At 64.5% G+C, this 57,479-nt stretch carries 48 protein-coding genes (1 of these 48 only partly in view); 26 read left to right on the forward strand and 22 right to left on the reverse strand.

What is annotated here, in order from left to right:
• Positions 1-45: 45 nt before the first annotated feature.
• From A9973_RS00965 to A9973_RS01005, 9 genes are all read left to right on the forward strand, one after another.
• Positions 46-975, forward strand: coding sequence for a nitrilase family protein (locus A9973_RS00965; protein ID WP_183011915.1), 930 nt, complete (start codon positions 46-48; stop codon positions 973-975).
• The gene (locus tag A9973_RS00970) at positions 972-2,138 is read left to right on the forward strand and encodes a substrate-binding protein (RefSeq protein WP_183011916.1); all 1,167 of its coding nucleotides are present in this window, start codon (positions 972-974) and stop codon (positions 2,136-2,138) included. Before A9973_RS00965 ends, A9973_RS00970 begins: the two co-directional genes overlap by 4 nt.
• A gap of 72 nt (positions 2,139-2,210) precedes the next feature.
• A complete protein-coding gene (locus A9973_RS00975; protein WP_183011917.1) occupies positions 2,211-3,044 on the forward strand; it encodes a branched-chain amino acid ABC transporter permease in 834 nt (277 codons plus the stop codon).
• Positions 3,037-4,854, forward strand: coding sequence for an ATP-binding cassette domain-containing protein (locus A9973_RS00980; RefSeq protein WP_183011918.1), 1,818 nt, complete (start codon positions 3,037-3,039; stop codon positions 4,852-4,854). Before A9973_RS00975 ends, A9973_RS00980 begins: the two co-directional genes overlap by 8 nt.
• Complete coding sequence (locus A9973_RS00985; RefSeq protein WP_183011919.1) at positions 4,851-5,564, forward strand: ABC transporter ATP-binding protein; 714 nt, start codon at positions 4,851-4,853, stop codon at positions 5,562-5,564. The genes A9973_RS00980 and A9973_RS00985 overlap by 4 nt, the downstream gene beginning before the upstream one ends.
• Before the next feature lie 61 nt (positions 5,565-5,625).
• Positions 5,626-6,789 (forward strand): transporter substrate-binding domain-containing protein, encoded by a 1,164-nt coding sequence (locus A9973_RS00990; RefSeq protein WP_183012272.1) that lies wholly within the window; start codon positions 5,626-5,628, stop codon positions 6,787-6,789.
• Between the two features lie 2 nt (positions 6,790-6,791).
• Positions 6,792-7,427, forward strand: coding sequence for an ANTAR domain-containing response regulator (locus tag A9973_RS00995; RefSeq protein ID WP_183011920.1), 636 nt, complete (start codon positions 6,792-6,794; stop codon positions 7,425-7,427).
• Positions 7,428-7,452: 25 nt separating this feature from the next.
• Positions 7,453-8,952, forward strand: coding sequence for a M81 family metallopeptidase (locus A9973_RS01000; RefSeq protein ID WP_183011921.1), 1,500 nt, complete (start codon positions 7,453-7,455; stop codon positions 8,950-8,952).
• A gap of 37 nt (positions 8,953-8,989) precedes the next feature.
• On the forward strand, positions 8,990-9,721 hold the full coding sequence (locus tag A9973_RS01005; protein ID WP_183011922.1) for a pseudouridine synthase: 732 nt from the start codon (positions 8,990-8,992) through the stop codon (positions 9,719-9,721).
• 99 nt (positions 9,722-9,820) lie between these two features.
• On the opposite strand, the gene A9973_RS01010 is transcribed toward A9973_RS01005, so the two are convergent.
• Positions 9,821-10,726, reverse strand: a complete 906-nt coding sequence (locus A9973_RS01010; RefSeq protein WP_183012273.1) for a LysR family transcriptional regulator — start codon at positions 10,724-10,726, stop codon at positions 9,821-9,823.
• A gap of 349 nt (positions 10,727-11,075) precedes the next feature.
• Here A9973_RS01010 and A9973_RS01015 point away from each other — a divergent pair, with 349 nt between their 5' ends.
• The 3 genes from A9973_RS01015 to adeC are packed head-to-tail and all read left to right on the forward strand — an operon-like array spanning position 11,076 to position 16,920.
• Entirely contained in the window at positions 11,076-12,251 is a 1,176-nt protein-coding gene (locus A9973_RS01015) for an efflux RND transporter periplasmic adaptor subunit (protein WP_183012274.1), read from the forward strand.
• A 14-nt stretch (positions 12,252-12,265) separates the two neighbouring features.
• Positions 12,266-15,445, forward strand: coding sequence for an efflux RND transporter permease subunit (locus A9973_RS01020; RefSeq protein WP_183011923.1), 3,180 nt, complete (start codon positions 12,266-12,268; stop codon positions 15,443-15,445).
• Complete coding sequence (gene adeC, locus A9973_RS01025; RefSeq protein WP_304503339.1) at positions 15,445-16,920, forward strand: AdeC/AdeK/OprM family multidrug efflux complex outer membrane factor; 1,476 nt, start codon at positions 15,445-15,447, stop codon at positions 16,918-16,920. Before A9973_RS01020 ends, adeC begins: the two co-directional genes overlap by 1 nt.
• 150 nt (positions 16,921-17,070) lie before the next feature.
• On the opposite strand, the gene A9973_RS01030 is transcribed toward adeC, so the two are convergent.
• Both A9973_RS01030 and A9973_RS01035 read right to left on the reverse strand, forming a co-directional pair.
• Positions 17,071-17,322, reverse strand: coding sequence for a GlsB/YeaQ/YmgE family stress response membrane protein (locus tag A9973_RS01030; protein WP_006227402.1), 252 nt, complete (start codon positions 17,320-17,322; stop codon positions 17,071-17,073).
• Between the two features lie 135 nt (positions 17,323-17,457).
• The gene (locus A9973_RS01035) at positions 17,458-18,072 is read right to left on the reverse strand and encodes an SCO family protein (RefSeq protein WP_088588383.1); all 615 of its coding nucleotides are present in this window, start codon (positions 18,070-18,072) and stop codon (positions 17,458-17,460) included.
• A gap of 284 nt (positions 18,073-18,356) precedes the next feature.
• On the opposite strand from A9973_RS01035, the gene A9973_RS01040 reads away from it, so the two are divergent.
• Positions 18,357-19,097 (forward strand): bifunctional 2-polyprenyl-6-hydroxyphenol methylase/3-demethylubiquinol 3-O-methyltransferase UbiG, encoded by a 741-nt coding sequence (locus tag A9973_RS01040; protein WP_183012275.1) that lies wholly within the window; start codon positions 18,357-18,359, stop codon positions 19,095-19,097.
• Positions 19,098-19,139: 42 nt separating this feature from the next.
• On the opposite strand, the gene A9973_RS01045 is transcribed toward A9973_RS01040, so the two are convergent.
• From A9973_RS01045 to A9973_RS01060, 4 genes are all read right to left on the reverse strand, one after another.
• Complete coding sequence (locus tag A9973_RS01045) at positions 19,140-21,218, reverse strand: M3 family metallopeptidase (RefSeq protein ID WP_183011925.1); 2,079 nt, start codon at positions 21,216-21,218, stop codon at positions 19,140-19,142.
• A gap of 139 nt (positions 21,219-21,357) precedes the next feature.
• Complete coding sequence (gene folD, locus A9973_RS01050) at positions 21,358-22,209, reverse strand: bifunctional methylenetetrahydrofolate dehydrogenase/methenyltetrahydrofolate cyclohydrolase FolD (protein WP_183011926.1); 852 nt, start codon at positions 22,207-22,209, stop codon at positions 21,358-21,360.
• Positions 22,206-22,832: a response regulator transcription factor gene (locus A9973_RS01055; protein ID WP_183011927.1), complete on the reverse strand. Its 627-nt coding sequence runs from the start codon at positions 22,830-22,832 to the stop codon at positions 22,206-22,208. The genes folD and A9973_RS01055 overlap by 4 nt, the downstream gene beginning before the upstream one ends.
• The gene (locus tag A9973_RS01060; RefSeq protein WP_183011928.1) at positions 22,829-24,583 is read right to left on the reverse strand and encodes a PAS domain S-box protein; all 1,755 of its coding nucleotides are present in this window, start codon (positions 24,581-24,583) and stop codon (positions 22,829-22,831) included. Before A9973_RS01060 ends, A9973_RS01055 begins: the two co-directional genes overlap by 4 nt.
• A 349-nt stretch (positions 24,584-24,932) precedes the next feature.
• On the opposite strand from A9973_RS01060, the gene aceE reads away from it, so the two are divergent.
• Genes aceE through lpdA form a run of 3 tightly spaced genes read left to right on the forward strand, consistent with a single transcriptional unit; the run spans position 24,933 to position 31,109 of the window.
• Positions 24,933-27,641, forward strand: a complete 2,709-nt coding sequence (gene aceE / locus A9973_RS01065; protein WP_183011929.1) for a pyruvate dehydrogenase (acetyl-transferring), homodimeric type — start codon at positions 24,933-24,935, stop codon at positions 27,639-27,641.
• Between the two features lie 12 nt (positions 27,642-27,653).
• Positions 27,654-29,315 (forward strand): dihydrolipoyllysine-residue acetyltransferase, encoded by a 1,662-nt coding sequence (gene aceF, locus A9973_RS01070; protein WP_183011930.1) that lies wholly within the window; start codon positions 27,654-27,656, stop codon positions 29,313-29,315.
• A 12-nt stretch (positions 29,316-29,327) separates the two neighbouring features.
• Entirely contained in the window at positions 29,328-31,109 is a 1,782-nt protein-coding gene (gene lpdA, locus A9973_RS01075; protein ID WP_183011931.1) for a dihydrolipoyl dehydrogenase, read from the forward strand.
• Positions 31,110-31,255: 146 nt separating this feature from the next.
• Here lpdA and A9973_RS01080 read toward each other — a convergent pair whose 3' ends face one another.
• The 15 genes from A9973_RS01080 to A9973_RS01150 all read right to left on the reverse strand — a co-directional run bounded on the left by A9973_RS01080 (position 31,256) and on the right by A9973_RS01150 (position 47,964).
• The gene (locus tag A9973_RS01080; protein ID WP_183011932.1) at positions 31,256-31,447 is read right to left on the reverse strand and encodes a putative motility protein; all 192 of its coding nucleotides are present in this window, start codon (positions 31,445-31,447) and stop codon (positions 31,256-31,258) included.
• Between the two features lie 143 nt (positions 31,448-31,590).
• Complete coding sequence (locus A9973_RS01085; protein ID WP_183011933.1) at positions 31,591-32,400, reverse strand: hypothetical protein; 810 nt, start codon at positions 32,398-32,400, stop codon at positions 31,591-31,593.
• A gap of 127 nt (positions 32,401-32,527) precedes the next feature.
• Entirely contained in the window at positions 32,528-33,304 is a 777-nt protein-coding gene (locus tag A9973_RS01090) for a TylF/MycF/NovP-related O-methyltransferase (protein WP_183011934.1), read from the reverse strand.
• Positions 33,301-34,113, reverse strand: coding sequence for a phytanoyl-CoA dioxygenase family protein (locus A9973_RS01095; protein WP_183011935.1), 813 nt, complete (start codon positions 34,111-34,113; stop codon positions 33,301-33,303). Before A9973_RS01095 ends, A9973_RS01090 begins: the two co-directional genes overlap by 4 nt.
• A gap of 36 nt (positions 34,114-34,149) precedes the next feature.
• Complete coding sequence (locus tag A9973_RS01100) at positions 34,150-34,650, reverse strand: DapH/DapD/GlmU-related protein (protein ID WP_183011936.1); 501 nt, start codon at positions 34,648-34,650, stop codon at positions 34,150-34,152.
• A gap of 21 nt (positions 34,651-34,671) precedes the next feature.
• The gene (locus A9973_RS01105; protein WP_183011937.1) at positions 34,672-35,427 is read right to left on the reverse strand and encodes a cephalosporin hydroxylase family protein; all 756 of its coding nucleotides are present in this window, start codon (positions 35,425-35,427) and stop codon (positions 34,672-34,674) included.
• Positions 35,428-36,252: an NAD(P)-dependent oxidoreductase gene (locus A9973_RS01110; RefSeq protein ID WP_183011938.1), complete on the reverse strand. Its 825-nt coding sequence runs from the start codon at positions 36,250-36,252 to the stop codon at positions 35,428-35,430.
• Entirely contained in the window at positions 36,249-37,493 is a 1,245-nt protein-coding gene (locus A9973_RS01115; protein ID WP_183011939.1) for a class I SAM-dependent methyltransferase, read from the reverse strand. Before A9973_RS01115 ends, A9973_RS01110 begins: the two co-directional genes overlap by 4 nt.
• Positions 37,490-38,047 (reverse strand): dTDP-4-dehydrorhamnose 3,5-epimerase, encoded by a 558-nt coding sequence (gene rfbC, locus A9973_RS01120; protein ID WP_183011940.1) that lies wholly within the window; start codon positions 38,045-38,047, stop codon positions 37,490-37,492. The genes A9973_RS01115 and rfbC overlap by 4 nt, the downstream gene beginning before the upstream one ends.
• Positions 38,044-39,114 carry a CDP-glucose 4,6-dehydratase gene (gene rfbG, locus A9973_RS01125; protein WP_183011941.1) on the reverse strand — a complete coding sequence of 357 codons (1,071 nt, stop codon included), beginning with the start codon at positions 39,112-39,114 and terminating at the stop codon, positions 38,044-38,046. Before rfbG ends, rfbC begins: the two co-directional genes overlap by 4 nt.
• Entirely contained in the window at positions 39,099-39,869 is a 771-nt protein-coding gene (rfbF, locus tag A9973_RS01130; RefSeq protein WP_183011942.1) for a glucose-1-phosphate cytidylyltransferase, read from the reverse strand. Before rfbF ends, rfbG begins: the two co-directional genes overlap by 16 nt.
• Positions 39,866-43,117 (reverse strand): methyltransferase regulatory domain-containing protein, encoded by a 3,252-nt coding sequence (locus A9973_RS01135; protein ID WP_370539421.1) that lies wholly within the window; start codon positions 43,115-43,117, stop codon positions 39,866-39,868. The genes rfbF and A9973_RS01135 overlap by 4 nt, the downstream gene beginning before the upstream one ends.
• A gap of 417 nt (positions 43,118-43,534) precedes the next feature.
• On the reverse strand, positions 43,535-45,217 hold the full coding sequence (locus A9973_RS01140) for a flagellin (RefSeq protein WP_183011944.1): 1,683 nt from the start codon (positions 45,215-45,217) through the stop codon (positions 43,535-43,537).
• Positions 45,218-45,444: 227 nt separating this feature from the next.
• A complete protein-coding gene (locus A9973_RS01145) occupies positions 45,445-47,052 on the reverse strand; it encodes a methyltransferase regulatory domain-containing protein (protein ID WP_183011945.1) in 1,608 nt (535 codons plus the stop codon).
• Positions 47,053-47,208: 156 nt separating this feature from the next.
• Positions 47,209-47,964 (reverse strand): RNA polymerase sigma factor FliA, encoded by a 756-nt coding sequence (locus A9973_RS01150; protein WP_183011946.1) that lies wholly within the window; start codon positions 47,962-47,964, stop codon positions 47,209-47,211.
• 428 nt (positions 47,965-48,392) lie between these two features.
• Here A9973_RS01150 and flhD point away from each other — a divergent pair, with 428 nt between their 5' ends.
• The 10 genes from flhD to A9973_RS01200 all read left to right on the forward strand — a co-directional run.
• The gene (flhD, locus tag A9973_RS01155; protein ID WP_006219025.1) at positions 48,393-48,716 is read left to right on the forward strand and encodes a flagellar transcriptional regulator FlhD; all 324 of its coding nucleotides are present in this window, start codon (positions 48,393-48,395) and stop codon (positions 48,714-48,716) included.
• Between the two features lie 32 nt (positions 48,717-48,748).
• Positions 48,749-49,330 carry a flagellar transcriptional regulator FlhC gene (gene flhC / locus A9973_RS01160; RefSeq protein WP_183011947.1) on the forward strand — a complete coding sequence of 194 codons (582 nt, stop codon included), beginning with the start codon at positions 48,749-48,751 and terminating at the stop codon, positions 49,328-49,330.
• A 175-nt stretch (positions 49,331-49,505) separates the two neighbouring features.
• Positions 49,506-50,381, forward strand: coding sequence for a flagellar motor stator protein MotA (gene motA, locus A9973_RS01165; protein WP_105559857.1), 876 nt, complete (start codon positions 49,506-49,508; stop codon positions 50,379-50,381).
• An 11-nt stretch (positions 50,382-50,392) separates the two neighbouring features.
• The gene (gene motB, locus A9973_RS01170) at positions 50,393-51,382 is read left to right on the forward strand and encodes a flagellar motor protein MotB (protein ID WP_183011948.1); all 990 of its coding nucleotides are present in this window, start codon (positions 50,393-50,395) and stop codon (positions 51,380-51,382) included.
• Between the two features lie 2 nt (positions 51,383-51,384).
• The gene (locus A9973_RS01175) at positions 51,385-51,765 is read left to right on the forward strand and encodes a response regulator (RefSeq protein WP_183011949.1); all 381 of its coding nucleotides are present in this window, start codon (positions 51,385-51,387) and stop codon (positions 51,763-51,765) included.
• A 30-nt stretch (positions 51,766-51,795) separates the two neighbouring features.
• Positions 51,796-53,907, forward strand: coding sequence for a chemotaxis protein CheA (gene cheA, locus A9973_RS01180; protein WP_183011950.1), 2,112 nt, complete (start codon positions 51,796-51,798; stop codon positions 53,905-53,907).
• Positions 53,908-53,924: 17 nt separating this feature from the next.
• Complete coding sequence (gene cheW, locus A9973_RS01185) at positions 53,925-54,425, forward strand: chemotaxis protein CheW (protein ID WP_105559861.1); 501 nt, start codon at positions 53,925-53,927, stop codon at positions 54,423-54,425.
• 93 nt (positions 54,426-54,518) lie between these two features.
• On the forward strand, positions 54,519-56,231 hold the full coding sequence (locus tag A9973_RS01190) for a methyl-accepting chemotaxis protein (RefSeq protein ID WP_183011951.1): 1,713 nt from the start codon (positions 54,519-54,521) through the stop codon (positions 56,229-56,231).
• Positions 56,231-57,085, forward strand: a complete 855-nt coding sequence (locus tag A9973_RS01195; protein ID WP_183011952.1) for a CheR family methyltransferase — start codon at positions 56,231-56,233, stop codon at positions 57,083-57,085. The genes A9973_RS01190 and A9973_RS01195 overlap by 1 nt, the downstream gene beginning before the upstream one ends.
• Positions 57,086-57,105: 20 nt before the next feature.
• Positions 57,106-57,479, forward strand: partial view of a chemotaxis response regulator protein-glutamate methylesterase gene (locus tag A9973_RS01200; protein WP_183011953.1) — the 5' portion only. Its footprint extends 685 nt past the window's final position; only the first 374 of its 1,059 coding nucleotides appear in the window; it begins with the start codon at positions 57,106-57,108; the stop codon falls past the right edge of the window.

Genomic DNA, 57,479 nt, shown 5'->3' on the forward strand with positions numbered 1-57,479 from the left:
GTCGGGGGCTTTTTCGTTTTCAATTTCTGGAAAGAGGGAGATCGCATGCAAGCGTCGGACCCGCAGAGTTCCCCGGCCGAGCCGACCTGGGTGGCCAGTGTGCAGATGGCCCCCGTGATCGGCGAAGTCGCCGCCAATGTGGCCCGTTCGGCCGAACTGGTGGAACAGGCCGCCGCGCAAGGCGCGCGGCTGGTGGTGCTGCCCGAACTGGCCAACACGGGGTATGTGTTCCAAAGTCGCGCAGAGGCTTATGCCTTGGCCGAAGCCGTGCCCGGCGGCCCCAGTTCGCAGGCCTGGATCGCACTGGCGCAGCGGCTGGGCATCTACCTGGTGGCGGGCATCGCCGAACGCTGCGGCGACCGGCTGTACAACGCCGCGCTGATCGCAGGCCCCGCCGGCTATATCGGCACCTATCGCAAGCTGCATTTGTGGGGCGACGAAAACCTGTACTTCGAAGCGGGCGATCTGGGCCTGCCGGTATTCCATACCGAACTGGGCCGCCTGGGCGTCGCCATCTGCTACGACGGCTGGTTTCCCGAGGTCTACCGGGTACTGGCAGTGCGCGGCGCGGACATCGTGGCAGTGCCGACCAACTGGGTGCCGATGCCGGGGCAGACGCCCGACGGCCCGGTGATGGCCCATGCGCTGACGATCGGCGCCGCGCACAGCAACGGTTTGACCGTGGTGTGCGCTGACCGCGTGGGCACCGAACGCGGCCAGCCGTTCGTGGGGCGCAGCCTGATCGTGGGGTCGCAGGGCTGGACGGCGGCAGGCCCCGCCAGCGCCGACCAGGAAGAAGTGCTGCTGGCGCCCTTCGACGTGAAAGCGTCGCGGCGGGCGCGCCAATTGAACGATTTCAACCACGTGCTGCGCGACAGGCGCTGCGATATCTACGACGAGCAACTGGGCGCGGGAGCTGCCGAAGGGCAGCCAAGCGCCAGGCATGTAGCCGACTTCCAAGGAGCCACCTCATGAAACCCCTGTTCAGCAGCTTCCGCAACCGCTTGTCGTTCGTCGCACTGCTGGCCGCTATCGGCAGCGCGCACGCCGCGGAACCGTTGCGCATCGGCGTGCCGGTCGGCCTGTCGGGCGCTAATAGCGTGGTGGCGCCCGGCGTGGTGCAGGCGTCCCAATTGGCGGCCGACGAGATCAACGCGGCGGGCGGCATCCTTGGCCGCCAGGTCGTCCTGGAGATCGCCGACGACGCGTCGGGCGCCGTCGGCGCGCAAAAGGCCTACGACACCCTCGTGTTCCAGAAGAAGGTCGACGCCATCATCGCGATGGAGACCAGCGCGGCCCGCAACGCCGCGCTGCCCATCGTGTCGCGCGGCAAGGTGCCGTACATCTACACCTCGTTCTACGAAGGCCGTTCGTGCAACCGCTGGATGCATGTGAACGGCTGGGTGCCCGAGCAGCAGGTCGCGCCGGTCGTGGACCATTTCATGAAGGAGCGCGGCGCCAAGACCTTTTTCCTGGTCGGCAGCGACTACGCTTTCGGCCGCGGCATGCTGAAGTTCACGCGGGCGTACATCGAAAAGCAGGGCGGGCGCGTGGTGGGCGAGGAATACCTGCCCATCGACGGGTCAGACTGGACGCCGGTGGTGTCGAAGATCCGCTCGGCGACCCCGGACGCGCTGATCAGCTCGACGGCGGGCGGGGGACCCAACGTGAGCCTGGCCAAGCAGATCAAGGCGGCGGGGCTCACCATGCCCTACGGCAACCTGGCGATCGACGAGGGCACGGCCAAGACCATGGGCGACACGGCGGTGGGCATGTACATGTCGGCGTCTTACCTGACCAGCATCGATACGCCGCAGAACCGCAAGTTCCTGGGCGGACTGAAGACGAAGTTCGGCAACGACGCCAAGACCGCCAACGAGTTCTCGGGCCCGCAGTACGAAGCCTTCTTCCTGTACAAGGCCGCCGTCGAGCGGGCGGGCGGCCTGGATCCGCAGAAGGTGGTGCAGGCGCTGAGCGAGGTGTCGTTCGACGGCCCGCGCGGCCCCGTGAAGATGGACCGGCAGCGGCACGCCGCGTTGACCATGCGCCTGGGCCAGGTGCAGCAGGACGGCTCCATCAAGATCTTGCAGACCTTCAACCAGGTGGACCCGGGCGCGCAATGCCCGGACTTGAAGTGACGCCGCAGTCGCGTGACGCTGCAGTAACGTGAAAAACGCCGCCGGCCTGGTCCGGCGGCGCCGGAGACCGATATGGGTTTGCTGCTGGACATCTTGAGCACGGCCGCCATGCTGTTCATCGTGACGTCGGGGTTGATGATCATCTTCGGCGTGATGAAGGTCGTGAACTTCGCGCACGGGGCGATCCTGACGCTGGGAAGCTATGCCAGCCTGGTGGTGACCCAGTTGGGCTTGAACCCCTGGCTTGCGCTGCCGTTCGCACTGGCGGTCGGCGTGCTGGTGGGCATGGGCGTGGAACGCCTGATCGTGCAGCCGCTGTACAAGCGGCCGCTGGATGCGATCCTGGCCACGTGGGGGCTGGGCATCGTGATCGGCCAACTGATCACGGTGGCGTTCGGGCGCGAAGTGCAGTTCGTGGATTCGCCGATCCAGGGCGCCGTGTCCTTCCTGGGCACGGAATACTCGGCGTACCGCCTGTTCCTGGTGCCGGGCGCGCTGCTGATCTACGTGGCCATGACCTTGCTGCTGAACGGCACGCGTTTCGGCGTGCGGACCCGCGCGGTGATCATGAACGAGGACCTGGCGCGCGGCCTGGGCATCAACGCCGAACGCATCCGCTTCACGACGTTCGGCCTGGGCGCCGGGCTGGGCGCGCTGGCGGGCGCGCTGATCACGCCGCTGTCCAGCGTGGATCCCAACATGGGCCTGCCGTGGCTGGTCAGCGCCTTCATGCTTGTCATGGTGTCGGGCCATTCGATCACCGCATTGTTGCTGACCTGCCTGGTTTACGGCGCTTGCCAGGTGCTGGTGAGCATTTTCGTCAGCCCGATCCTGGGCGGCGTCACCATCGCCGTGCTGGCCGCGCTGACGCTGCGCCTGCGTCCCCAAGGATTCGCCCATGACTGACCAGACCCTTGCACAACCGAGCGAGGCCGGCCCGGCGCCCGAGGCGCGCGGGCGGCGCGGCAGCGGACTGCCGTGGCTGGCCGGCATGTGCCTGATCCTGACCGTGGCAGGCCCCTGGCTGTTCGACACCTACTTGCTCAACGTGCTGATCAAGGCGCTGTTTTTCGCGATGGCGGCGGTGACGGTGGACGTGCTGTGGGGCTACACCGGCCACCTGACTTTCGGCCAATCCGCCTTTTTTGGCGTCGGCGCCTATGCGGCGGGGCTGGCGTTCACGCATTACGGCTTTTCGCCATCGATAGCCGTGCTGGCGGCGTTGGCGGCAATAGGGGCGGCGGCGCTGCTGGCGCTGGCGACCGGATGGCTGTCGTTCTATCGCGGGGCGTCGCCGTTCTTCGCAACGGTCATCTCGCTGGTGCTGCCGATCGTATTGATGCAGCTGGTGCTGGCCGGCGGGACGTTCACCGGGTCGTCGTCCGGCCTGACGGGTTACGAGACGTTCGACCTGTCGCTGGAGGCCTGGTATGTGATCGCGGCCGGCACCTTGTCGGTGGTGGCCTTGCTGGCGTGGGTGGTGGTGCGCAGCGACGGCGGCCGCATCCTGGTGGCGTTGCGCGACAACGAGTCGCGGTGCAGCTATCTGGGGCTGAACACCGCCCATTGGCGCATCGTGCTGCTGGTCGTATGCGGCGCGGTGGCCAGCCTGGCGGGGTTCGGCTACGGCGCGTTCAGCGGCGTGGTGGCGCCGGAGCTCACGGGTTTCGTGTTCGGCACGGAACTGATCATCTGGGTGGCGTTGGGCGGACGGGGCACCATCTGGGGGCCGGTATTGGGGGCGATCCTGATCAATGTGGCGGGCTCGTACCTGAGCGGCAATTTGCCGTTCCTGTGGCAGCTGCTGCTGGGCGTGACGTTCATTCTCGTCATCCTGCTGCTGCCGCGCGGGCTGCTGCCGCTGCTGACGGCGCCGTTCTTCCGGCGTGGCGCGCCGGTGGCCGTGCCCGCGCTGGGCGCGCGAGCCGGCCGCCCGCAACCGGCCAGCGAGGCCTCGTTGGCATTGAACCTGTCTGGCGTGGCCAAGCGCTTCGGCAGCCTGAAAGTGCTGGAAGGGATCGACCTGCAGGCCCGGGGCGGCGAACTGGTGGGGCTGATCGGCCCCAACGGCGCCGGCAAGACCACGCTGATGCGCTGCATCGCCGACGGCGCCGAACGGTCCGAAGGCGAGCTGGCGCTTTACGGCCACCGGGTGCTGCGAGACGGCCCCGAGCAATGCGTGCGGCATGGCCTGGGGCGCAAGTTCCAGAACGCCAATGTGTTCGACACGATGACGGTGGCCGAAAGCCTGCGCATCGCGACGACGCTGCGGGAGCAGCCGTCCTGGTGGCGGCGTTCGCCCACGCTGGACCTTCCGCCCTACGCGCTGGAAGTGCTGCGCGTGAGCGGGCTGGACCAAAAGCTGGCCAGCGTGGCCCGCGACCTGTCGCACGGGCAGCAGCAGGCGCTGGAGTTGGCGATGGTACTGGCGCTGGAACCGCGCATCGTGCTGCTGGACGAACCTACGGCGGGTCTGTCCAAGGCCGAGCGGGTGCAGATCGGCCAGATGCTGGCGTCGCTGGCGCACAAGTATGGCTTGTGCTGCCTGCTGGTGGAGCATGACCTGGATTTTGTGAAAGAAGTGGCGACGCGGATCGTCGTGCTGCATCAGGGCCGCATCGTCATGGACGGCAGTTTCCGCGAGGTCGTGGAATCCGAGCTGGTGCGGACCATCTACGCAGGCAGCGCGCAGGCCGCGCAAGGAGCAGGACAATGACGGGACCTACGCCGGCATTACGCCTGGAAGGGGTGTCCAGCGGCTACAAGGGCTCGGTGGTGCTGAACGAGGTGTCGCTGTCGGTCGAGCCCGGCACCTGCGTGGCGCTGCTGGGCAAGAACGGCATGGGAAAGAGCACGCTGCTCAAGACCGTCATGGGCTACCTGCCCAAGCTGCGCGGACGCGTCAGCGTGGGCGGGGTCGACGCCACGCGCTTGCGCCCGCACGAAGTGGCGCGCTGCGGCGTGGCGTACGCGGCGCAGGAACAGCCGCTGTTCCCCGACCTGAGCATCCGCGACAACCTGCGCCTGGGCTTGCCGCGCGAGAATCTCTTCGACGAGCGCTTCGCCGACATCGCCGAGCTGTTTCCGGTGTTCTCGACGCGGTTGCGCCAGCACGCCGGCACCTTGTCGGGCGGCGAACAGAAGATGCTGCTGGTGGCGCGCGGGCTGATGCAGCGGCCCGGATTGCTGCTGCTGGACGAGATCACCGAAGGGCTGCAGCCGTCGGTGATCGAGCGGCTGGGCCGCGCCCTGAACTGGGAGCGCGAACAACGCGGCACCACCATGCTCATCGTTGAGCAGAACGTGGCGTTCGCCCTGGACGTGGCCGACCGCTACCTGGTGTTGAAGCAGGGCGCCATCGTGGACGCGGGCGATGCTGGCGCGCCCGAGGCCATCGGCCATATCATTGACCACCTGAAGGTATGAACGCCGCCGCTTCCGTCTCCGCCCTGGCCGGCCTGCTGGATTCACGCTCAAGGACGCAATGATGACCTCGCTCCAGGACAAGGACGCGGAACGGACCGGGTGGCGCATCGGCGTGCTGTATTCCCGCAGTGGCGTGACGGGCACGACCGAGTCGCAGCACTTCTTCGGAACGGTGCTGGCCGTGGAAGAGATCAACGCCTTGGGCGGCGTGCTGGGCCGGCCGCTGGAGCCGGTGGTGTACGACCCGGGCAGCGACGCCGAAGAATACCGCCGCCTGGCGGCCCGCCTGCTGCTGGACGACGAAGTCAGCGTCATCTTCGGCGGCTGCACCTCGCATTGCCGCAAAGCGATGCTGCCCGTGGTGGAACGCAGCAATTCCCTGCTGTGGTACGGCTCGGTCTACGAAGGCTTCGAGTATTCGCCCAACGTCATCTACACCGGCGCCGCGCCCAACCAGGGCAGCATGCAGCTGGCGGCCTACCTGATCCAGAATTGCGGCTCGCGCATCTTCCTGGTGGGGGCCGACTACATCTACCCGCGTGAAACGAACCGCATCATGCGCGAGACCGTGGAAGAGCACGGCGGCGAGATCCTGGACGAAACCTATCTGCCGCTGGGCTGCGACGAAAGCGACATCATCGATGTGGTGGCGGACATCCGGCGCATCCAGCCCGACGTGGTGTTCTCCACCCTGATCGGCGCGGACGCGCAGCGCTTCTACCAGCGCCACCACGAGGCCTGCCAGGAGGCGGGGCCGGAAACGGCCCACATCCCCATCGCCAGCCTGACCATGGCGGAGTCCGAAGTGGCCGAAATCGGGCCGCAGCGCTGTGTGGGCCACATCACCGCCGCCACCTATTTCAATACCGTCGATACGCCGGCCAACCAGCATTTCCTGGCGCGCTGGCGCGAGCGCTTCGGCGAGCAGCCCGCCAGCGTCTACGCCGAAACCTGCTACAGCCAGGTGCACCTGTTCGCGCGCGCGCTGCAGCGCGTGGGCGGCATGGACACGCGCAAGCTGGTGCAGGCGGTGCATCAGGTCCAATTCGACGCGCCGGACGGGCGCATGTCCATCCTGGCCGAAAACAACCATTGCGTGCTGACGCCGCGCATCGGCGTGTGCCGGGCCGACGGGCGGTTCGACATCGTCTGGGAAAGCGACCAGCCGGTGAAGCCGGATCCTTACCTGACGGCGTTCGGCCTGGACGAATTCTGGTTGAAATGAGCATGGACCATAGCCTTCGCCGCCTCTACGAGGATCTGCGCAGCGTGGCCGTCGCGGTGGTGTATCCGCCGGGCGAAGACCGCGACGTGCTGGTCGAGCAGCTCAAGCGCATCGGCTGCCGCATCCACTTGCACTGGCCGTTCCCGGATGCCGCGCCGGCGGGCGCCGACGTGATCTTCTTCCAGGTGTCGCAATGCGTGCAGAACAGTTCCGCCTGGTCGGCCAGCGAGGTCGAGGCCACCCTGATCGCGTTGTCCGAATACGAAACGCCCACCACGCTCAAGCTATTGCTGAAGACCAACGCCCACGGGGTACTGACACGGCCGTTCCGCTCGGCGGGCATCCTCAGCACGCTGGTGCTGGCGCGCTCGGCCAAGCAGTTCCAGAACCGGCAGCAGGTCAAGATCGACAAGCTGGAGAACACCATCAAGGCGCGGCGCGTCATTGAAAAGGCGATCCGCGTGCTGATGGACCATCAGCGGCTGGACGAGCGTGCGGCCTATGAACACATGCGGACCCGCGCCACGGGCTTGCGCGTCAGCGTGGCGGAAGTGGCCGCGATGATCATCGAGGCCAGCGAGGCCATGGAAAAACTCGGCCTGGGCGGCACGCGCCCGGGGCCGCCGCAAAACGGCTAAGTGCCGGCCTGTAAAGAGGAAAACAATGAAAGTCATGATCGCCCGCCTGAACCACGAGACCAATACGTTCTCGCCCGTGCCGACGCCGTTGGCGGCCTTCGGCAACGACGGCCCGGCCTTTGGCTTGGACGCCTACGAAGAGAACAAGGGCAAGCGCACGGCCATGTCGGCCTTCATCGATATCGCGGAGGCGAACGGCGCGACGGTGGTCACGCCGGTGTCCGCCACCGCCTATCCCAGCGGCCGGGTGGACGCGGACGCCTATCGCACGCTGTGCGACGCGATCGTGGCCGGCGCGCGGTGCTGCGGCGCGATCCTGCTGGACCTGCACGGCGCCATGGTGGTCGAAAGCACCGACGACGGCGAAGGCGACCTGCTGGAGCGCTTGCGCCAGCAGACGCCCGACGTGCCGATCGCGGTGGCGCTGGACCTGCACGGCAACGTCACGCCCAAGATGATGGCCAACGCCGATGTCATCGTCAGCTTCAAGACCTACCCGCACGTGGACATGTACGAAACCGGCGAGCACGCGGGCCGCATCCTGTTCGACTGGCTCCGCGGCGGGCCGCGCCCGGTGATGGCGTGGCGCCGCCTGCCGTTGATGACGCACACCTTGCGCAGCGCTACGGCGCAAGGCGCCATGCGCGACGCGGTGCAGGCGGCCCGGCGCGCCGAAGACGCCGGCATGCTGGGCGTGTCGGTGCTGGCGGGGTTCGCCTTGGCGGATATTCCGGACCCCTGCCTGAGCGTGGTGGTGGTCGCGTCGGGCGACCCGGCGCCGGCCGAGCAGGCGGCGGCCGAGATGGTGAAGGGCATCTGGGCGGCGCGCGACGGCTTCTTCTACGACAGCGAGCCCCTGGCGGATTCCCTGGCCCGGGCCGTCGAACTGGCGTGCGGGGCAAGCAAGCCGGTGCTGTTGCTGGACCATGGCGACAACTGCATGTCCGGCGGCACCTGCGACACCATGGAGGTGCTGATGGCCGCGGTGGACGCCGGCCTGACGGGCATTGTCGCGGGCCTGTACTGCGACCCCGAGGCCGTGGAGGCATTGACGTCGGCGGGCGAGGGCGCGCGGGTGGACATCCTGGTGGGCAACAAGCGGCCGATCCCCGCCATCGGCCGCCCGGCGGCGCCGGTGCGCCTGCAGGGCGTGGTCGGGGCGGTGACGGACGGCCAGTACGTCATCACGGGCCCGACCTACACCGGTCAGACGGCATGCATGGGCCGCAGCGCCGTGCTGGATATCGGCGCGGCGCAATTGGTGATCACCGAAAAAACCCACGAGCCCTGGGATCTGGGCGTGTTCGAAAGCATGGGCTTGGACCCGCGCCGGGCCCGCTTCGTGTTGGTGAAGTCCCGGATGTATTGCCGACCCGTGTTCGAGCCCATCTCCCAGGCACTGGTGGAGTGCGCCAGCGCGGGCGTCACCAGCTCGGACTTCTCGCTGTTTCCCTACGAGCGCCGGAGCCGTCCGCGCTATCCGCTGGATTCCATGGCGCCCTCCGATTACGACCCGTCGGCCTGAACGGCAAGCCGGCGGGCGTCCGCATACAATACCGGCCATGGAAAAAGTACGCATCTCCAAGCTCATGTCCGAGCGCGGACTCTGCTCGCGCCGCGAGGCCGACAGCTATATCGAACGCGGCTGGGTCCGCGTGGACGGCGCCGTGGTGTCCGAACTGGGCGCCCGGGCCTATCCCGACCAGGTCATCACGCTTGAGCGCGCCGCGCAGGCGCGACAGACCTCGCGGGTCACGATCCTGATCAACAAGCCCGTGGGCTACGTGTCCGGCCAGGCCGAAAAGGGCTACACGCCGGCGGTGGCGCTGATCGATTCGCGCTCGCGCTTCGCGGGCGACCGGGCGCCGCAGCGCTTCGAACGCGCCCATCTGGACGGGCTGGCCGTGGCCGGCCGGCTGGACATCGATTCCCAGGGCCTGCTGGTGCTGACCCAGGACGGCCGCATCGCCAAGCACTTGATCGGCGAAGATTCCAGCGTGGACAAGGAATACCTGGTACGCGTGCAGGGCGACTTGTCGGACCGCGGCCTGGAACTCCTGAACCACGGCCTGTCGCTGGACGGCCGCGCGCTCAAGCCCGCCCATGTGCGGTGGCAGAACCATGACCAGCTGCGTTTTGTGCTGCGCGAAGGCAAGAAGCGCCAGATCCGCCGCATGTGCGAACTGGTCGGTCTGAAGGTCGTGGGCTTGAAGCGCGTGCGCATCGGCCGCGTGTCGTTGGGTGACCTGCCGTTGGGCCAATGGCGCTATCTGCGCGACGACGAAGGGTTCTGACCCCCGTTTCGCCGAGCATTCGGGCCATTTTTTCGGCTATCGCGGCCGCAGCGCCCCGTCGGCGGCCGGCAGATTTTTCAATCTGTTTCCGTGACACCGTTATTTCATGAAAGCGGGGGTATCCTTCGCTTGCCCGCCGCTGCCCAGGCGCTCCATCAGGAATTCGATGAAGATCCGGGTCTTGGCGGGCAGGAGCCGGGTTTCGGTGACCGCGTAGACAGGGAAGGGCCCCAGTTGCCAGTCCGGCAGCACGCGCCGCAATTGGCCGGACTGCTGCTCGGCCGTCTGGCCGCCTACCAGCACCGCGATGCCCGCGCCCAGCATGGCCAACCGGCGCGCCATGGCGACGCCATTGACCGAAAACCGGTTGCCCGGGGTGAATTCGATGTGCTGGTCGCCGTTGGAAAGCGGCCAGCGGGTCACGCGGCCAGCGCCTTCGGCGCGGAACTCTATGCACTCGTGGCGGGTCAAGTCGCTGGGGTGCCGCGGTTCGCCGTGCTTCTCCAGGTAGTCATGCGAGGCATACAGGTGGGCGGGCAGCATGCCCAGCAGCCTTGCAATCTGCGTCGAGTCCGGCAGTTCGCCGATTTCGATGGAGATGTCGCAGGTCTGGAATACGCGCGACGCGTGGTCCGGATTGGCAAGATCCAGGAAAAACGTGACGTCGGGATAGCGGCGGGAGAACTCCATGAACGATTCAGCCAGGAAGTCCGTGCCGAAATCCGCGGGCATGTTCACCCGCAACGGTCCGGCGGGCGTATCGACCAGCTTCTGCAGTTCTTCGTGGGCGATCTGCGCTTCAGCGACGATGCGCTGGCAGCGTTCGAAGTACAGCCGGCCGGCGTCGGTCAGTTCCACCTTGCGCGTGGTGCGGCTGAGCAGTCGCAGGCCGACGGAGCGTTCCAGTTCGGCCACCTGGCGAGACAAGGTGGACTTGGGGACGCCCAGCGTCGCCGCGGCGCGGCTAAAACTGTGCGTCTTGGCCACCTCTACGAAGAGTTCCATGCCTTGTAAGCGTTTCATGGCGAGATTCTGTCACATGCCGGGGAGTAAGAATTGTCCCATAAATGGAATGATGTTTTCTTAATGCGCCCCTTTGTTTCCCGGGCGGGATAACGCAGAATGCGAGTTCTGCAATGCAGCAATGCGACTAAGCCCACCCTGCGTGTTCAACGCGAATCCACCCAAGTTGATGCACTGCCTTGCCAGATTCGGGCGCGGCCCGGCCTTTTTTTTTGCCGCCGGGCCGTGCCAAGGTAAAAAAAGCCCCCTCGGGGGCAGCAAGCTCGCCAAGGCGGGTGCGGCGTGGGGCCTCATTTTTTTTGGAATGCAATCTATGAACAAGAAAAGCGCTATGTGGCGCGGCGCGGCGATTGTCACGCTGACGGCATCGGCTCTCACCCTGGCCGCCTGCGGCAAGAAGCAGGACGCGCCGCAGGCGGGCAAGCCGCAAGTCTCGGTCGTGACCTTGACCACGCAGCCCGTTTCCCTGACCACCGAATTGCCGGGCCGCACGTCCGCATTCCGGGTCGCCGAAGTCCGGCCCCAGGTCAACGGCATCGTCCAGAAGCGCCTGTTCACCGAAGGCGGTGAAGTCAAGGCGGGCGAACAGCTCTATCAGATCGATCCCGCTCTCTACCAAGCCAGCGTCGACAGCCAGAAGGCCGCTCTGGCGCGCGCCCAGGCACAGCAGAAGACCGCCGCCTTGCTGGCCGAGCGGTACAAGCCGCTGGTGGCTACGCGCGCCGTCAGCCAGCAGACCTATGACAACGCCGTCGCGTCGCGCGACCAGGCCGCCGCCGACGTGATGTCGGCCAAGGCCGCGTTGGACACGGCCCGCATCAACCTGGTCTACACCAAGGTGCTGTCGCCAATTGACGGCATCATCGGCCGTTCCTCGGTGACCGAGGGGGCGTTGGTCACGGCCAACCAGACCGGCGCCTTGGCTGCGGTGCAGCAAATCGATCCGATCTACGTCGACGTGACGCAGTCCAGCGTCCAACTGCTGCGTTTGCAGGACGCGCTGGCCAGCGGCCAGTTGAAGAAGGCCGACGGCGAGCAGTCCGCGCTGGTCACGTTGACCCTGGAAGACGGTTCGCAATACAAGCAGACGGGCAAGCTCCAGTTCTCGGAAGTGACCGTGGACCAGGGCACCGGCTCGATCACGCTGCGCGCGGTGTTCCCGAACCCGGACCGCCGCCTCTTGCCCGGCATGTTCGTGCGTGCCCGCCTGGCTGACGGCGTGGCCGCCGACGGCCTGCTGGTGCCGCAACGCGGCGTCACGCGCAACCAGCGCGGCCTGCCGACGGCGCTGGTGGTCAACGCCAAGAACCAGGTCGAATTGCGTGAATTGAAGACCGACCGTGCCATTGGCGACAAGTGGCTGGTGACCGACGGCCTGGCCGCCGGCGACAAGGTCATCGTGGAAGGCCTGCAGATGGTGCGTCCGGGCGTCGAAGTCGTCGCCACCGAAGCGGGCGCCAAGGCGCAGCAGCCGCAAGCGGCGAACGCCGCGCCGGCCAAGCAGTAATCAGGGAGCCATGCATGGCAAAGTTTTTTATCGATAGGCCGGTTTTCGCCTGGGTGATCGCGATCGTGCTGATGATGGCCGGCGCGCTGTCCATCCTGCAATTGCCGGTCTCCCAATACCCCAACATCGCACCGCCGGCCATCGGCATCGCGGTGACCTACCCGGGCGCCTCCGCGCAGACCGTGCAGGACACCGTGGTGCAGGTGATCGAACAGCAGATGAACGGGCTGGACGGCTTGCAGTACATCTCGTCGGAAAGCAACTCCGACGGCAGCATGTCCATCACGCTGACCTTCAAGCAAGGCACCAATCCGGACACCGCGCAGGTGCAGGTGCAGAACAAGCTTGCGCTGGCGCAGCCGCTCTTGCCGCAGGAAGTGCAGCAGCAGGGCATCCGCGTCACCAAGGCCACGAAGAACTTCCTGATCGTGGCGGGCTTCGTGTCCACCGACGGCACGATGACCAAGGATGACTTGGCCGACTACGTCGCCTCGTACATCCAGGATCCCATCAGCCGCACGCAGGGCGTGGGCGACTTCCAGCTGTTCGGCTCGCAGTACGCGATGCGCATCTGGCTGGATCCCGCCAAGCTCGTCAATTACGGGCTGACCACGGTCGACGTGGTCGCGGCGATCAAGGAACAGAACGTGCAGGTGTCGTCCGGCCAGCTGGGCGGCCTGCCGTCCGTGCGCGGGCAGCAGCTGAACGCCACCATCATCGGGCCGTCGCGCCTGGAGAAGGCGGAAGACTTCGGCCGCATCCTGCTGAAGGTCAACGCCGACGGCTCGCAAGTGCGCCTGGGCGATGTTTCGCGCATCGAACTCGGCGGCCAGACCTACGCCATCGACAGCTTCTACAACGGCAAGCCCGCTTCGGGCCTGGCGATCAAGCTGGCGCCGGGCGCCAACGCCCTGGATACGGCGCAGGCGGTGCGCGACACTATCAACAACCTGAAGCCGTACTTCCCGCCGGGCATGGACGTCGTCTATCCGTACGACACGACGCCGTTCGTCAGCCTGTCGATCCATGAAGTGTTCAAGACGCTGGTCGAAGCCATCATCCTGGTCTTCCTGGTGATGTACCTGTTCCTGCAGAACTTCCGCGCCACCATCATCCCCACCCTGGCCGTGCCGGTGGTGCTGCTGGGTACGTTCGGCGTGCTGGCCGCGTTCGGCTATTCCATCAACACGTTGACGATGTTCGGCATGGTGCTGGCCATCGGCCTGCTGGTGGACGACGCCATCGTGGTGGTCGAGAACGTGGAGCGGGTGATGGCCGAAGAAGGCCTGACACCCAAACAGGCCACCCGCAAGTCCATGGGCCAGATCACCGGCGCGCTGATCGGCATCGCCATGGTGCTGGCCGCCGTGTTCATCCCGATGGCGTTCTTCGGCGGCTCCACGGGCGTGATCTACCGCCAGTTCTCGATCACCATCGTGTCTTCGATGGTGCTGTCGGTGCTGGTGGCAATCGTCTTCACGCCGGCCTTGTGCGCGACCTTGCTCAAACCCATCCCGAAGGGCCATCACGGCACGAAGCGGGGCTTTTTCGGCTGGTTCAACCGCGCGTTCGATCGCAGCAGCAACGGCTACGCCAACAGCGTGGCGCGCGGGCTCAACCGCACCAAGCGGCTGATGGTGGTGTACCTGGCGCTGGTCATCGCCATGGGCTGGCTGTTCACACGCATCCCGACGGCGTTCCTGCCTGCCGAAGACCAGGGCATCCTGTTCGCCCAGATCCAGACGCCGGCCGGCGCCACCGCGGAAGCCACGAAGGCCGTCATCGACGACGCCACGAAGTATCTGCTGACCGAAGAAAAGGATGCCGTGACCTCGGTGTTCGCGGTCAACGGCTTCAACTTCGGCGGCCGCGGCCAGAACGCGTCCATCCTGTTCATCAAGCTGCGCGACTGGGAAGAACGCGGCGACGCCAGCCTGAAGGCCGGCGCCGTGGCGGCGCGCGCCAACGCGCACTTCGCCAAGACCGAACGCCGCGCGCAACTGTTCGTGGTGCCGCCGCCGTCCGTGATGGAATTGGGCAACGTGACCGGTTTCGACTTCCAGCTGATGGACCGTGCCGGCGTGGGCCATGAAAAGCTGCTTGCCGCGCGCAACCAGCTGCTGGGCGAGGCCGCGAAAAGCCCGGTGCTGATCGGCGTGCGTCCCAACGGCATCGAAGACGCGCCGCAGTACCAGCTGGACATCGACCGCGAAAAAGCGCGCGCGCTGGGCGTGGCCGTGTCGGACATCAACAGCACGCTGGCCACCGCATGGGGATCGTCGTACGTCAACGACTTCATCGACCGCGGCCGCGTGAAGAAGGTGTTCGCGCAGGGCGAGGCGTCGTCGCGCATGCTGCCGGAAGACCTGAACAAATGGTATGTGCGCAACAACGCGGGCGACATGGTGCCGTTCTCGGCATTCGCGAAAGCGACGTGGAGCTTCGGCCCGCAGAAGCTGAACCGCTATAACGGCGTGCCGTCCTACAACATCCAGGGCCAGGCGGCGCCGGGCTACAGCTCGGGCGCGGCGATGGACGAAATGGAAAAGCTGGCGGCCAAGTTGCCGGTGGGCGTGGGTTTCGAATGGACGGGCCTGTCGTTCGAAGAACGCCTGTCGGGTTCGCAAGCGCCGGCGCTCTACGCCATTTCCCTGATCGTGGTGTTCCTGTGCCTGGCCGCGCTGTATGAAAGCTGGTCCATCCCCACCGCGGTCATGCTGGTGGTGCCGCTGGGGATCATCGGCGTGCTGCTGGCGACGTTGATGCGGGGGCTGTCCAACGACGTGTACTTCCAGGTGGGGCTGCTCACCACAGTGGGGCTGGCGGCCAAAAACGCCATCCTGATCGTGGAGTTCGCCAAGGAGCACTTCGAGGCCGGCGCCAGCCTGACGGAATCGGCGATCCATGCCGCCCGCCAACGTCTGCGTCCCATCCTGATGACGTCCCTGGCGTTCATCCTGGGCGTGACCCCGCTGGCGATCTCGACGGGCGCCGGTTCGGGCAGCCAGAACGCCATCGGCACGGGCGTGATCGGCGGCATGCTGACCGGCACGTTCCTGGCGATCTTCTTCGTCCCGGCCTTCTTCGTGATCATGCTGCGCTTGTTCAAGGTCAAGCGCATGAGCGAAAACCAAGACAAGCACGACGCGAGCGCCAACGGCTCGCAGGAAGTGTCCGCCGAAGGACAACCGTAATGAAATTCCAGATGAGAACTTTATTGTCTGTTTCCCTGGCGGCGGCCCTGGCGGGCTGCTCGCTGGCCCCGACCTACGAACGGCCGGATGCGCCGGTCGACGCCGCCTATCCCGCTGGCCCGGCCTACAAAGCCGACGGCTCGCAGGCGGCGCAAGGGATGTCCACGGCCGATATCGGCTGGCGCGATTTCTTCGGCGACCCGCTGCTGCAGCAGTTGATCGAACTGTCGCTGGCCAACAACCGCGACCTGCGCGTGGCGGCCTTGAACGTCGAGGCGGCGCGGGCGCAGTACCGCATCCAGCGTTCCGACCTGCTGCCTAGCGTCGGCATCGCGGGCCAGGAAACTGCCCAGCGCTCGCCGGCGGACCTGTCCGCCAGCGGCCGCGCGACGACCAGCCACAGCTATCAGGTGGGCGCCGCGGTGTCCTCGTGGGAACTGGACCTGTTCGGCCGTATCCGCAGCCTGAGCGACAAGGCGCTGGAATCCTACCTGGCGCTGGACGAGACCCGTACGGCGACCCAGCTGACGCTGATCGCCGAGGTGGCCAATGCCTATCTGACGCTGCGCGCCGACCAGGAGCTGCTGAGCCTGACACGCGACACGCTGAAGAGCCAGGAAGACTCCTTCAAGCTCACGCAGCAAAGCTATGACCAGGGCCTGTCCACGGCGCTGGACTTGAGCCAGGCCGAAGTGTCGCTGCGCACGGCCCAGCGCAACCTGTCGCAATACACGCGCCAGGCCGCGCAGGACCGCAACGCGCTGACGCTGCTGGTGGGCCAGCCCATGTCGCCCGAGATCACGGCGGCGCTGGACCAGGCCGTCAAGCTGGACGACGGCATGCTGCCGACCACGCTGCCGGCCGGCCTGCCGTCTGACCTGCTGGCCCGGCGCCCGGACATCCGCGCGGCCGAGCACCAGCTGAAGGGCGCCAACGCCAACATCGGCGCTGCGCGTGCGGCGTTCTTCCCGACCATCAGCCTGACGGGCCAGGCCGGGACCGCCAGCGCCAGCCTCGGCGGACTGTTCGAAGGCGGCTCCGGCGCCTGGAGCTTCGTGCCCCAGATCACCGTGCCGATCTTCGCGGGCGGTTCGCTGCTGGCGGGCCTGGACCTGGCGAAGGTGCAGAAGAACATCCAGGTGGCCCAGTACGAGAAGTCCATCCAGACGGGCTTCCGCGAAGTGGCGGACGCCTTGGCCGGCCGCGGCACGCTGGACGACCAGATCCAGGCGCAGCGCCTGCTGGTGAACGCCAACCAGCGCGCCTACGACGTGTCCGACCAGCGTTTCCGCCAAGGCATCGACGACTACCTGAGCGTGCTGGATTCGCAGCGTTCGCTGTACACCTCGCAGCAGGCGCTGGTGGACACGCGCCTGGCCCGGCTGTCCAATCTGGTGACCCTGTACAAGGTGCTGGGCGGCGGTTGGACCGAACGCACGGCCACGGCCCAGGCCACGCCGGCCAGCGGTTCGTAGGATGGGGGAAGCGCGAGAATCCGCACGCAAGAACATAGGTGCGCAGCGCGCGTAACCCATCAGGCGGCGGGTGCGTTGTGGCCGAACCTGGAAGAAAACGGGCCGATCAAAAGATCGGCCCGTTTTCATTGATGCTTGCCTAGCGGAACGTCAGGTTCGCTTCTTGGCGATCATGCCAACCACGAACAGCACGATGATGGCGCCCACGACCGATGCGATCCAGCCTGCGGGTTCGCCTTCCGCGTACCAGCCCATCGTCTGGCCCAGGAATCCGGCGACGACGGCGCCGACGATGCCCAGGATGGTGGTCATGATGATTCCCATGTTCTGATCACCGGGCATGATGGCCCGGGCGATCAGGCCCACGATGAACCCGACGATGATCATGATGATGAAGCTCATGCGCGTACTCCTTACTAGGGGAAAAGGGGCAATCTGCTGTGATGATACTCACGCTCCGAATCGCGCCGCTGTAACAACTGGTATGTGGCGCACGGCCGCAACATGTTGCGGCGCATCGTCGTTGCGCGCCCGCGGTCAGGAGGTCAGGTCGATCAGTTGGCGGACGTCTTTCGTCAGCGCTTCGATGCTGTCGGTGTCCGAGGCCAGCAGGCGCGCGCGGCCTTCTTTGTCGAAAATGTACACGCCGCGGCTGTGCGTCACTTCGTACATGTCGGCATCGTCGCCAGGGCGGGGTTTTTCGATCTGGTAGGCGACGCGATAGCGGCGGGCCAGGTCGGCGATCTGCTTTTCGTCGCCGGTCACGCCGATGGCGTTGTTGTTGAACGCGTTGACGTAGGCCTGCAGGATGTCGGGCGTGTCGCGGTGCGGATCCACGCTGACGAACAGGATGCGCACGTCCCGTGCCTTGTCGCCCAGGTTCTGCAGCACCGCCGTCAATTGCGCCATGGTGGTGGGGCAGATGTCCGGGCAACTGGCGTAGCCGAAAAACAGCAGTACCGTCTTGCCCTTGAGGTCGTCGCTGCTGACTGTCTTGCCGCCGGCGCCGGGCAGCGAGAATTTCAGGTCGGGCAGGTGGCCTTTGACGTTATAGAGCGTCCAATCGACATTCCGGTCGCCGCACGCGGCAAGCAAGACGCACAGGGCCAGCAGCAAGCCACGCCAGGCGCGGCCGGTAATGAGGTGTCGCATAAGTCCAGGGGCCGAAAGGTTGGTCGGGAAAAAGCCCGGCAAACCCGTTGATTCTACCTGCAAGCGCGGGGCGGGGCGGACCTGCGCAGGCCGCTTGCCAGGACCCGCAAGCACGCATCTTGTCCTGGCGCAAAGATCCGGCTCGTAGCGGGCGCGGCCCGACTTGTGAAGCTTTGTCTAGATATTGTTGGAGAACTGGCAAGATCGCCCCGGCGGGGCCTGCCGGCGCTCTACATTCGGAGCCTTGCCAGCGCAGCTGGCGCAGGGGGACTTCAAACGTGGACATGGCCGTGGGCACCGCCCTTCGTTACCCGTATTACCCGTATTACCCGGTGGTGGTGGACATTCTGCGTAGCCGCGAGGCCGACCGGGTGCTGGACGCGCCATGCGGGCTGGGCTGGCTGGGCGACACGCTGCCCGGCGTAAGCGGACGGCAAGTGGTGCTGGATGGGGTAGGGCTATGGCAGTTTCCGCCGGCAAGCGCCGGTTACTGTTCGGTGACCGAGCACGACCTGGAAACCCCGTTGACCGTGTCCGGACACTATGACGCGGCCGTCTGCTGCGAGGCCATCCACCTGCTGACCAATCCCGGGGTGCTGGTCCAGAGCCTGTACCGGGCGCTGCGTCCTGGCGGCACACTGATCATCACCACGCCGAACACCTGGTATTTCCGCTCGCGCCTGCAGTTCCTGATGCGAGGCTTCCATTCGGGATTCCGCCCCATGGTGGGCCGACAGCGGGGGGAGGACTACATCACCTACTTCCCGTGGAGCTTTCCGCAACTGCATCTGCTGCTGTCGCACTACGGGTTCGGGGACATCACGCTGCATGACGTCGAAGAGGTCAAGCCCAAGCGCGTGGTCGAGCATCTGCTGGCGGTGCCGTCGCGGCTGTACTACCGGCGGCAGCTCAAGCGTGCGGAATCCGATGAAATCCGCCAGTTCTGGAAGCAGGCGGGGTCGGACCAATCGGTGCATGGTCGTTGGCTGGTGGTGTCGGCGCGTAAACCGGCCGACGAAAAATAACGGCCCGCGCATGGCGGGCCGTCGTGGAGGCGGGCGCGGGGCTTAGTTGCCGCTCATGCCGCTATGGCGCAGCAGGGCGTCGATGCGGGGCGCGCGGCCGCGGAAGGCAGCGAACGATTCCGCAGCCGGGCGCGATCCGCCCACGGCCAGCACTTCGCGGCGGAAGCGCGCGCCGGTCTCGGGGTCCAGCGTGCCCAGGGCATTGCCGGGCTGCTTTTCCGCCTGTTTCGCCGCGGCTTCCTCGAACGCTTCGTACGCGTCGGCGGACAGCACTTCCGCCCACTTGTAGCTGTAATAGCCCGCGCCATAGCCGCCTGCGAACAGATGCGAAAACGCATGCGGCAAGCGATGCCAGGCCGGCGGGAACAGCACGGCCACTTCCTGGCGCACTTCCTGCAGCAGGGCCAGCACTTCGGTGATGGTGGCGCCGCGGGCGCGGTCATGCATCAGCATGTCGAACAGGGCGAACTCGATCTGGCGCACGGTCTGCATGCCGCTCTGATAATTGCGGGCGGCCACCAGGCGGTCGTAGAGCGCGCGCGGCAGGGCTTCGCCCGTGTCCACGTGGGCCGACAGCTTTTGCACCACCGCCCATTCCCAGCAGAAGTTCTCCATGAACTGCGAGGGCAGTTCAATGGCGTCCCATTCCACGCTGGCGAACGCCGCGGCGCCTGGCTCGTCGACTTCGGACAGCAGCGCATGCAGCGCGTGGCCGGTTTCGTGGAACAGCGTGATGACGTCGTCGTGGGTCAGCACGGCGGCGCGGTCGCCGTTGGGGCGCGAGAAATTGCAGGTCAGGTAGACCACGGGCGTCTGCACGCGGCCGGCCACGACGCGGCGCGTGCGCTCGCTGTCGACCCAGGCGCCGCTTTGCTTACCGGAGCGGGCATACAAGTCCAGGTACAGGTAGCCGATCAGGTCGCCTGCGGGGCTTTCCACGCGCACGCCGCGCGCATCGCTGTGCCACGTCGAGACGGGCGTTTCCGCCAAGCGCACGTCGAACAGCTTTTCGATCACTTCATACAGGCCCGCCAGCACGCGCGGTTCGGTGAAATACTGTTTCACCTCGTCTTCGGAATAGGCGTAGCGCGATTCGCGCAGGCGTTCCGAGGCAAAGGCCACGTCCCAGGGCTGCAGGCTGTCCAGGCCCAATTCGCCGGTGGCGTAGGCCGTCAGTTCGGCCAGGTCGCGTTGGGCGTAGGGCTTGGCGCGGCCGGCCAGGTCGCGCAGGAAGACGGTCACTTCGCTGGCGTCGCGGGCCATGCGGGTCTGCAGGCGCAGCGCGGCGAAGGTGCCCAGGCCCAGCAGGCCGGATTCCTCGGCGCGCAGGGACAGCAATTCTTCGATCAGCGGGGAATTGTCGAATTGGGCGTCGCCTTGCTCGGAGGCGACGGTGCCGTAGCCGCGGTACAGCGCTTCACGCAGCGAGCGGTCTTGCGCGTACTGCATGACGGGCAGGTAGCACGGCATCTTCAGCGTCAGCTTCCAGCCCGGCTTGCCGTCTTCGGCGGCGGCGGCGCGCGCGGCGGACAGGACATCGGCGGGAATGCCGGCAAGGCGAGCCTCGTCTTCCACCACCAGCGACCAGGCGTCAATCGAATCCAGCACGTTTTCCGAGAACTTCTGCGACGCCTGCGCTTCGCGGTCGGAGATCCGGGCGTAGCGCTCGCGGTCTTCGCCCTGCAGTTCGACGCCGCTCAAGCGGAAGTCGCGCAGCGCCATGTCGACGATGCGGCGGCGCACGGGCGCCCACGCCGCGAAATCGGGGGCGGCGGCCAGGCGCTGGTACTGCTTGTACAGGCCTTCGTGCAAACCGACCCAGGTCGAGAATTCGGTGATCAGCGGCAGGGCCGCGTTATAGGCTTCGCGCAGTTCGGGCGTGTTGACGACCGCGTTCAGGTGGCCGGCCACCGACCACGCGCGCCACAGGCGTTCGGAGGCGGTGTCCAGCGGTTCCACCACCGCTTCCCAGGTGGGCGCCAGGGCGGCATCGGCCGCGTGGTCGACGGCTTTGCGGGCGATGCCCAGCAATTCCTCGATGGCGGGCACGATATGGCCGGGCTTGACGGCCGCATAGTCGACCAGGTCGGAGACGGGAGCGAGCAGGGGGTTCTGGGTCATGGTGTTACCGGCGTGGTCAATGGCGGGCGGCGCGCGGGGCATGCACCCGGGCGCCGGCGGAGTTCATAGGGATCAGGTAAGGGCGATCCGCCCGAATGCAAGGGCGGACCCGGGCGATTCGCCCGGGCCGCAAGGCGGGTCAGGCGGCAGCCCGTTCCGCGGCTTCAACCGTATTGACCAGCAGCATGGCGATGGTCATGGGGCCCACGCCGCCGGGGACGGGGGTGATGGCGCCGGCTACGTCGCGGGCGGAAGCGAAGTCCACGTCGCCGCACAGCTTGCCGTCGTCGCCGCGGTTGATGCCCACGTCGATGACCACGGCGCCGGGCTTGATCATCGAGCCGTCGATCATGCCGGGCTTGCCGGTGGCCACCACCAGGACGTCGGCGCGGCGGGTCTGGGCCGCCAGGTCGCGCGTCTTGGAGTTGCAGATCGTGATGGTGGCGCCGGCGGCGAGCAGCAGCATGGCCATCGGCTTGCCGACGATGTTGCTGGCGCCGACGATCACGGCTTCAGCGCCGCGCAGGGCCACGCCTTCGGATTCCAGCATCTTCATCACGCCGTAGGGCGTGCAGGGGCGGAACAGCGGCTGGCCGGTCATGAGCAGGCCGGCGTTGCTGATATGGAACCCGTCCACGTCCTTCTCGGCCGCGATGGCTTCGATGACCTTGTGGGAATCCATATGCTTGGGCAGGGGCAGCTGCACCAGGATGCCGTGGATCGCCGGGTCCTGGTTCAGGACGGCGATGCGGGCCAGCAGTTCGGCCTCGGTCATCTCGGCCGGGTACTGTTCCTTGACGGAATGCAGGCCGGCTTTCTCGCAGGCGGCAACCTTGTTGCGCACGTACACCTGGGACGCGGGGTCCGCGCCCACCAGCACCACGGCCAGGCCGGGGCGGGTTCCCTTGGCCGCCAGGGCGGCTACGCGCTGGGCGACTTCTTCGCGAATGCGCAGCGACAGTGCTGCGCCATCGATAACTCTTGCGGTCATGCGTGTGCCTCGGGTTTGGCCAAGGCCACTTTCATCAAATCAGCAACGGTAGTCACTTCCAGTTTTTCCATGATGTTGGCGCGGTGCGCCTCGACGGTCTTGATGCTGATGCCCAGGTCGTCGGCGATCTGCTTGTTCAAGCGGCCGGCGACGATGCGCTCCAACACCTGCTGCTCGCGCGCGGTCAGGCGCGCCAGCATGGCTTCGTGATCCTTCTGGGCCTGGTGCTTGCTGACGCGTTGCGTGGCCTGTTCCAGCATGCGCGCGACGATCTCGCGCAGGTCGGACTCGTTGAAGGGCTTTTCCAGGAAGTCGACCGCGCCTTTCTTCATCGTGGACACGGCCATGGGCACGTCGCCGTGGCCGGTGATGAACACGACGGGCAGCGGCGCGTTGCGGGCGATCAGCTGTTCCTGGAGTTCCAGGCCGCTCATGCCGGGCATGCGCACGTCGGCGATCAGCACGCCGATCTGGCTGGCGTCGTAGTCTTCCAGGAAGGATTCTCCACTGGCATAGGCGCGAACGCGGTAGCCATTGGCTTCCAGCAGCCAGCGCAACGAATCGCGGACCGCTTCGTCGTCGTCAACAATGAATACCGTGCTCGACAGGTGGGGCGTGTTCATGCGTGCAACTCCTCGGACTGATCATTCTGGGCCTGCGTCTGGGACGCAGCGCAGGGCAGGGTAAAGCGGAAAATAGTACCGCCGGCGGGGTTGGGGTCCGCCCACAGGCGGCCGTGGTGCGATTCGATAATGGTACGGCAGATATTCAGCCCCATGCCCAGGCCTTGGGACTTGGTGCTGAAGAAGGGTTCGAACAGGCGCTCGGGCTCGGCCAGGCCGTGGCCGCGGTCCACCACGGCGACTTCGATGTGCTGCTCGTGCAGGATGACCGCCACCTTGAGCTCGTCGGACTCGCTCTTTTCCATGGCTTCCAGCCCGTTCTTCAGCAGGTTCAGCAGCACCTGCTCGATCAGGATCGGGTCGGCCAGCACGTCCGGCGCGTTCGACGGCACGAAGCTGTCGATGCGGATGCGGCGCTTGCGGGCGTCAATTTCGGCAAAACCGATGGCATTGTCGACAATGCGGCCGATGGCCACGCGCTGGCGGCGCGGTTCGCTGCGCTTCACGAATTCGCGGATGCGGCTGATGATTTTGCCGGCGCGCTCGGCCTGCGCCGCGGCCTTTTCCAGCGCGGGCAGCAGCATGTTGGGGCTGGTGTGGCCCGCCTTGACCAGCGCGACGGCGCCCATGCTGTAGTTGGCGATGGCGGTCAGCGGCTGGTTCAGTTCGTGCGCCAGCGACGAGGCCATTTCGCCCATTGTCGTCAGGCGGCTGGTCAGCTGGATCTTTTCCTGCTGCAGGCGGGAGGCCTCTTCGTGGCCGCGGCGTTCGGTGATGTCGCGCGCCACCTGCATGCGCACGCGGCGCCCGTCGGTCCAGGCCAGCATCCGGTGGTGCACTTCAAACCAGCGCTGCACGGAAGGCGCGAACACTTCGACCGATTCGTCGGTGAAGCGGCCGCGGCGGCCGGCCAGCAATTCGTCGTGGCCGCCCGTCTGCGCGCCGAATACGCGGCGGTAGGTGCGGTTGGCGAACAGCAGTTCCAGACCGTCGTGGGTATCTGCCGTCACCGAAATGGCGTCGTCCAGGCCTTCCAGCACCGTCATGAAGCGCTCGTGCGCGGCCGTCAGGGCTTCGCGGATGCGCTTGGGCTCGGTGATGTCCGTCATGGACGTCATCCAGCCGATCTGGTTGCCGTTGGGGTCCAGCAGGGGCGACACGTACATGCGCGCCGTGAAGCGTGAGCCGTCGCGGCGCTGCGCTTCGACTTCCAGGCCGCTGCTGGGCGTCTTGCCGGACATCAGCACGTCCAGCGTGTGCTGATGCTGTTCGTGGCGGCCGGGCACCCAGTAGGGGAAGGGCGGGCTGCGGCCGATCAGGTCGGCCTCGTTCCAGCCGATCATGCGGCAGAACGCCGGGTTCACATAGGCGATGCGGCCTTCCATGTCCAGCACGCGCATGCCGGTGGACATGGAGTTCTCCATGGCGCGCCGGAATCCGGTTTCGGCGATCAGGGCGGCCTCGGCGGCGGAACGGAAGCGCGTGTAGCGCCACAGCATCAGCAAGCTGATGACGATCACGCAGGACAGGGCCAGCACTACCCAGATCAGGCGTTGCTGACGCATTTCCTGGTCGATCGTGACAAACATGACGCTGTCGTCATGAATGCGTTGCAACCAGAAGAACACGGCCATCACACAGATGTACAGGATCAGCACCATGGCGGGCGTGACCCAGTACACGCCGCGGCGGCGAGTGCGGGCGTGATCGTGGAAAGGCGTAGGGATATTGGACTTGGGCGCGCTGGACATGGAATTCGGGCCAGATAGACCGCGCATTTTAGTGCGGGTTGGCAGGGAATTGCCGGGAATCGGCCCCTGCTTTTAGCGTAAGCCTAAAAAAGTGCAGTCGGGAGGTGTTCAGCTTGCATTCATGATTCCGCATTATGAAATGCCGTACCGCAACATGAAATTTTCCTTGCGAGCGGTTAATCTTCTTTCTTAGAATGCCGGCTGATAGGGAACCGACCCAAAGCAGGTCTCTAGAAAAACACCCCGACCCATGCCTGACATGGTAGCCCGGATGATCCCGGCTACCATGCAGAGTCCGCGAGTAGATAAGCGGGTGTGGTCACGAACGAACCCCAACAGGAGACACACGATGTCCTCTTTCGCCCAGGCTGGCGCCCCGCAGGCTGCCAACGACGAAGACACCCTTGAAACCCAGGAGTGGCTCGAAGCCCTGGCGGCAGTCCTTGATCGCGAAGGGCCGCAGCGCGCGCACTACCTGCTGGAACGCCTGATCGACGAAGCCCGTCGCTCCGGCGCCCACATCCCGTTCTCGCCGAATACCGCTTACGTCAACACGATTCCCCCGGGCCTGGAGCCCGCGCATCCGGGCAACCTGGAGCTGGAATCGCGCATCCGTTCGTACGTGCGCTGGAACGCCATGGCCATGGTCGTTCGCGCCAACAAGCACAATCCGCCCGACGGCGGCGACCTGGGCGGCCACATCGCGTCGTTCGCTTCGCTGGCCACCATGATCGGCTGCGGCCAGAACCACTTCTGGCACGCTGAAGACGAAGGCCACGGCGGCGACCTGGTCTATTTCCAGGGCCACACGTCCCCCGGCATGTACGGCCGCGCCTATCTTGAAGGCCGCCTGACCGAAGACCAGTTGAACCACTTCCGCCAGGAAGTGGACGGCAAGGGCCTGTCGTCCTACCCGCACCCGAAGCTGATGCCGGATTTCTGGCAATTCCCGACGGTGTCGATGGGCCTGGGCCCGCTGATGGCCATTTACCAGGCCCGCTTCCTGAAGTACCTGCACGCCCGCGGCATCGCCGACACCAGCAACCGCAAGGTCTGGGTGTTCTGCGGCGACGGCGAAATGGACGAACCCGAATCGCTGGGCGCGATCGCCCTGGCGGCGCGTGAAAAGCTCGACAACCTGATCTTCGTAGTGAACTGCAACCTGCAGCGCCTGGACGGCCCGGTGCGCGGCAACGGCAAGATCATCCAGGAACTGGAAGGCGACTTCCGCGGTTCGGGCTGGAACGTCATCAAGCTGATCTGGGGCGGCTACTGGGATCCGCTGCTGGCGCACGACAAGGAAGGCATCCTGCGCCAGATCATGGAAGACACCGTGGACGGCGAGTACCAGGCGTACAAGGCCAACGACGGCAAGTTCGTCCGCGAGCACTTCTTCGGCAAGCACCCGAAGCTGCTGGAAGCCGTGTCGCGCATGAGCGACGAGGACATCTGGCGCCTGAACCGTGGCGGCCACGACCCCCACAAGGTGTACGCCGCGTTCGACGCCGCGACCAGCCACACCGGCCAACCCACCGTCATCCTGGCCAAGACCATCAAGGGCTACGGCATGGGCCACGTGGGCCAGGCCAAGAACCCGACGCACCAGCAGAAGAAGCTGGAGCTGGAATCGATCCGCGAATTCCGCGACCGTTTCGGCATCCCGATCCCCGACGACCAGTTGGCGGACCTGCCGTACTTCAAGCCGGCCGAAGACTCGCCGGAAATGAAGTACCTGCACGAGCGCCGCGCCGAGCTGGGCGGCTACCTGCCGCGCCGCCGCGCGAAGGCCGACGAGCAGCTGAAGGCGCCCGCGCTGGACGCGTTCAAGGCCGTGCTCGAGCCCACCGCCGAAGGCCGCGAGATCTCGACCACCCAAGCCTTCGTGCGCATCCTGAACCAGGTGCTGCGCGACAAGGAACTGGGCCCGCGCGTCGTGCCGATCCTGGCCGACGAATCGCGCACGTTCGGTATGGAGGGCCTGTTCCGCCAGATCGGCATCTACGCGCCGGAAGGCCAGAAGTACACCCCGGTCGATAAGGACCAGGTGATGTACTACAAGGAAGCGGCCGACGGCCAGCTCCTGCAGGAAGGCATCAACGAAGCGGGTGCAATGAGCTCGTGGATCGCGGCGGCCACGTCGTACTCCTCGAACAACCGCATCATGATCCCGTTCTTCATCTACTACTCGATGTTCGGGTTCCAGCGCATCGGCGACCTGGCCTGGGCAGCGGGCGACATGCAGGCGCGCGGCTTCCTGCTGGGCGGCACCGCCGGCCGCACGACGTTGAACGGCGAAGGCCTGCAGCACGAAGACGGCCACAGCCACATCCTGGCGTCCACCATCCCGAACTGCGTGTCCTACGACCCGACGTTCGGCCATGAACTGGCCGTGATCATCCAGCATGGCCTGAAGCGCATGGTGGAAAACCAGGAAAACGTCTATTACTACCTGACGGTGATGAACGAGAACTACCCGCAGCCGGGTCTGACCCAGGGCGACGAGGAAGGCATCATCAAGGGCATGTACAAGCTGAAGTCGCACGGCAAGGGCAAGAACCGCGTGCAGCTGATGGGTTCGGGCACGATCCTGCGCGAAGTCATGGCTGCGCAAGACCTGCTGGCCGCCGACTGGGATGTCGCTTCGGATATCTGGAGCGTCACCAGCTTCACCGAACTGCGCCGCAACGGCCTGGACGTCGAACGCCACAACATGCTGCACCCCGACGAGAAGAAGCCGCAAGTGGCTTACGTCACGGAACAGCTGGCCAAGACGGAAGGCCCGATCATCGCGTCGACCGACTACATGAAGCTCTTTGCGGACCAGATCCGTCCGTTCGTGCCCAAGGGCCGCGAATACAAAGTGCTGGGCACCGATGGTTTCGGCCGCTCGGATTTCCGCTCGAAGCTGCGCGAGCACTTCGAAGTGGACCGCCACTTCGTCGTCGTCGCCGCGCTGCGTGCGTTGGCCGACGAAGGCAAGGTGCCGGTTGCCAAGGTGGCCGAAGCCATCAAGAAGTACGGCATCAATCCGAACAAAGCCAACCCGCAATACGCCTGAGGGTAAAGAGACATGAGCATCGTGCAAATCAAGGTTCCGGACATCGGCGACTTCAAGGAAGTGGAAGTCATTGAGGTGCTGGTGGCGGTGGGCGATACGATCAAGGCCGAACAAAGCCTGATCACGGTCGAATCCGACAAGGCCTCGATGGAAATCCCCGCGTCGCAAGGCGGCGTGGTGAAGTCCATCACCGTAAAGGTCGGCGACAAGGTCGCCGAAGGCGCGGTTGTGCTGGAAGTGGAGGCGGAAGCCGCCGCCGCCCCGGCCGCCAAGGAAGAGGCTCCCAAGGCCGCCGCGAAGGAAGCGCCGAAGCAGGCCGCCGCCGCCGCGCCGGCAGCGAAGGCCGAGGCAGCCGCCCCGGCCGCCGCAAGCGGCCCGATCGGCATCGAAGTGCCCGACATCGGCGACTTCAAGGAAGTGGAAGTCATCGAGATCATGGTCGCCGTCGGCGACACGATCAAGGCCGAGCAAAGCCTGATCACCGTCGAATCCGATAAGGCGTCGATGGAGATTCCGGCCTCGCAAGGCGGCGTGGTCAAGGAAGTGAAGGTCAAGGTCGGCGACAAGGTCGCCAAGGGTTCGGTCGTGGTCGTGGTGGAAGGCGCCGCCCCGGCGGCTGCTGCCGCTGCGCCGGCTGCCAAGGCCGAAGCCGCCGCGCCCGCCGCCGCCAAGGCTGAAGCGCCTGCCGCGCAAGCCCCGGCGGCTTCCGAATCGCGTCCGGCGCCTGCCGCCGCGCTGGAAGACCCCAACCTGAAGCCCGGCCAGCTGCCACACGCCTCTCCGTCGGTGCGCAAGTTCGCCCGCGAACTGGGCGTGAACCTGAGCAAGGTCAAGGGTTCGGGTCCGAAGGAACGCATCACCGCCGAAGACGTGCGCGGCTTCGTCAAGCAGGCGCTGGCCGCTGGTCCCGCCGCCGCCAGCGGCTCGGGCGATGGCGCGGCCCTTGGCCTGTTGCCGTGGCCGAAGGTCGACTTCACCAAGTTTGGTCCGATCGAAGCCAAGCCCTTGTCGCGCATCAAGAAGATCTCGGGCGCGAACCTGCACCGCAACTGGGTCATGATCCCGCACGTCACCAACAACGACGAAGCGGACATCACCGACCTGGAAGCGCTGCGCGTCACGCTGAACAAGGAAAACGAGAAGTCGGGCGTCAAGGTCACGATGCTGGCCTTCCTGATCAAGGCCGTGGTCGCGGCCCTGAAGAAGTTCCCCGAGTTCAACGCGTCGCTGGACGGCGACAACCTGGTGCTCAAGCAGTACTACCACGTCGGCTTCGCCGCCGACACGCCCAACGGGCTGGTGGTACCGGTGATCCGCGACGCCGACAAGAAGGGCATCCTGCAGATCGCGCAGGAAATGACCGAGCTGTCCAAGAAAGCGCGCGACGGCAAGATCTCGCCCGCGGAAATGCAGGGCGGCTGCTTCTCGATCTCGTCCCTGGGCGGCATCGGCGGCACGTCGTTCACGCCGATCATCAACGCGCCTGAAGTGGCCATCCTGGGCGTGTCGCGTTCGTCGCACAAGCCGGTTTGGGACGGCAAGCAGTTCGTGCCGCGCCTGATCGTGCCGCTGTCGCTGTCGTACGACCACCGCGTCATCGACGGCGCTTCCGCTGCCCGCTTCAACGCCTATCTGGGCGCCTTGCTGGCCGACTTCCGCCGCATCGCGCTGTAAACGGGGAGCCCTATGAGCAATACCGTTCAAATCAAAGTGCCGGACATCGGCGACTTCAAGGAAGTGGAAGTCATCGAAGTGCTGGTGGCCGTGGGCGACACGATCAAGGCCGAACAAAGCCTGATCACGGTCGAATCCGACAAGGCCTCGATGGAGATCCCCGCGTCGCAAGGCGGCGTGGTGAAGTCCATCGCGGTGAAGGTCGGCGACAAGGTCGCCGAAGGCGCGGTCGTGCTGGAAGTGGAAGCGGGTGGCGAATCTGCCGCGGCGCCCGCCAAGGAAGCCCCCAAGGCTGCCGAGGCCCCCAAGCAAGCCGCCGCCGCACCGGCGCCGGCCGCCAAGGCCGCCGCACCTGCCGCCGCCAGTTTCAAGGGTTCGGCCGACGGCGAATACGACATGCTGGTGCTGGGCGCGGGCCCTGGCGGCTACTCCGCCGCCTTCCGCGCTGCCGACCTTGGCCTGTCCGTGGTGCTGGTCGAACGCTACGAAACGCTTGGCGGCGTGTGCCTGAACGTGGGCTGCATTCCGTCCAAGGCGCTGCTGCACAACGCGGCGGTCATCGACGAGGCCCGCGAGCTGGCTGCCCATGGCATCAGCTTCGGCGAGCCCAAGATCGATCTGGACAAGCTGCGCGGCTACAAGGACAGCGTGGTCGCCAAGCTGACCGGCGGTCTGGCCGGCATGGCCAAGGCTCGCAAAGTCACCGTGGTGACGGGCGTAGGCGAATTCGCCGATGCCAACCACCTGACCGTGACGTCGGCCGACGGCAAGAGCCAGACGCTGCGCTTCAAGCAAGCCATCATCGCCGCCGGCAGCCAGTCGGTGAAGCTGCCGTTCATGCCCAAGGACGATCGCGTCGTCGACTCCACCGGCGCATTGCTGCTGCGTGAAGTGCCGAAGAAGATGCTGATCGTGGGTGGCGGCATCATCGGCCTGGAAATGGGTACGGTGTATTCCACGCTGGGCGCACGCCTGGACGTCGTGGAAATGCTGGACGGCCTGATGCAGGGCGCCGACCGCGACCTGGTCAAGGTATGGCAGAAGAAGAACGCCTACCGCTTCGACAACATCATGTTGAAGACCAAGACGGTGGGCGCGGAAGCCAAGAAGGACGGCATCTACGTCACCTTCGAAGGCGAGGGCGCGCCCAAGGAACCGCAACGCTACGACCTGGTGCTGCAAGCCGTGGGCCGCAGCCCCAACGGCAAGAAGATCGGCGCCGATCGCGCCGGCATCGCCGTGACCGACCGCGGATTCATCGAGGTCGATCGCCAGATGCGCACCAACGTGCCGCACATCTACGCCATTGGCGACATCGTCGGCCAGCCGATGCTGGCCCACAAGGCCGTGCACGAAGGCCACGTGGCAGCGGAAGCCGCCGCCGGCCAGAAGTCGTTCTTCGACGCGCGCGTCATCCCGTCGGTGGCCTACACCGATCCGGAAGTGGCATGGGTCGGCCTGACCGAAGACGAAGCCAAGAAGCAGGGCATCAAGATCGAGAAGGGCGTGTTCCCCTGGGCCGCGTCCGGCCGCGCCATCGCCAATGGTCGCGACGAGGGCTTCACCAAGCTGATTTTCGACGCGGAAACGCATCGCATCCTGGGCGGCAGCATCGTGGGCACCCACGCTGGCGACCTGATCAGCGAACTGGCCCTGGCCGTTGAAATGGGCGCCGACGTCGTCGACATCGCCAAGACCATCCACCCGCACCCGACGCTGGGTGAATCGGTGGGCATGGCGGCCGAAGTGGCCGAAGGCGTCTGCACGGACTTGCCGCCGATGAAGAAGAAGTAATTGCCGGTGGGGCGGCTTGCCGCCTCACGCGAGTCATGCAACGGCAAACAAAAAGCGCCGGCCCTGTTCAGGGTCCGGCGCTTTTTTTCGGTTGGCCGCGCGCGTGGGCGGCGCCGCTGGAACTAATTCGTGCTTAAGCGTGCGCGTCAGGCGTGGGTATTGATGCGCGAACCCAGTTGGCTGTCGATCGCCATCGGGGCCACGGATTGCATCAGCGTCGCGACGGTGTCGGCTTGCGCGTTCAGCGCCTTCTTCAATACGGTGGCTTGGACTTCCTGAACCACATTCGCGTCCTTCAAAGCCAGCGCGGTGTTGACGGTGTTGTTGATGGAATCCATGGTCGCAGGGTCCTTAAAAGTAAGGCAGGGCGTGAGCCCGAAGTGTTCGCATTATTGCGTACATTTTCAGTTTGCTGCAAACGATTGTCGTGCCCCCACGTGGCGGACGTATGACATACCGGGCAACTGTCCCAGGCAACTGCCTAGGGCCGTGCCGGGCATTCCTTCACAACGTTCCAGCCATGGTTCGGCCCGCAGAATTGATCACGGGCTGCCCAGGCGCAATCGGGGCGGTCAAAGAAGCCCAACGCTGCACATTGGGCTAATTCGGCTTGCAGGGCCTTGACCCACGCCATCGGGTCCTGCGCAGGAATTTCGGTGATACGCAATGTCGAATGCGGGCCGCTTGAGGCAGGCGGCGTGGTATCTCCGGCGTTGGAGGGCGGCAGGGGCGCTGGGGTTTCCGGACGCGACGCAGGCGGTTCAACAACCGACTTCGATGGCGCCACCGGCACAATCGGCGCCGGTGGTGCCAACGCATCCGCCTCCCAATCGCTCGGTGACTCCTGGGTCGGCACTGTGGTCGGAGGCCTCAGCGGCACGCGGACCGGGCTGGCCGCAGTGGCGCCGGTAATCCCGTTGTTCGGAGCATTCCACGACACGACCAGCAGCACCAGCGCGCCGTAGATGGCCAGGGTGTAGAGCACCGTCAACGTCGCCGACCCCACGCGCCGTCCCGTGATCCGGGGCGCATCATCACGGCCCAGCAAGCGGCGCCAGCCGACCAGGGCCGCACCCGGCGCCGAAATCAGCCACCAGCATAGACGCCGCACCCCGCCGGGTTCAGGGGCCGGCGGCGGCAAGGTGGCGTGTACCTGGGCCGCCAACAATTCGCGCAATGCGCGGTTCTCTTCGCGCAGACGCAACGTCTGCGCATCGACCGGCGCCTGATCATCGAGATCCGTATTGCTGTCGTGCTGCGTAGCGAGTGGATCGGGGGGCGTGGCGGTCATGGTTTGAAAAATATAGATACAAAAGCGTGCGGCCGCAATTATGACGTAAGCAGAGGGCGCCTCAAAAGGGGAATAGAACGGGAAAAGGGTGGCTTGGCTGGGATTCGGGGCGGAGGGCCGGCCAGGCTCACTCGAGGATGGCGTAGCTGACGTGGGGTTCGTAGGTGAACCGTTGAATCCGCAGCTTATTCAGACCCAGTTTTTCCATGACGGCCAGCGTCTCGCCCGGCCAGGTGCGGTTGTTCAATTCATCGAAGACGATGACAGCGCCCTTCGGCATGCGCGGCACGAAGTGTTCCAGGCAAACCTTGGTCGGCTCATACAAGTCCAGGTCCAGGTGCAACAGCGATACAACCGTCTGCGGCTCGCGCGCCAGATAGCGAGGCACGCTTTCTGCCACATCGCCCTTTACCAATTCAACTTTCTGGATATGCCCGATGAACCGGTTCGCGTCGAATAATTCGATAGCGCGTTGCAGGTCGCCGTAGCTGTCGGCTTCATACCCGTTGACGCGGCGCTCGGTCGTCTGGATCACGGCGTGCTGGTCCTGCTCGGAAATTCCTGAAAAACCCGAGAACGTATCGAAGCCGACGATGCGCCGTTGCAGGTTGACGGGTTCAAGCGTGGCGCTCAACTGTGCAAACGTCATCAGGCCGCCACCCCAGTTCACGCCGCATTCCATGATGTCACCCTGCACATGCAGCGCCATCTTGAAGAGTTCGGACAAGCAAAGGAAGCGCGCGATGCTTTGGCGGGGAACGAAGCAGGGGAAGTTCTCCAGCTTCTCGACGGCGCTGCCGCGCGCTGCGGCAAACAGATCGCCCAGTTCGGCACGGTAGTTGACTTCGCGGCTCGTGCTGCGGCCGTCCTGGCGAAAGCGGGAGGGGTCGGTAGTGTCGTTCATGCGGCTGCGTTCTCGGATTCTTGCTCGCGGCGTTGCTGGGCGTTGTGGCCCAGATAGTCCACGTAAAAGATGTTGGTGCGGTCGCCAGTGGGAAAGCGCTGGCGGCGATACTCCGCATCGGCCAGGTCGGTGATGCGCAGTTGTGTGGTCCAGCGGATCTGTTGACCCAGGTTGGGGGTGCTGCGATGCAGGAGCATCTGTTTGAAAATGACGATGTCGCCGCGTTCAGCCGCAATCGTTTCAGGCGTCTCGGTGACTTCGGCGTCCAGGCTCAGGTCGCGTTGCAAGAACGGCACATACGGCGCAATCACTTTGTCGCTGATGCGCTTGAAGGGGTAGAGGCCGCGCTTGTGGCTGCCAGGTATGACCTGGATGGTGCCAGACGCCAGATTGACGTCTTGGAACGGAATCCACAACGTGACGGCATTTTCCGACCCCAGCAGGTAGAGTGAATCCTGGTGCCAGGCGAACAGGTGACGCGAGTCTGCCGGCTTGTCCAGGCGCATGTTGCAGCACCCCATCAATGAGGGATGCGCCAGGCCCAGCTCGCGGCACAGGTCATGGACGGCCGGGCTGCCCGACATCCGAGACAGGGCGGGCAGGTACTTCAGGCGGTCATACAACAAGGATTGCGTGGCCGGCTCTAGCTCGTATTGGCCGAAGTTGCGCGGGTTGAATTGCGGACCGACGATGCGCTGGCCCAATTCGGCCAGCTGCGTTTCCAGCTCGATGAGTTCGCCGTGCTTCCAAAAGTCCTTCAGGACGAGGTAGCCGTCTTCTTCAAAGCGTTCCCGCTGCGTGGTGCTCATGATGTCCCTACTATTGTCTCGTTGATTCAGGCGACTTCAGGCGCCCGTTTCTTCACGCCGGCCCAGCACCTTCATCGGGTTGCCGCCCTGTATCGAAAACGCAGCTACCTCGCCGCGCACGACGGAGCCCGCAGCAATCACGCATCCTTCCCGCAGGATGGCGCCGTCAAGCAGCACGCAGTTGGCGCCGATCCAGACGTCGTCTTCAATCACGATGCCGCCTTTACTTGGCCGGAACCCTTGTTCGCGGATTGTCAGGTCACGGCGGCGGAATTCATGATTCGCGGGGGCGAACGTGCAATTCGCGGCAACCGCTACCCGCGCACCCATGCGGATGCCGTTTCCGGTGTAGAGTACGCAGCCTGAATTGATCACGCATTCCGGGCCGATCTCGACATCGCCCGACCCGCCGGCAGGCTTGATCTTCACGAAGGCATCTACGACAGCCTTCGGGCCGATCACAATGCGCGTGCCGCGCGTGGAGTCTTCAATATCGGCCAGTGGCGACACGCGTGCGGTGGGGTCGATCAGGATCATGGCGTTAGCTCGATACCGCAATCAGGCCTTGCGGCGCAGGAAACCGTCCGGCGCGGACGTGACCAGCAGGCGGTCTTCCACCGAGCGGTCGATCTCGAACTCCGGGTGTTGCTTGATCCATTCCCAAACGGCGGTCTTGGGGTTGTTGCCCTTGCCCCAGTGGCGGCCCGGCCAGGGGGTGTCGGCGGGCATGTCTTCGACAAAGGTGTCGAAGACCACGCAGTAGCTGCCCACGCTGACCAAGTCGGCATAGGCGTTCAGCTCCGCCAGCACATGGTCGTGCGTGTGGTTGGAATCCAGGCAGACCAGAATGTTCTTCTTGCCCTCGGCGTGCGTACGCACTTGCGCGATGGTCGCCGGATCAATGCTGGAGCCTTCGATCAGATGAATGCGCTTTGCCAGCGGATGCGTCTCGATGGCCTGGCGATTGTGTTCGCGGATTTCGATGTCGACGCCAACCACTTCGCCCGCGCCCAGCAGCTGAAGCATCGATGCAGACAGCATCAGCGAACCGCCGTGCGCAATGCCGGTTTCGATGATCAGGTCAGGCTTCACGGCCCAGATCAGCTCCTGCATGGCCATGGCGTCCATGGGCAGTTGGATCAGCGGCCGGCCTGCCCACGAGAAGTTGTTCATGTACTTGCGTTGCAGCGCCATCTGGCGCCACGCATTGGACAGCTCGCGGAATTCCCGGTCCGTGGCAAAGCCGGCGATGCGGGCTTCTTTTTCCTCGCGGTACTCGGGGTGCGCGTCGGGCGTGGTTTCAAGGTAGGACATTCAGATTCCTTTGTGCAGACGGTACTGCTCTAGAAAATTCGGGAAGTAATCGGAAAGGGCTCGGGGACGCAGGCCGCAAAGGGCTTGCGTGCGGCTTACATCAATGTCGGCAAATGCCCATTCGGGTGCATCGGCGGCAACCGTCGTGCGGTAGCCCAGCTTGGTTTGAATCCAGCTGGCGATATCGCCGTTGGTTGCCCCTGCGCCTTGGGCGACGTTGAAGATGCCTGCGGCGCCAGAGCGCGCAATGGCCAGAATCTGTGACACCGCGTCGTCGATATGCAAATAATCCTTGCGCGACGACAGCGCCGTGCGCAGCGTGATGACGCCGTCGCGCGCGCCTTCTTCCAGCAACTGGTCGATGAAACTGTCAGGTGTGTCGCGCAGGCCCACGATGTTCGACAACCGCGCGACGTTCGCACCGGCGCGGCCTCCATGCAGGCAAAGCGATTCACCCATCAGCTTGGACAGGTTGTAGAGGTCGCTCGGGTCATTCGGGTTGACGGCAAGCGTCGCGGTTTCGCGCGTGTCCGACGCACCTGCATAAACTCGTGTGCTGGACAGATACGTCAAGCTGTCAAACTCCGCGTCGGCCAGCAGCGAGCGCAACACGCATACATGCGCCTCGACGGTCTCCAGCGGACGGCTCCGGAAGTCTGAGGTCAGGCCGATCGCGTAAATGACATGACCCAAAGGGCGTCGCAGCAGGCCAGGGTCGTAGCGCGGCGGGGCCTCGCACGGCACGCCGTCCGCACGCAAACGCGCGATCAGATGGCGGCCGATAAAGCCCGTTGCGCCCAGGACGGTGACCGGCCGGTGGTTCATGCTGAGGGGCTGCTTTCAATGGACAGCGACGGAATCGCGGTGACGAGCTTGGCGTGCCATTCCAGGCGCGCGTAGTCCAGTTGCTCGGCAACTTCAGCCTTCAGGTTCCACGGCAGGATCAGGATGTATTCCGGGCGGTCTTCGCGTAACCGGGCTTCCGCAACGATCGGGATGTGGCTGCCAGGCAAGAACTTGTCCTGCTTGGCCGGGTTCAAGTCGACCACGTAAGGAAGCAGGTCGGGGCGTACGCCCGCAAAGTTCAGCAGCGTGTTGCCCTTGGCGGCGGCGCCGTAGGCCGCAATGCGCTTGCCCCCGCGACGCAACTCCACCAGAAAGGCCAGCAAGTCGTTCTTGACCCGTTCCGCTTCTTGCTGAAAACGCGAATAGAACTCGGGTCCCGTCATGCCAGCCTGTTGCTCATGGGCGAGGGTGCGCGCGACGTCGTCGCTGACCACATGCTTGCCCGTGTCGGCACGTTGCGCAAAAACACGCAGGCTGCCGCCATGCGTGCTCAACTGCTCTACATCGAACACCGACAAACCGTTGGATTCGAAGATGCGCGACACAGCAGTCAGCGACAAGTACGAATAGTGCTCGTGGTACGCCGTATCGAACTGGCTGTCCTGCACCATGCGCAGCAGGTGCGGAAACTCGAACGTGGCCACGCCCTGCGGCTTGAGCAGGGCCGTGAACCCGGACACGAAATCGTTGATGTCCGGCACGTGAGCCAGCACGTTGTTGGCGGCGATGAGGTCTGCCGCGCGGCCCTGTTCGGCAAGCTCGTCGCCCAACGCGACGCCAAAGAACCGCTGCACGATGTCGATACCGCGACCACGTGCGGCCTGCGCCGTGCTGGCGGTGGGTTCGACGCCGTAGCATGGGACGCCCGCTGCCTTCACATACTGCAGCAGGTAGCCGTCGTTGGCGGCAATCTCGGTCACCATGCTGTCTGCGTCCAGCCCGAAGCGGCTGATCATCGTGTCCACGTATCGGCGCGAATGTGCCAGCCATGATGACGAGAACGAGCTGAAGTACGCGTAGTCGTCGGTAAACAAGGCCTCGCGCCCAGCGTGGTCTTCGGTCTGGACCAGCCAGCACGATTCACACACCAGGATGCGCAGCGGGAACCAGGTTTCGGGGCCGCGCAAGGCCGTATCGGTCAGGTAAGCGTTGGACGGGGGCGCATGGCCCAGATCCAGAAAGGGAAGGCGCAGGTCGGCCTGGCAGTGGCGGCACTTCACAGTGCGACTCCAGAAAAGGCGGTGTCCAGGCGGGGGTGTTGCTGATCGCGCTCGGACACCAGGGTAAGGGGCAACGGCCAGGTGATCCCGACGCGGGCATCCTGGAAATGCAAGCCGGCTTCGGCTTGCGGGGAATATGGGGCGGTATGGCAATAGAGCATTTCCGCGTCGTCGTTCAGCGTCTGAAAGCCATGGGCAAAGCCCTCGGGAATCAGCAGGGCGCGGCCGTTTTCGGCGCTCAAGCGCTCGGCGTGCCATTGCAGAAACGTGGGGGAACCCGCTCGCAGGTCCACGGCCACATCCCACACGGCGCCGCGAATGCAGCTGACCAGTTTCATCTCGGCATGCGGCGGCAACTGATAGTGCATGCCGCGTATCGTGCCGGCTTGTGCCGTATAGGTGTGGTTGACCTGCTCAATGGCGCGCTCCCAGCCGCAAGCGCGCAAGTCGCCGGCGTCGAACAGCCGCGCAAGGAAGCCTCGCGCATCGCCACGAGGATGACGCTGCACGACTTTCAAACCGGCAAGGGGCGTGTCGATGACATCCAGGCTCATGGCCACGCCTCGTACTTGTCGATGTCGGCGTGGCACAAGGCCAGCGCATCTTCGCCCGCATCAACGCGGCGATACCAGTCCATGCTGCGCGTGACGGCCTGGGCCAGCGGCCAGCGCGGCGCCACGTTCAAAACCGCACGCGCCTTCGACGTGTCCAGGGTCAACAGGCCGGCCTCGTGCGGGCCTTCAATCTGGTCAGCGTAAACCGTGCGGCCGCGTCCGTAGGCGGCTTGCGCTACGTCCACCACGGTGCGCACCGAGGCCGCTTCCGCGGCATCCGGCCCAAAGTTGTACGGGCCGGCAAGCGCGGGCTGTTCCCACAGCGCCTGCGCCAGCGTCAAATATCCCCCCAAGGGTTCCAGCACATGCTGCCAGGGGCGCACGGAATCCGGACGGCGAATGTGCAGATCGCCGTTGTCGCGCCAGGCGCGCACGGCGTCTGGCAACAATCGGTCCACCGACCAGTCGCCGCCGCCAATGACGTTGCCGGCGCGGGCCGTCGCGATCGCGACGCCTTGCGCGTGCAGGAACGCATCGCGGTACGACGCGATGACCAGTTCGCTTGCTGCCTTGCTGGCGCTGTAAGGATCATGGCCGCCGAGGGTGTCGCTTTCGCGATAGGGGTGTGGCCATTCGTTGTTGCGGTAGACCTTGTCCGTCGTGACCATGACGGCGACTTTCGCGGACGGCGTGGCGCGCAGCGCATCCAGCAGGTGCGCCGTACCCATGATGTTGGTCGCAAAGGTCTCGACCGGCTGCGCATAGCTGGGTCGTACCAGCGCCTGCGCGGCAAGATGCAGCACGATGTCGGGCTGGGCGGACAGCACGATGTCGCGCAACGCGTCCGCATTGCAGATGTCCGCATAACGGCTGTCGATCAGGCTGCCGACGCGCGCGGCCTGGTACAGGCTGGGCTCCGTGTTGGGGGGCAGCGCCACGCCCGTCACCTGCGCACCCAGGCGGTGCAGCCACAGCGCCAGCCAGCTTCCCTTGAAGCCGGTGTGGCCGGTCAGCAAAACACGTTTGCCGCGCCAGAAGCCGGGAGCGGGGCTTACCAGACTTTCCATGGCGCCTTGCCCGTGCTCCACAGCGACTCCAGCAGGTTCTTTTCGCGCAGCGTGTCCATGGGCTGCCAGAAGCCCAGATGTTCAAAAGCATGCAGCTCGCCATCACGGCTGAGCGTTTCCAGAGGGCCGGCTTCCCAGGTAGTGTCGTCATCGTCGATCAGCGACAGCACGCTGGGCGACAGCACGAAGAAGCCGCCGTTGATCAGGCCGCCGTCACCACGGGGCTTTTCGGTGAAACCGGTCACGCGATCGCCGTCGCGGCGCAGCGCGCCATAGCGTCCGGGCGGTTGCACGGCGGTGACGGTGGCGGCCTTGCCATGCTTGCGATGAAACGCAATCAGCGCGCCGATGTCGATGTCTGCCACGCCATCGCCATAGGTGAAGCAGAACGCGTCGTCTTCCTTCACATAGTCCGCCACGCGCTTCAAGCGGCCGCCGGTCATGGTGGTTTCACCCGTGTCCACTAGCGTCACGCGCCACGGCTCGGCCTTGCGCTGGTGCACTTCCATGCGGTTGTCGGCCATGTCGAAGGTGACGTCGGACATGTGCAGGAAGTAGTTGGCGAAGTACTCCTTGATCATGTAGCCCTTGTAGCCGCAGCAGATCACGAAGTCGTTCACGCCGTGGGCGGAGTACGTTTTCATGATGTGCCACAGGATGGGCCGCCCGCCGATTTCGATCATCGGCTTGGGGCGCGTGTGGGTTTCTTCGGAAATCCGGGTACCCAGGCCCCCGGCGAGGATGATGGCTTTCATGCTTGGGATTCGCACCAGGTGTTGAACATGCCGCGCACCGCGGCTTCGAATTTGCGGGCGAATGCGGGTTCGTCCATCAAGGGGCTTGCCTGCATGTCGCTGCGCAGGTTGGCGCGGATGCGGGTCAGGGCGGGCAGGTCGCTCGCCAGGGCGACGACCTTCTGGATATATTCTTCTTCGTTCTGCGCAATCCATTCCGGGTGGCCGATACCGTGCAGCACGGAACTGCCGATGCGTCCCACGCTGGGCCGGTCGGCAAGCGTCACATACGGCACGCCCATGTACAGCGTCTCGACGAGGGTCACGCCCGAGTTGTGCGGAAAGCAGTCCAGGCCGATGTCCATGCTGCGCAGCACATCCCACGGGGGGCTGTGGCAACCGATCATGAGGCGGCCGCGCTCAATGCCTTGCGCTTGAAAGCGGGCGATCAGTTGTTCGCGCATGGGACCGTCGCGGTAGCTGTTGCTGTCTACCATCAGGCGGCCTTCGGGCAGGCGGCGCAATATTTCGGACCAGACGCTGACGGTGCGGTCGTTCATCCGGATGGCGCGGGTCAGCGTCCCCAGCGTGACGTAGCCGTTGGCTAGCGCGGGTAGCGCACCGTAGTCGCCCATCGCCAGGTTCGGGCGGTAGATGAAGTTGCTGTCTTCCAGGCGCCAGGGCTTTTCTGAAAACAGGTGTTCGCTGCCTTCCGGCACCATGACAGCATCCGACATGATGTAGTCGATCGCCGATAAGCCGGTGCTGTAGCCAAACCCCAGCCACGTCAACGAGACGGGGGCGGGTTTGCGAGCGAAGGCGCCCAGGCGGTTTCCAGCGGTGTGGCCGGCAACGTCGATCAAGATGTCGATGCCATCCGCGCGTATGCGTTCGGCCAATTGGGCATCTGTCAGCGTGGAGGTGGGAACCCAGTAGTCGAAATAGGTTTTGAGGCGCTGGGTGGTCTGGTCTTCGGTCGTCAGTTCGGCGTAGGCCGTCAGCGTGAAATTGGACCGGTCATGGTGTTGAAACAGCGGCTCGATGAAATAGTTTCCCGAGTGTTGACGGAAGTCGGGAGATACGTAGCCCACCTTGAGTTTTCTGGGCAATTGGCGCGAATTCTTGTGCGGCCTCCAACTGGGGCGATGCTTGGCGAACAAGTCGGTATCGCAGTCGCGGTATGCCTGGAAGATTGCTTCGGCGCTGCGCTCGTCCGAATAGTTCAACGCGAACAGTAGGTTGTTGCGCGGCGTGGGCTCGGTGGGGAACACGGCAACCGCCTCGCGTGCAGCAAGCTCCGCCTTCGTGACATCACCGGCATCGATATAGGTCTTGCACAGGTTGATGCGGGCCTTGCGATGGGCAGGGTCCAGGGCGATGGCGAGCAGGTTGCTGGCCTCGGCCTCTTTGTAGCGCCGTTCGGTCGTCAGGGCGTCGGCCAGCGCGGAATGCGTTTCGGCGCTAAGCGGTGCCAGTTCGACTGCGCGGCGGCTGGCGCCGATGGCTTCGGACGTGCGCCCCAATTGCGTCATGATCGCAGCCAGCAGCACGTAGCTTTGCGGGTCGGCCGGCCCCAGTTCCAAGGTCGTCAGCGCAGGCAGCACGGCCTCTTGCACGCGTGCGGTGCTGAAAAGAGCAATGGCCAGCGCTTCCCATGCGTCCCAGAATTTGGGGGCGCTCTTTGTCAGGCGTCGCGCGATTTGTTCTGCTTCCAGGAAGGCCTTCTTCGTCATCAACTCGTGCAGGCGAATGGCCTGGGCGGCGATGGCCTGTCCCGGATTGGGCTGGTGTCCGCTTGCGGCAAGAATGCGCGCGTTCAGGCTCAGGCATGCCAGTGCGCTGATGTACAGGCCTAGCAGCGGCATATTGCCGTGCGCAGCGATCATCGAGTCGCGCAGCATCGTTGCCCACGCGCGCGTATTGCCTTGAACGAGCGCATAACGCTTGAGCAGCGACAGCGTTTCCGCTACATCCGAAGGGTCCGAGGGCGTTCCCCCCGTGTCCGGCACATTGGGTAAGCGGCCAGCGGCAAGATTGCGGATGATGGCGGACTGCGCATCCGACGGTATCAGTTTGACGGGTTCATGCCAGAGGTTGAAGCGCGGCAGGGCAGGCGCCGCGTCAGCGGCAATCAGAAAGGGTAGCGGCCGCAAAGCGGGATCGCCTTCGCGTTCGTAAGGGCCGGCGTCCAGGGTGTAGTGCAGCAGATCGTTTTCCATCAGCGTCTGCAAGACGCGGTCCAACACCTTGCGTCCTGCGGCGTCGTCGATCTGATTCTTGTTCAGCAGGACGGCGAGCAGCGTCGGGTAGGGCAACGTCGCCGGCCACGCGTGGTTGAGCATGTCCGTGACTGCAACCACGTCCGCATCCTGGGTGACCAGGGCTCGGCCAAGGTGGTTCACATACGTGGCGCCGCTCTCTTGTCCATTGGCGGCCAGGCGGATCAGCCCGCAGGCAAAGCGCAGCTCCCGCATGCGGTTCAGGTCAGGCTTGCCCGCCACGCTGGTTGCGCGCGCTTGCGCTACCCATAGGCTCTGACGGAAGGCGCGGCCCGTGGCGAAGTCCAGGTATTGCTGGCGCACGGTAGCGGGCTGGCCCATGGCCAGCAGGCTGTGATTCAGCGATACGCCTTGGCCGAAATTCAAGGCGATTTCGCTGAGCGGCTGGGTGTCGCCCACGTAGGCCAGCCCGGCCTCGGAGGCGCGTCCGGCCAGTTCGACGAAGTAACTCGGATTGCAGGCCAGCAACTGGAGCCCGCCCTCGTCATCCCCTTGCGCGGCGTTCAGGTCGCGCTCGAACTGCGCCACGATGCCGGGTAATGCCGCTTGTTGAGGGTTCGTCGCCGCCAAGCCTTCCTTGAACAGGGTCAGGGCGGCCAATGCGCTTTGGCGCAATTCGGCGTTGGTCTGCGCGGCGTGGCCATGCAGCATGATGGCGTCGCGCACCACATCCAGCGCCTTGGCGCCCGGGTAGACGTGGCTGTCCAGGTAAAGAATGCCCTGGGGCGTCAACAGGGCGGCGCAGGCTTGCAGCAGGGCCTGCGCGGCGTCGGCGGTCAGGTAACTGTAGACGCCAGTGGCGATGATGTAGTCGAACAGACCCAACTGTGAGCCTACGTCGGTCGCTTGACCTACATAGAGCGCCAGGTTGGATGCACCGAGGCGGCGTGCCGCCTCGGTGCCCTGGCTGACCAAGGTTTCCGAAGGATCAAGCCCGATCGCCTGCGCGTCGGGGTACGCTAGCGCGAACGGCAGCAGTGCCTCGCCCATACCGCAGCCAATGGCCAGCACCCGTGCGCGTTCTAGCGGCGGGGTTTCGACCCCGTATAAGTGCGCTGTGGCGTGCAATCTGGCAGGAGAATGGCTGGGCGACAGCCGGCCCGGATCTGCAATGGCTTGTCGTTGGGTGAAGGCCGGATAGGACATGTGGCGTTAGGGCTGGTCGAAGCTAGGGAGTCTGATCCGGGAATTCTACGAATGGCGGCCGGGACTCATTCGGCGAATCAGCGTTGGAATATCCCGCCACTTTGGACAAAGCTCGCCAGCCACAGACGCCAGGTCTGGACGAAAAAAAACCCGCCGTGAGGCGGGTTTTCGAGGTGGCCAGGCCTGGCGCGAAGGGCCAGTCCTGGCTGCCAGCCAGAGGAAGCCGAAGTTTCCTCTGCCGACCGTTGCCGAAGCTGAGAATTAACGCAGCAGGGACAGAACGGTTTGCGGCACTTGGTTGGCTTGCGCCAGAACCGAGGTACCAGCTTGTTGCAGGATCTGAGCCTTGGACATGTTCGACACTTCCGTGGCGTAGTCGGCGTCTTGAATACGCGAACGAGCGTTGGAGAGGTTGTTGACCACGTTGTTCAGGTTGGCGATCGTCGATTCCAGGCGGTTTTGCACAGCGCCCAGTTCGCCGGTCAGCTTGTCCAGCTTCGTGAAGGCGGAGTCCAGCGTCTTCAGCGGATCGGTGGTCAGCGTGCCCTTGCTCGTGTTTTCCGTGGTCAGCTTACCCGAGCTGTTGACCTTGGCTTCAGCGCCGATCTTGGCGGTGTAGTCACCCGTGCCCGTGCCGCTCTTGACCGTAGCCTTGCCCGTGTTCGGGTCAACGGTGTAGGTCGTGTCGTACGTCTTGGTCGTGGTGAACGTGCCCTTGTCATCAACGTACGTGTCGGTCGACGCGCCGCTGGTGAAGGTGACGTTGGCGCTGGTGATGCCTTGACCCAGCTTGACGACCACGCCGCCGGCGGTAGCGTTGGCCTTGACGTTGGCCAGCAGCGCATCGGTAGCGATGGTGTTGGTGAACGACAGAGCGTTGGCGGTGCCGGTGCTGGAGTACGTCTTGCCACCGATCGAAACCGACGACGAACCAGCGGCGCCGGTGTTGGCGGCGGCGGTCAGCACGGTGTTCAGCGTAGCGGCGGTAGCCGATGCGTTGTTGGTGGTCAGGTTGCCAGCGGCATCCAGGAAGGCGTCTTGGCCGCCGATGGTGACCTTGCCCGTAGCGTCGACTTGGAAGTCAGTCTGGCCGCCGTTGTTGTGGGTGTAGGTCGCGGTCGTCGTGCCGGTAGCCGGACGCAGCGAGTTGGCCAGGGTGGTGATGGCGCCAGCGCTCGAAGCCGACTTGTCGGTGAACGTGAAGTTCTTGTTGGCCGCGTCGTACGTGTAGACGGTAGCGGCGGTGCCGGAGCCAACGGTAACGGTGTTGCCGTTTTCCACCTTGGCGAACGTTTGGTCAGCCGTTGCAGCGGCGTGCGTCGTGGTGACGGTCCAGTCGTTGCCGGCGGCGGTGCCGCCAGCGGCTTGCAGGTCGGACACGGTAGCCGAACGGTTCTGGGTCACGCCCGAGCCGTTGACGTTGAAGCCGTCCAGACCCAGCGTCTTGACGCTGATTTCCGACAGGTTCAGGGTGATGGTTTCGCCGTCGTTGGCGCCGACTTGCAGCGTCAGGGGCTTGGCGTTGGCCGACAGGACCTTCACGCCGTTGAAGTCGGTTTGTTGCGAGATGCGGTCGATGTCCGACAGACGTTGGTTGATTTCGTCTTGCATCGAGTTCAGCTGCTCTTGCGAGTAGCTGCCGTTACCGGCTTGCACCGACAGTTCGCGAACGCGCTGCAGGTGGGTGTTGATTTCGGAGGCGGCGCCTTCCGTCGTCTGAGCCAGCGAGATGCCGTCGTTGGCGTTACGAGCGGCTTGGGTCAGGCCCTTGACGTTCGCGGTGAAGCGGTTGGCAATGGCCATACCGGCGGCGTCGTCCTTGGCGCTGTTGATGCGCAGGCCCGACGACAGGCGTTCGATGGCGGTACCCAGGGACGATTGCGACTTGTTCAGGTTGTTCTGAGCAACGAGCGACAAGTAGTTGGTGTTAATGACTGCAGCCATGTTTAGGCTCCCAAGAGAGAAAGGCTTCTTCAAACCGGGCAGCGGGGCCGCCCATCGTGTTAACGGGAGAATTCGCTTTCTTGCGTCTTCGAATTGCTCCGTTGCCAGGATTACGGCAGTCGCAAATCAATCTTTAGGCTTTTTTTTCGGCAATCGTAAATATGTTGAGGTTTTTGGTGCTTTCCGGAGCTGGCGAGGCCTCGCGCCAGCTCCGGCGGCCAAATGTATCAGTTCAGCAGCAGCCCGGCGCGGCGCAATTCAGCCAGCAGGGCGTTCAAAAATTCCTGCGCGACCGGCTCCAGATTGCGGGCGCCCTTATAGGTTTGTCCGTTGGGATGGGCAAGACGGCCCGAGGTCAGCGCGTCCCGCACTTGTGTACGCAGGTCGGTCAGGGAGTGCGTGCCATCCATTTGAAGGGCGATGAATTGGCTTAACGCATCGGCCGGAGGGTTCACGGGCTGATGCCAAAAGTTGTACATGCCCACCTGGCTCGGCTGGCGGATGACTTCACGAAGCAATGGGAGGGCGCCCGGGATCAAGGCGGGTTTGCTGTCCGCTGCCATATAGGCCGACGGCTCCATGCGGAAATGAACTGCACTGGATTGCACCAGCGTGATCAAGTTCATATAGACGGCGTTGCACAAATCTTCTCGCGCTGCGTCCCGGTTGTGGTGCTGTGCAATGTCCAGAATGGCGCCAAAGGGCAGGGCGCGCGGCCAGGCTTGGTTCAGCGCGTCGATCATCCCGACCATGGCCGGGTCCTTGCTGCTCAGGGTCGCGCCATTGGGTGTCATGTAGTGGCGATGTTCCGCCGATGCGCCCGTCGTCGCCGCTGCGGCAGCGTCAAGCTTCGTAGAAAAGTGCATCTCTTTGAAGGCGCTGCCTTCCGGCTGGGCCAGCATCTGGTCCGCGCGATCCGCATGCACCAGCAGGCTCTTGCGAAACGAGCGTCCCACAGCGAAATCCAGATATTGCTCGCGCATTTCGCGGTTGCCATTGGCTGACAGGCCATTCAGGCCCAGCGCGACTTTGGCGCCGTAAGTTGACGCGAAGGTCAAATGTGGCTCGGCGTCCGTGACGTAGGCCAGGCCGGCCTGTTGCGCGGCGGCCGCAAATTCCAGGAAGTAGCAAGGCGTGTTGATCGCTTCCAGGTATTCGTGCAAGACGTAATGGTCGGACTGGCCACGCAGCTTGCCCGCAACATTTTGCAGCGCAGCGTGCAGCGGGTTGTTGTGCCACAGGCCATTTTCGATGAGATCCAGCATTTCCTTGGCGCTGGCAAGTTTTTCCTGTGCCGTCTGCGCGCCAAAACTGTTCAGGATCATCGCGTCGCGAACCACGTCGGCGGCTTTCCATCCCGGGTAGGTGTTGTAACTGATATAGGCAATCCCTTCCGGGGCCAGATTTTCCCGGCAGATGCGGAAGATCGCGTCGCGCACTTCGGGGGGTACCCAGCTGAAAACGCCGTGGCAAATGATGTAGTCGAACATCCCGAACTCGGGCGTGATGTCGGTCAGGCTCATCGCGCGCAAGTCGAGATTGCGCGCGCCGACTTTCTCGGCGATCCGCTGGCCTGCCTCGATCTGTTGAGGCGCCAGATCAATGCCCACCACCTGAGCGCCCGGGTAGGCCATCGCAAAGGGCAACAGGTTTCCGCCGGCGGCGCCACCGAGTTCCAGCACGCGGGCGTTGTCGAGTGCTGGCGTGGCCAACCCGTAGAGACTGGCCACTGCTCGCAAGTTGCCTGGCGACGTGTAGGCGAACGCGTTCGAAATGTACGGGGTTTCGTCGTAGGCGTCAGAAATTGCCTGCGTCAAATGATCGGCTGCGGTCATGACTGAATTCCAGGGGTAGGCGGGGTGTGCTGCATGCGTGCGCGATCGCGCACGCACTAAGACTCGATTTGAGAGGCTAGCAGCCCGGCATAGCGGCCGATGGGCTGAATAGCGTCGGATTTCCGGGGGATTTTGGAGCAGCCGAAGGGCTCGATCTCAAATAATCTGCGCGATCTGCCCCTCCTGGGGCAGCGCCTGCCAGGCCTGGTCCTTCATCTTGGCGCGAATCCGAGCCGTCGCCTGCGAGCGCAGCTGGCATACGCGGGCTTCGGTCACATTCATGATCGCGCCGATTTCCTTCAGGTTCAGGCCCTGTTCGTAACACAGCGACAGCAGCAGTTTTTCGCGGTCGGGCAGGGTGTCGATGGCGTGGATCAGCGCTTGGCGGAAATCGCCTGCCAACAGCGAGTCGAGCGGATTCCCGCCGGCCGACCCGTGGTTCAAGGTGGCGGACCAGTCGGCTTGGCCGGAAGCCGAATCGGGCTCGGTCGTGAAATCCTCGTAATGCACGATCTGCACGCCTTGGGCGTCGTGCAGGAGCGTCTGGTATTCATTTAGCGGCATATCGAGCTGAGCGGCGATTTCGGCTTCGCCGGGCGCGCGCATCAGCCGCTGTTCCAGCTGCTGGATGGCCTGTTCGATCTTGCGCGCCTTGGCGCGGACGCTGCGCGGCAGCCAGTCCTGGCCGCGGAGCTCGTCCAGCATCGCGCCACGGATACGGGTCGTGGCGTAGGTCTCGAATTGGGCGTCTGCCGTTTCCTGATAGCGCCTTACGGCGTCAAGCAGACCGATCATGCCGGCCTGTATCAGGTCGTCAAGCTCAACGCTGGCGGGTAGCCGGGCGAGCAATTGCAGGGCCAGCTTCCGCACTAGCGGGGCATATTCGACCAAGCTGTCATCTGCGTGGGGCATTGCGGGAATGTCAGGCGGTGTCCATCGTGACGCATTGTCAGACGTTGTCAATTTGCGACATTGTCGACAAACGCGCGGCTGCGCTAAAGCTAGCAATTAAGTGATCGGCAAGGTGCCATTGTCGGGACTGCACAACATTTCATTCGTTGAAGTACGCAATGTTTTGAATGCTTATTTGCCAAATTGACGTAAATTCGCCTGAAATTTCTATGTCAAGGTGTATCTATTTTCGCAAGTTGCGCAATATCAACAAAGTTTTGTCATATAAGTCATAGAAAATGACATCAGCTGTGGTAAATTTTACTTAAATTGCGAACAAATGATACATTTCGCATTAAAACAGATCGCAGCAAGCCGCCAGGCAATTCGGGTTGCCGGCGCTTTTGGTTATCGAGCCCCGTGGGTGGGATAGGGATAGGGAGTAGGGCGTGCAACAAGTCGAAAATTCATTGCTGGCAGATATTCGCGAAGTGAATCTGTCATATCTGTTACTTGCGCAACGTATGTTGCGTGATGACTATGCTGCATCGATGTTCCGTCTGGGGTTCAGCAACGAAGTTGCCGACATCCTGATGCGACTGTCGCCGGCCCAACTCGTGAAACTGGCCAGTTCCAGCTCGCTGCTGTGCCGATTCCGTTTTGACGATTACAGCCTGTTGTCGGCGCTGACCCATGACGTTCTGGGTGGTGCGCTGCAACAAGCGCATGCAACCATCCTGCTGGCCAAGCAACCTGTAGAAGAACTGGCCTGACGGCCGTTCGGACCCTCAATCGGACTCGCGCAATGGCCTCCAAAAGCGTTTCACAGGAAGCGGACGACATCCTGCTTGCCAGCTCCATGATTACCTTGGGAGCGCGGTTGCAGGTGCTGGAGGCTGAAACCAGCCTCAGCCACGACCGCTTGGCACGCTTGTATCGCGAAATCCGCGGCTGCTCGCCACCCAAGGGCATGCTGCCATTTTCGGTCGACTGGTTCATGACCTGGTTGCCGAACATCCATTCTTCGCTGTTCTACAACGTTTATTCGTTCCTGAACGCGCGCACCAGCAGCAAGGGCATCCGCGCCACCATCGACGCGTATCGCCTGTATCTGGAGAACGCGGGCCTGGATGCCTCGGAAAACGCCGAACCGGTGCTGAGCTTCACCCGCGCCTGGATGCTGGTGCGCTTCTTCGACAGCGGCATGCTGCAACTGTCCGCCTGCCGCCAGTGCGGCGGCCATTTCATCGCCCACGCCCACGATCCGCAATCGGATTTCGTGTGCGCGATCTGCCGGCCCCCACCTCGCGCCGGCAAGACGCGCGCGGCCGCCAAAGCACGCGCCGGCAGCCGTCCGGCGCCCGCCGTCGACGCCGCTCGGCCTTGATCGCCGGCGCTTGGCTGGCCGGACCCGGCTGGCCACGCCTAGGCCGGCGGCAGCTCGCCGGCCGCAGCCAAATACATCAAAAGCCCTGTAAAACTCCCCGTAACCCGCCTTTTTGGGTCGGGGGGAACAGGGGATCATTGACGCCAGTTTTAGACTTCGTTGGCAGGGGCCTGATGTGTTGATTGTTATCGGTTTTCTCGTGGTGATCGTGTCGGTCGTCGGTAGCTTCATAGCGCTGGGCGGCCACTTGGGCGCGCTTTACCAGCCCTTCGAGCTGACGCTGATCTTCGGTTCGGCTCTAGGGGCGTTCCTTGCCGGCAACAGCAAAAAGTCGCTGATGCTGGTGAAGAAGGCGCTGCCCGACGCGCTGAAGAGTTCGCGCTACGGCAAGGACGTGTACATGGAGCTGATGGCGCTCCTGTATGTATTGCTGAACAAAGCGCGCCGCGAAGGCCTGATGGCCATCGAATCGCATATCGAGGATCCGGCCTCCAGCCCGATCTTCAGCGAATATCCCCGCATCGCCAAAGACGCGAAGCTCATGGAGTTCATCACGGACTACCTGCGCATCATGATCAGCGGCAACATGAGCTCGTTTGAAATCGAAACGCTCATGGACGAGGAAATCGAAACCTACCGCCACGAGCGCGAAGTGCCCGCGCATGCGTTGCACCAGATGGCCGACGGCCTGCCGGCATTCGGCATCGTGGCCGCGGTGCTGGGCGTGATCAAGGCGCTGGCCGCCGTGGACCAGCCGCCCGCGATCCTGGGCGACCTGATCTCCAAGGCCATGGTCGGCACCTTCCTGGGTATTTTGCTGGCCTACGGTTTCGTGGGGCCGCTGGCCTCGCGCGTCGAACGGCGCACCGACGAAGCCATGAAAGTGCTGGAATGCATCAAGACCACGCTGCTGGCCAGCATGAACGGCTACCCGCCCCAGTTGGCGGTGGAATTCGGCCGCAAGGTGCTGTTCTCGTCCGTGCGTCCGACTTTCGGTGAGCTGGAAGAGCACGTCCGGCAAACCAAGTCGACCGCAACCGGCAAGGCCTGACGGAGCGGGCCATGAGCACGGTAAACAACCACCGTGTGGTGATCCGCCGCAAGAAGGTCAAGGGCGGCGGGCACCACGGCGGCAGCTGGAAGATCGCCTACGCCGACTTCATCACGGCGATGATGGCGTTTTTCCTGGTGATGTGGCTGATCAGCATCGTGCCGCGCGAAGAACTCAAGGGCATCGCGGAGTATTTCCGCATGCCGTTGCGCGTGGCGATCATGGGCGGGCCTAATAACTCGGCCGAAACCAGCGCGGTGCCGGGGGGAGGGCAGGATCCCTTGCGCAGCGAGGGCGATGTGCGCCGCGCCCAGGGCAATCGGGTGGAAGCCCAGCCCATGGGCGATGCCGAGCGCCGCGAACAGCACCGCCTGGAGAACCTGAAAAGGCGCCTCGAGAACGTCATCGACACCAGCCCCGTCCTGAAGAGCTTCAGGCCGCAGCTGCTGATCGACCTGACGACCGAAGGCCTGCGCATTCAGATCATCGACAACCAGAACCGTCCGATGTTCGCGACCGGCCGCGCGGAAGTGCAGCCCTACATGCGCGACATCCTCCGGGAATTGGGGCCGGTGCTGAACGAGCTGCCGAACAAGGTCAGCATCTCGGGCCACACGGACGCCTCGCAGTATGCGCGCGGCGAACGCGCCTACAGCAATTGGGAACTTTCGGCCGACCGCGCGAACGCCTCCCGCCAGGAGCTGGTGGCCGGCGGCATGAATGAAAGCAAGGTCATGCGCATCCAGGGGCTGTCTTCCAGCATGAGTCTGGTTAAAGATGATCCTTACGCAGCCGTTAATAGACGTATCAGCCTCGTGGTGCTCAATCTGAACACCCAGAAGCGCATCGAAAACGAGAACGCCGCCGCAGCGGACGTTAGCGCCAAGGATGCCCGCGAGGTGGGAACGGCCGTGGAGGCGGTGCAAGCCGCCACCCAGGCCGCGACGGCAACCAAGCAAGGCGAAGCGGCGAATGTGCCGCCCGCTGAAGGGGTTCGATAGCAATGGCGGCAACGATTCTGGTGGCGGACGATTCGGCGACGATGCGGATGATCGTGCAGGCGACGCTGACGGGCGCGGGATGGAAAGTACTGACGGCCGGCAATGGCCAGGAAGCGCTGGAAGTGGCCAAGAACCACCCGGTGGATCTGGTGGTCAGCGACTGGAACATGCCGGTCATGGGCGGGTTGCAATTGATTCAGGGCTTGCGCGAGCAGGACCAGTACCTGGACGTGCCGGTGCTGGTGCTGACCACCGAAGACGATGTGGATAGCAAGATGGCCGCTCGGGATCTGGGCGTTTGTGGCTGGCTTTCCAAGCCGGTCGACCCCGATGTGCTGGTGGAATTGGCGACCGAACTGCTCGACGAGCAGGCCGGCGCGTAAAGCAGGTTCATTTATGAAGGCGTACGGGTCATGAGTGCTGGTTTGGACCTCAGTCAGTTTTACGAGACCTTTTTCGACGAGGCGGATGAGCTGCTCGCGCAAATGGAACAGTTGCTGCTAGAGCTGGATGTGGGCGCGCCCGACATCGAGCAGCTCAACGCCATCTTCCGCGCGGCCCACTCGATCAAGGGCGGTGCGGCGACATTCGGCTGTTTCACGCAGCTTGCGGGCACCACCCATCTGCTGGAAAACCTTCTGGACGCAATCCGTCGCGGTGAAATGGCGCTGCGCACGGACATGATTGATATCTTCTTGGAAACGAAAGACGTGCTCAAAAGCCAACTGGATGCCTATCGGGCCTCCGAAGAGCCCGATGAAGCCGTGTTTGAGCGTATCTGCGCCGTATTGAGGCAGCTGGCGCTGGAGCATAAGGATCCTGCCGCGGCTGCCGCGGCTGCGGCGGACCCGGCTGGGGCTGCGCCCGCTGTGGCGGCAGCACCTGCGCCGGCACCGGCTCCGGTTGTGGCCGCACCGGCGCCCGCGCAAGCGGCCGCCGACGCTGGCGATCTGCCGCTGAAGGTGCGGATCACCAAGGTGTCGGACAAGGATGCCGCGGCCCTGCTTGAAGAAATGGGCAACCTGGGTACGGTGAAGGCCAGCGAACGCGCCGACGGCGTCCTGACCGTGTGGGTGGACAGCACCTGCACGCCGGACGATATCGAGGCCGTGTGCTGCTTCATCGTCGACGGCGACCAATTGAACATCAGCCGCGAAGCGGCCCCGGCAGCCGCCGCGGCGCCGGTGGCGGCCGAACCGGCTCCCGCTACTGTCGCACCCGCGCCGGTGGCTCCGGCCCCGGCCGTCGCGGAATCGGCGGCTGCCGCCGAAGCGATCACCCAGGCGGCCGCCCGCGCGTCGCGCCCGGCCGCGCCGGCGCACGCCGACAAGGAATCCACGTCCATCCGCGTGGGCGTGGAGAAAGTCGACCAGGTCATCAACCTGGTGGGCGAACTGGTCATCACGCAAGCCATGTTGGCGCAGACGGCGTCCACGCTGGACCCGGTCCTGCACGACCGCCTGTTGAACGGCATGGAGCAGCTGGAACGCAATGCCCGCGACCTGCAGGAAGCGGTGATGTCGATCCGCATGATGCCGATGGACTACGTGTTCAGCCGCTTCCCCCGCCTGGTGCGCGACATCGCCGGCAAGATGGGCAAGCAGATCGAACTGCAGACCCACGGCCGCGCGACCGAACTGGACAAGAGCCTGATCGAACGCATCATCGACCCGCTGACGCACCTGGTGCGCAACAGCCTGGACCACGGCATCGAGACGCCCGAAAAGCGCATCGCCGCCGGCAAGGATCCAGTGGGCCAGCTGGTGTTGTCCGCCCAGCATAACGGCGGCAACATCGTGATCGAGGTCAGCGACGACGGCGGCGGCCTGAGCCGTGACAAGATCCTGAAGAAGGCCATGGCCCAAGGCCTGCCGGTCAACGAGAATTCACCCGACGACGAGATCTGGCAACTGATCTTCGCGCCAGGCTTCTCCACCGCCGAAAAAGTCACGGACATTTCCGGCCGCGGCGTTGGCATGGACGTGGTGCGCCGGAACATCCAGGACATGGGCGGCCACGTGCAGCTGTCTTGCGAACCGGGCAACGGCACCACGACCCGCATCGTGCTGCCGCTGACGCTGGCCATCCTGGACGGCATGTCGGTACGGGTGGGCGAAGAAACCTTCATCCTGCCGCTGAACAATGTGACGGAATCGCTGCAGCCGACGAACGACCAGATCTATTCGGTGGCGGGCAACGAACGCGTGATGCACGTGCGCGGCGAATACCTGCCGCTGGTCGAAATGCACCGCGTGTTTTCGGTGGCGGGAGCCCAGTCGGATCCCACGCAGGCCATCGCCGTCATCATGCAGGCCGAAGACCGCCGTTTCGCGCTGCTGGTCGATCACCTGATCGGGCAGCACCAGGTCGTGGTCAAGAACCTTGAGTCGAACTACCGCAAGGTCCCCGGCATCTCCGCCGCCACCATCCTGGGCGATGGCAGCGTAGCGCTGATTGTCGACGTATTTGCGCTTGCGCGCGCCAACCGTGAACGTTGGTCGCAGCCCGAAGCCATTCTGAATTGATGGAGCACTAAAAAATCATGGCAGCCAAACCGCAAGCGCAATCCGCGCGCAACGAAGATGTCGGCAGCGAATTCCTGGTCTTCACGCTGGGCGATGAAGAGTACGGCATCGACATCCTGAAAGTGCAGGAAATCCGTGGCTACGACGCCGACACGGTGACCCGCATCGCCAACGTCCCCTCGTTCATCAAGGGCGTGACGAACCTGCGCGGCATCATCGTCCCGATCGTCGACCTGCGCATCAAGTTCAACCTGAGCCGCGTCGAATACAACGAGCAGACCGTCGTGATCATTCTGAACCTGGATCGCCGCGTGGTCGGCATCGTGGTCGACGGCGTGTCCGACGTGTTGATGCTGAATGCGGGCCAGATCCGCCCGGCGCCGGAGTTCGGCGCGACGCTGTCCACCGAATACCTGACCGGCCTGGGTACGGTGGATGAGCGCATGCTGATCCTGGTGGATATCGAGAAGATGATGACCAGCGATGAGATGGCGCTGGTGGAGAAAGCCGCTTCCTGATCGGAATCCGGCTGGAATGCGGGGTAGAGGCGCCATATTGAATCCGATGTGGCGCTTTCCTTTAACGATTGCAGTCAAGGGATGGTTCTTGTGATGCGCAAGTTTTTCGCGAACATGACGATACGCAGCAGCCTGTTGTGGGTGCTGGCGTTCTTCTCATTCATGTTGGTGATCGGGGCGGCGCTTGGCGTGTTGTCCTTGCGCATCAGCAACGGGACCCTGGCTGAAATCAAGCAATCGCAGGAACTGGACGACGCGGTGGGCCGCGTCGTGTCCAGCTACAAGGATTCCATGAACGGCCTGGGCCGCGCGGCGACCGCCAACTATGCGGACATCGTCAGCAGCGTGGGTCAGGCTACCTTGCTGACGCAAGGCCTGTCTGCCGAGGCCACCGGCCTCTTGGAACGCGCCAAGGCGGCCATGAACAAAGGCCAGGCGGAATTCGAGTATTACAAGACGCTGCCGCAGCCTGCGGAGGCCTCCGAAACGCTGAAAGAAATCGAGGCTTCCTATGGCGCGCTGGTGCAGCAAGGCTTGACGCCGCTGGTCGCCGCCCTGGAAAAGGCCGACATGCCGGCCTACCAGAAGCAGGTGCAGACCGTGCAGGATGCGCTGGAAGGCCGTTTCGCGCGTGCCGTCGAAGGTTTCGATTTCTGGCGCGCCAGCAAGATGCTGGACGCGCATGAGGTGGCGCAGTTGCGTTACCAGTTCGTGCTGATCGCCGTCGGCGCAGGCGGCGTGATCGCCGCGTTGCTGGTGTTCGCGACTTATGTCTTCCTGCGCCGCCGCGTGCTGCAGCCGCTGAGGGAAGCCGGCCACCATTTCGACCGCATCGCCGGCGGCGACCTGACCGCCCGCGTGGACGTGCACAACACCAACGAGATCGGCCAGTTGTTCGCGGCGCTCAAACGCATGCAGGAAAGCCTGACGCGCACGGTGTCGACGGTGCGCCGCGGCGTGGATGAGATCAACGTCGGGTCGCACGAAATCGCGGCCGGCAACACCGACCTGTCCAGCCGGACCGAACAGCAGGCGGCCTCGCTTGAGGAAACCGCTGCGTCCATGGAGCAATTGGCATCCACGGTGAAGCAGAACGCGGACAACGCGCGTCAGGCCAACCAGCTGGCCGCCAGCGCGTCGGACGTGGCCGAGCGCGGCGGCTCGGCCGTGGCGGAAGTGGTGAACACCATGCACGGCATTTCGGCCAGCTCGCGCAAGATCTCGGAAATCGTGTCGGTCATCGACGGCATCGCGTTCCAGACGAACATCCTGGCCTTGAACGCGGCGGTGGAAGCCGCGCGTGCGGGCGAGCAGGGCAAGGGCTTTGCGGTCGTGGCGGGCGAAGTGCGCTCGCTGGCGCAACGCAGCGCGCAGGCGGCCAAGGAAATCAAGGGCCTGATCGAAGACTCCGTCACGACAGTGGGCGCGGGTTCGCAGCAGGTGGAACGCGCGGGCGCGACGATGCAAGAGATCGTGGCCTCGGTCAAGCGCGTGACAGACATCATGGGCGAGATCTCGGCGGCGTCGGAAGAGCAATCCAGCGGCATCGACCAGGTCAACCGCGCCGTGTCGCAAATGGACGAAGTGACGCAGCAGAACGCGGCGCTGGTGGAAGAAGCGGCCGCTGCCGCCGGCTCGTTGCAAGAGCAGGCCCAGCGTCTGGCGGAAGCCGTCGCGGTGTTCAAGATCAATGCGGGCGAGGTCATCGAAGTGCCGGCGCATCGCCTGTCTTCCGCGCGTTCGTCCGATGACGATACCCGTCTGCATGCACCCGACGCGTTCGCGCTCGGGCACCGAGGAGCGTAGTGGCAACCGCAGCAACTTCGGCGCCGTCCATTTCGGTTGAGCGCCAATTCGATTTCCGCGACGCGGATTTTTCCCGCGTCCGCAAGATGATTCATGCGCGCGCCGGTATTTCGCTGGGCACGCATAAGCGCGAAATGGTCTACAGCCGCCTGGCGCGGCGCCTGCGCGCCTTGGGCCGGCAGGACTTCGGCAGCTATCTGGACCAGCTCGAAAACGAGCCCGACGCGGCCGAGTGGGAAGACTTCGTCAATGCGCTCACGACCAACCTGACGGCGTTCTTCCGGGAGTCGCACCACTTTCCGATTCTGGCCGATTTCGCGCAGAAGCGCGGCGGCCCGGTGTCGGTATGGTGTTGCGCCGCCTCTACCGGCGAAGAACCGTATTCCATCGCCATGACCCTGGTCGAGGCCATGGGGCCGCGCGCCAGCGCCAGCACGGTGCTGGCCACCGACATCGACACGAATGTGTTGAACCGGGCTCGCGCGGCGGTGTACCCGGCCGAACGCGTGGCGAAGATGGAAGACGAGCGCCTGCGCCGCTTCTTCCTGAAGGGCCGCGGGGCGAACGCGGGCCAGGTCCGGGTGCGCCCCGAGATCGCCGACATGGTGCGCTACGAGACCTTGAACCTGTTGGCGCCGTCCTGGGCGATCAACGAAAAGTTCGACGTGATCTTCTGCCGCAACGTCATGATCTATTTCGACAAGCCGACGCAGGCGAAGATTCTGGAGCGTTTCGTGCCGCTGCTCAAGCCGGGCGGCCTGCTGTTCGCCGGACACTCCGAGAACTTCACCTACATCAGCCGGGATTTTCGTCTGCGCGGGCAGACGGTCTACGAATGTGCGAGTAAGGCCTGAATGGGCCGAGGCAGCAAGCAATGAAAAAAATAAGCGTATTGTGTGTAGACGACTCCGCGCTGGTGCGCGGGCTGATGACGGAGATCATCAATAGCCAGCCGGACATGGAAGTGGTCGCGACCGCGCCGGATCCGCTGGTGGCGCGCGAACTGATCAAGCGCCATAACCCCGACGTGCTGACGCTGGACGTGGAAATGCCCCGCATGGACGGGCTGGATTTCCTGGAAAAGCTGATGCGCCTGCGGCCGATGCCGGTCGTGATGGTGTCGTCGCTGACGGAGCGCGGCGGTGAAATCACGCTGCGCGCGCTGGAACTGGGCGCCATCGATTTCGTCACCAAGCCCAAGCTGGGCATCCGCGACGGCCTGCTGGAGTACACGGAGCTGATCGCGGA

Origin of the sequence: Achromobacter sp. UMC46, from assembly GCF_014170335.1 — a bacterium.
Classification (GTDB): domain Bacteria; phylum Pseudomonadota; class Gammaproteobacteria; order Burkholderiales; family Burkholderiaceae_B; genus Achromobacter.

What these genes read in the sequence shown, in the direction of transcription:
- A9973_RS01190 (WP_183011951.1), top strand. Translation starts at nt 54,519, where the DNA reads ATGCGCAAGTTTTTCGCGAACATGACGATACGCAGCAGCCTGTTGTGG.
- A9973_RS01110 (WP_183011938.1), bottom strand. Translation starts at nt 36,252, where the DNA reads ATGAACCACCGGCCGGTCACCGTCCTGGGCGCAACGGGCTTTATCGGC.
- A9973_RS01015 (WP_183012274.1), top strand. Translation starts at nt 11,076, where the DNA reads ATGTGGCGCGGCGCGGCGATTGTCACGCTGACGGCATCGGCTCTCACC.
- A9973_RS01090 (WP_183011934.1), bottom strand. Translation starts at nt 33,304, where the DNA reads ATGAACGACACTACCGACCCCTCCCGCTTTCGCCAGGACGGCCGCAGC.
- A9973_RS01010 (WP_183012273.1), bottom strand. Translation starts at nt 10,726, where the DNA reads ATGGAACTCTTCGTAGAGGTGGCCAAGACGCACAGTTTTAGCCGCGCC.
- flhC (WP_183011947.1), top strand. Translation starts at nt 48,749, where the DNA reads ATGGCCTCCAAAAGCGTTTCACAGGAAGCGGACGACATCCTGCTTGCC.
- A9973_RS01080 (WP_183011932.1), bottom strand. Translation starts at nt 31,447, where the DNA reads ATGGATTCCATCAACAACACCGTCAACACCGCGCTGGCTTTGAAGGAC.
- folD (WP_183011926.1), bottom strand. Translation starts at nt 22,209, where the DNA reads ATGACCGCAAGAGTTATCGATGGCGCAGCACTGTCGCTGCGCATTCGC.
- A9973_RS01060 (WP_183011928.1), bottom strand. Translation starts at nt 24,583, where the DNA reads ATGTCCAGCGCGCCCAAGTCCAATATCCCTACGCCTTTCCACGATCAC.
- cheW (WP_105559861.1), top strand. Translation starts at nt 53,925, where the DNA reads ATGGCAGCCAAACCGCAAGCGCAATCCGCGCGCAACGAAGATGTCGGC.
- A9973_RS01035 (WP_088588383.1), bottom strand. Translation starts at nt 18,072, where the DNA reads ATGCGACACCTCATTACCGGCCGCGCCTGGCGTGGCTTGCTGCTGGCC.
- cheA (WP_183011950.1), top strand. Translation starts at nt 51,796, where the DNA reads ATGAGTGCTGGTTTGGACCTCAGTCAGTTTTACGAGACCTTTTTCGAC.
- A9973_RS01105 (WP_183011937.1), bottom strand. Translation starts at nt 35,427, where the DNA reads ATGTCCTACCTTGAAACCACGCCCGACGCGCACCCCGAGTACCGCGAG.
- lpdA (WP_183011931.1), top strand. Translation starts at nt 29,328, where the DNA reads ATGAGCAATACCGTTCAAATCAAAGTGCCGGACATCGGCGACTTCAAG.
- A9973_RS00975 (WP_183011917.1), top strand. Translation starts at nt 2,211, where the DNA reads ATGGGTTTGCTGCTGGACATCTTGAGCACGGCCGCCATGCTGTTCATC.
- A9973_RS01140 (WP_183011944.1), bottom strand. Translation starts at nt 45,217, where the DNA reads ATGGCTGCAGTCATTAACACCAACTACTTGTCGCTCGTTGCTCAGAAC.
- rfbF (WP_183011942.1), bottom strand. Translation starts at nt 39,869, where the DNA reads ATGAAAGCCATCATCCTCGCCGGGGGCCTGGGTACCCGGATTTCCGAA.
- A9973_RS00995 (WP_183011920.1), top strand. Translation starts at nt 6,792, where the DNA reads ATGGACCATAGCCTTCGCCGCCTCTACGAGGATCTGCGCAGCGTGGCC.
- A9973_RS01055 (WP_183011927.1), bottom strand. Translation starts at nt 22,832, where the DNA reads ATGAACACGCCCCACCTGTCGAGCACGGTATTCATTGTTGACGACGAC.
- A9973_RS01150 (WP_183011946.1), bottom strand. Translation starts at nt 47,964, where the DNA reads ATGCCCCACGCAGATGACAGCTTGGTCGAATATGCCCCGCTAGTGCGG.
- A9973_RS01020 (WP_183011923.1), top strand. Translation starts at nt 12,266, where the DNA reads ATGGCAAAGTTTTTTATCGATAGGCCGGTTTTCGCCTGGGTGATCGCG.
- adeC (WP_304503339.1), top strand. Translation starts at nt 15,445, where the DNA reads ATGAAATTCCAGATGAGAACTTTATTGTCTGTTTCCCTGGCGGCGGCC.
- A9973_RS01000 (WP_183011921.1), top strand. Translation starts at nt 7,453, where the DNA reads ATGAAAGTCATGATCGCCCGCCTGAACCACGAGACCAATACGTTCTCG.
- A9973_RS01085 (WP_183011933.1), bottom strand. Translation starts at nt 32,400, where the DNA reads ATGACCGCCACGCCCCCCGATCCACTCGCTACGCAGCACGACAGCAAT.
- aceF (WP_183011930.1), top strand. Translation starts at nt 27,654, where the DNA reads ATGAGCATCGTGCAAATCAAGGTTCCGGACATCGGCGACTTCAAGGAA.
- A9973_RS00985 (WP_183011919.1), top strand. Translation starts at nt 4,851, where the DNA reads ATGACGGGACCTACGCCGGCATTACGCCTGGAAGGGGTGTCCAGCGGC.
- motB (WP_183011948.1), top strand. Translation starts at nt 50,393, where the DNA reads ATGAGCACGGTAAACAACCACCGTGTGGTGATCCGCCGCAAGAAGGTC.
- A9973_RS00990 (WP_183012272.1), top strand. Translation starts at nt 5,626, where the DNA reads ATGACCTCGCTCCAGGACAAGGACGCGGAACGGACCGGGTGGCGCATC.
- A9973_RS01030 (WP_006227402.1), bottom strand. Translation starts at nt 17,322, where the DNA reads ATGAGCTTCATCATCATGATCATCGTCGGGTTCATCGTGGGCCTGATC.
- aceE (WP_183011929.1), top strand. Translation starts at nt 24,933, where the DNA reads ATGTCCTCTTTCGCCCAGGCTGGCGCCCCGCAGGCTGCCAACGACGAA.
- A9973_RS01005 (WP_183011922.1), top strand. Translation starts at nt 8,990, where the DNA reads ATGGAAAAAGTACGCATCTCCAAGCTCATGTCCGAGCGCGGACTCTGC.
- rfbC (WP_183011940.1), bottom strand. Translation starts at nt 38,047, where the DNA reads ATGAGCCTGGATGTCATCGACACGCCCCTTGCCGGTTTGAAAGTCGTG.
- A9973_RS01100 (WP_183011936.1), bottom strand. Translation starts at nt 34,650, where the DNA reads ATGATCCTGATCGACCCCACCGCACGCGTGTCGCCACTGGCCGATATT.
- rfbG (WP_183011941.1), bottom strand. Translation starts at nt 39,114, where the DNA reads ATGGAAAGTCTGGTAAGCCCCGCTCCCGGCTTCTGGCGCGGCAAACGT.
- A9973_RS01145 (WP_183011945.1), bottom strand. Translation starts at nt 47,052, where the DNA reads ATGACCGCAGCCGATCATTTGACGCAGGCAATTTCTGACGCCTACGAC.
- A9973_RS00980 (WP_183011918.1), top strand. Translation starts at nt 3,037, where the DNA reads ATGACTGACCAGACCCTTGCACAACCGAGCGAGGCCGGCCCGGCGCCC.
- A9973_RS00970 (WP_183011916.1), top strand. Translation starts at nt 972, where the DNA reads ATGAAACCCCTGTTCAGCAGCTTCCGCAACCGCTTGTCGTTCGTCGCA.
- A9973_RS01135 (WP_370539421.1), bottom strand. Translation starts at nt 43,117, where the DNA reads ATGGGCGAGGCACTGCTGCCGTTCGCGCTAGCGTACCCCGACGCGCAG.
- A9973_RS00965 (WP_183011915.1), top strand. Translation starts at nt 46, where the DNA reads ATGCAAGCGTCGGACCCGCAGAGTTCCCCGGCCGAGCCGACCTGGGTG.
- A9973_RS01045 (WP_183011925.1), bottom strand. Translation starts at nt 21,218, where the DNA reads ATGACCCAGAACCCCCTGCTCGCTCCCGTCTCCGACCTGGTCGACTAT.
- A9973_RS01040 (WP_183012275.1), top strand. Translation starts at nt 18,357, where the DNA reads ATGGCCGTGGGCACCGCCCTTCGTTACCCGTATTACCCGTATTACCCG.
- A9973_RS01175 (WP_183011949.1), top strand. Translation starts at nt 51,385, where the DNA reads ATGGCGGCAACGATTCTGGTGGCGGACGATTCGGCGACGATGCGGATG.
- A9973_RS01095 (WP_183011935.1), bottom strand. Translation starts at nt 34,113, where the DNA reads ATGAGCACCACGCAGCGGGAACGCTTTGAAGAAGACGGCTACCTCGTC.